57 protein-coding genes (2 of these 57 only partly in view) are annotated in these 55,151 nt (G+C 62.2%); 36 read left to right on the forward strand and 21 right to left on the reverse strand.

What is annotated here, in order from left to right:
* The 3 genes from ACM6IM_RS15990 to yghU all read left to right on the forward strand — a co-directional run.
* Positions 1 to 9: the final stretch of a LysR substrate-binding domain-containing protein gene (locus ACM6IM_RS15990; RefSeq protein WP_192304082.1), read on the forward strand. It extends 891 nt beyond the left edge of the window; 9 of the gene's 900 nt are visible here — the last part of the coding sequence; its start codon lies off the left edge, out of view; it ends in the stop codon at positions 7 to 9.
* A 241-nt stretch (positions 10 to 250) separates the two neighbouring features.
* Positions 251 to 1,105, forward strand: a complete 855-nt coding sequence (locus ACM6IM_RS15995) for a hypothetical protein (protein WP_414865674.1) — start codon at positions 251 to 253, stop codon at positions 1,103 to 1,105.
* Positions 1,106 to 1,256: 151 nt separating this feature from the next.
* Positions 1,257 to 2,096: a glutathione-dependent disulfide-bond oxidoreductase gene (gene yghU / locus ACM6IM_RS16000; RefSeq protein WP_414865675.1), complete on the forward strand. Its 840-nt coding sequence runs from the start codon at positions 1,257 to 1,259 to the stop codon at positions 2,094 to 2,096.
* 79 nt (positions 2,097 to 2,175) lie between these two features.
* Here the strand turns inward: yghU and ACM6IM_RS16005 are convergent, their stop codons facing one another.
* Both ACM6IM_RS16005 and ACM6IM_RS16010 read right to left on the reverse strand, forming a co-directional pair.
* Positions 2,176 to 5,076 carry an EAL domain-containing protein gene (locus tag ACM6IM_RS16005; protein WP_414865676.1) on the reverse strand — a complete coding sequence of 967 codons (2,901 nt, stop codon included), beginning with the start codon at positions 5,074 to 5,076 and terminating at the stop codon, positions 2,176 to 2,178.
* Positions 5,077 to 5,267: 191 nt separating this feature from the next.
* Positions 5,268 to 5,747, reverse strand: coding sequence for a VOC family protein (locus tag ACM6IM_RS16010; RefSeq protein WP_192304090.1), 480 nt, complete (start codon positions 5,745 to 5,747; stop codon positions 5,268 to 5,270).
* 216 nt (positions 5,748 to 5,963) lie between these two features.
* On the opposite strand from ACM6IM_RS16010, the gene ACM6IM_RS16015 reads away from it, so the two are divergent.
* The gene (locus ACM6IM_RS16015) at positions 5,964 to 7,139 is read left to right on the forward strand and encodes a GGDEF domain-containing protein (RefSeq protein ID WP_192304092.1); all 1,176 of its coding nucleotides are present in this window, start codon (positions 5,964 to 5,966) and stop codon (positions 7,137 to 7,139) included.
* A gap of 9 nt (positions 7,140 to 7,148) precedes the next feature.
* Here ACM6IM_RS16015 and ACM6IM_RS16020 read toward each other — a convergent pair whose 3' ends face one another.
* Positions 7,149 to 7,538 carry a GFA family protein gene (locus tag ACM6IM_RS16020; RefSeq protein ID WP_414865677.1) on the reverse strand — a complete coding sequence of 130 codons (390 nt, stop codon included), beginning with the start codon at positions 7,536 to 7,538 and terminating at the stop codon, positions 7,149 to 7,151.
* 124 nt (positions 7,539 to 7,662) lie between these two features.
* Here ACM6IM_RS16020 and ACM6IM_RS16025 point away from each other — a divergent pair, with 124 nt between their 5' ends.
* The 3 genes from ACM6IM_RS16025 to ACM6IM_RS16035 all read left to right on the forward strand — a co-directional run bounded on the left by ACM6IM_RS16025 (position 7,663) and on the right by ACM6IM_RS16035 (position 9,376).
* On the forward strand, positions 7,663 to 8,067 hold the full coding sequence (locus tag ACM6IM_RS16025; protein ID WP_192304096.1) for an antitoxin Xre-like helix-turn-helix domain-containing protein: 405 nt from the start codon (positions 7,663 to 7,665) through the stop codon (positions 8,065 to 8,067).
* The gene (locus ACM6IM_RS16030) at positions 8,061 to 8,753 is read left to right on the forward strand and encodes an RES family NAD+ phosphorylase (RefSeq protein ID WP_414865678.1); all 693 of its coding nucleotides are present in this window, start codon (positions 8,061 to 8,063) and stop codon (positions 8,751 to 8,753) included. The genes ACM6IM_RS16025 and ACM6IM_RS16030 overlap by 7 nt, the downstream gene beginning before the upstream one ends.
* A 143-nt stretch (positions 8,754 to 8,896) precedes the next feature.
* Positions 8,897 to 9,376 (forward strand): phage infection protein, encoded by a 480-nt coding sequence (locus ACM6IM_RS16035; protein WP_414865679.1) that lies wholly within the window; start codon positions 8,897 to 8,899, stop codon positions 9,374 to 9,376.
* A 138-nt stretch (positions 9,377 to 9,514) separates the two neighbouring features.
* Here the strand turns inward: ACM6IM_RS16035 and ACM6IM_RS16040 are convergent, their stop codons facing one another.
* Positions 9,515 to 11,185 carry an MFS transporter gene (locus ACM6IM_RS16040; protein ID WP_414865680.1) on the reverse strand — a complete coding sequence of 557 codons (1,671 nt, stop codon included), beginning with the start codon at positions 11,183 to 11,185 and terminating at the stop codon, positions 9,515 to 9,517.
* A 399-nt stretch (positions 11,186 to 11,584) separates the two neighbouring features.
* Here ACM6IM_RS16040 and ACM6IM_RS16045 point away from each other — a divergent pair, with 399 nt between their 5' ends.
* Complete coding sequence (locus ACM6IM_RS16045) at positions 11,585 to 12,154, forward strand: chorismate mutase (protein ID WP_414865681.1); 570 nt, start codon at positions 11,585 to 11,587, stop codon at positions 12,152 to 12,154.
* Positions 12,155 to 12,169: 15 nt separating this feature from the next.
* On the opposite strand, the gene ACM6IM_RS16050 is transcribed toward ACM6IM_RS16045, so the two are convergent.
* Positions 12,170 to 12,559, reverse strand: a complete 390-nt coding sequence (locus tag ACM6IM_RS16050) for a c-type cytochrome (RefSeq protein ID WP_192304865.1) — start codon at positions 12,557 to 12,559, stop codon at positions 12,170 to 12,172.
* A 265-nt stretch (positions 12,560 to 12,824) separates the two neighbouring features.
* On the opposite strand from ACM6IM_RS16050, the gene ACM6IM_RS16055 reads away from it, so the two are divergent.
* The 4 genes from ACM6IM_RS16055 to ACM6IM_RS16070 all read left to right on the forward strand — a co-directional run bounded on the left by ACM6IM_RS16055 (position 12,825) and on the right by ACM6IM_RS16070 (position 18,423).
* Complete coding sequence (locus ACM6IM_RS16055) at positions 12,825 to 14,198, forward strand: glutamine synthetase family protein (RefSeq protein ID WP_192304105.1); 1,374 nt, start codon at positions 12,825 to 12,827, stop codon at positions 14,196 to 14,198.
* A gap of 7 nt (positions 14,199 to 14,205) precedes the next feature.
* Positions 14,206 to 15,597, forward strand: a complete 1,392-nt coding sequence (locus ACM6IM_RS16060) for an aldehyde dehydrogenase family protein (protein WP_414865682.1) — start codon at positions 14,206 to 14,208, stop codon at positions 15,595 to 15,597.
* A 3-nt stretch (positions 15,598 to 15,600) separates the two neighbouring features.
* Positions 15,601 to 16,761 carry an iron-containing alcohol dehydrogenase gene (locus ACM6IM_RS16065; protein WP_201190617.1) on the forward strand — a complete coding sequence of 387 codons (1,161 nt, stop codon included), beginning with the start codon at positions 15,601 to 15,603 and terminating at the stop codon, positions 16,759 to 16,761.
* A 105-nt stretch (positions 16,762 to 16,866) separates the two neighbouring features.
* Positions 16,867 to 18,423: an amino acid permease gene (locus tag ACM6IM_RS16070; RefSeq protein ID WP_201190619.1), complete on the forward strand. Its 1,557-nt coding sequence runs from the start codon at positions 16,867 to 16,869 to the stop codon at positions 18,421 to 18,423.
* Positions 18,424 to 18,581: 158 nt separating this feature from the next.
* On the opposite strand, the gene ACM6IM_RS16075 is transcribed toward ACM6IM_RS16070, so the two are convergent.
* The gene (locus ACM6IM_RS16075; RefSeq protein ID WP_192304113.1) at positions 18,582 to 18,917 is read right to left on the reverse strand and encodes a hypothetical protein; all 336 of its coding nucleotides are present in this window, start codon (positions 18,915 to 18,917) and stop codon (positions 18,582 to 18,584) included.
* 173 nt (positions 18,918 to 19,090) lie between these two features.
* Here ACM6IM_RS16075 and ACM6IM_RS16080 point away from each other — a divergent pair, with 173 nt between their 5' ends.
* From ACM6IM_RS16080 to ACM6IM_RS16095, 4 genes are all read left to right on the forward strand, one after another.
* Positions 19,091 to 20,791, forward strand: coding sequence for an amidase (locus tag ACM6IM_RS16080; protein WP_414865683.1), 1,701 nt, complete (start codon positions 19,091 to 19,093; stop codon positions 20,789 to 20,791).
* Positions 20,792 to 20,861: 70 nt separating this feature from the next.
* Positions 20,862 to 21,095, forward strand: coding sequence for a hypothetical protein (locus ACM6IM_RS16085; protein WP_192304117.1), 234 nt, complete (start codon positions 20,862 to 20,864; stop codon positions 21,093 to 21,095).
* An 80-nt stretch (positions 21,096 to 21,175) separates the two neighbouring features.
* Entirely contained in the window at positions 21,176 to 21,499 is a 324-nt protein-coding gene (locus ACM6IM_RS16090; RefSeq protein WP_414865684.1) for an NIPSNAP family protein, read from the forward strand.
* A gap of 41 nt (positions 21,500 to 21,540) precedes the next feature.
* Positions 21,541 to 22,980: a M15 family metallopeptidase gene (locus tag ACM6IM_RS16095; RefSeq protein WP_414865685.1), complete on the forward strand. Its 1,440-nt coding sequence runs from the start codon at positions 21,541 to 21,543 to the stop codon at positions 22,978 to 22,980.
* A 4-nt stretch (positions 22,981 to 22,984) separates the two neighbouring features.
* On the opposite strand, the gene ACM6IM_RS16100 is transcribed toward ACM6IM_RS16095, so the two are convergent.
* From ACM6IM_RS16100 to ggt, 3 genes are all read right to left on the reverse strand, one after another.
* Positions 22,985 to 23,443 carry a GNAT family N-acetyltransferase gene (locus ACM6IM_RS16100; RefSeq protein WP_414865686.1) on the reverse strand — a complete coding sequence of 153 codons (459 nt, stop codon included), beginning with the start codon at positions 23,441 to 23,443 and terminating at the stop codon, positions 22,985 to 22,987.
* A 66-nt stretch (positions 23,444 to 23,509) separates the two neighbouring features.
* Positions 23,510 to 24,043: a cysteine hydrolase family protein gene (locus ACM6IM_RS16105; protein WP_414865687.1), complete on the reverse strand. Its 534-nt coding sequence runs from the start codon at positions 24,041 to 24,043 to the stop codon at positions 23,510 to 23,512.
* A 69-nt stretch (positions 24,044 to 24,112) separates the two neighbouring features.
* Positions 24,113 to 25,840, reverse strand: coding sequence for a gamma-glutamyltransferase (gene ggt / locus ACM6IM_RS16110; RefSeq protein ID WP_192304129.1), 1,728 nt, complete (start codon positions 25,838 to 25,840; stop codon positions 24,113 to 24,115).
* Positions 25,841 to 25,990: 150 nt separating this feature from the next.
* Between ggt and ACM6IM_RS16115 the strand changes: the two genes are divergently transcribed.
* Positions 25,991 to 26,503 (forward strand): methylated-DNA--[protein]-cysteine S-methyltransferase, encoded by a 513-nt coding sequence (locus tag ACM6IM_RS16115; RefSeq protein WP_201190636.1) that lies wholly within the window; start codon positions 25,991 to 25,993, stop codon positions 26,501 to 26,503.
* Positions 26,504 to 26,527: 24 nt separating this feature from the next.
* Here ACM6IM_RS16115 and ACM6IM_RS16120 read toward each other — a convergent pair whose 3' ends face one another.
* Together ACM6IM_RS16120 and ACM6IM_RS16125 are read right to left on the reverse strand one after the other, a co-directional pair.
* Entirely contained in the window at positions 26,528 to 27,115 is a 588-nt protein-coding gene (locus tag ACM6IM_RS16120; protein WP_414865688.1) for an NUDIX domain-containing protein, read from the reverse strand.
* Positions 27,116 to 27,171: 56 nt separating this feature from the next.
* Positions 27,172 to 27,609 (reverse strand): hemerythrin domain-containing protein, encoded by a 438-nt coding sequence (locus ACM6IM_RS16125; protein ID WP_192304135.1) that lies wholly within the window; start codon positions 27,607 to 27,609, stop codon positions 27,172 to 27,174.
* Between the two features lie 139 nt (positions 27,610 to 27,748).
* Here ACM6IM_RS16125 and ACM6IM_RS16130 point away from each other — a divergent pair, with 139 nt between their 5' ends.
* Positions 27,749 to 28,174, forward strand: coding sequence for a GNAT family N-acetyltransferase (locus ACM6IM_RS16130; RefSeq protein WP_201190640.1), 426 nt, complete (start codon positions 27,749 to 27,751; stop codon positions 28,172 to 28,174).
* Between the two features lie 56 nt (positions 28,175 to 28,230).
* On the opposite strand, the gene ACM6IM_RS16135 is transcribed toward ACM6IM_RS16130, so the two are convergent.
* Positions 28,231 to 28,581 carry a hypothetical protein gene (locus tag ACM6IM_RS16135; RefSeq protein WP_371049420.1) on the reverse strand — a complete coding sequence of 117 codons (351 nt, stop codon included), beginning with the start codon at positions 28,579 to 28,581 and terminating at the stop codon, positions 28,231 to 28,233.
* Positions 28,582 to 28,685: 104 nt separating this feature from the next.
* On the opposite strand from ACM6IM_RS16135, the gene ACM6IM_RS16140 reads away from it, so the two are divergent.
* From ACM6IM_RS16140 to ACM6IM_RS16175, 8 genes are all read left to right on the forward strand, one after another.
* Positions 28,686 to 29,015, forward strand: a complete 330-nt coding sequence (locus tag ACM6IM_RS16140; protein WP_192304141.1) for a DUF6388 family protein — start codon at positions 28,686 to 28,688, stop codon at positions 29,013 to 29,015.
* Positions 29,016 to 29,043: 28 nt separating this feature from the next.
* Positions 29,044 to 29,748 (forward strand): YoaK family protein, encoded by a 705-nt coding sequence (locus ACM6IM_RS16145; protein WP_192304143.1) that lies wholly within the window; start codon positions 29,044 to 29,046, stop codon positions 29,746 to 29,748.
* 195 nt (positions 29,749 to 29,943) lie between these two features.
* Complete coding sequence (gene tusD / locus ACM6IM_RS16150; protein WP_414865918.1) at positions 29,944 to 30,336, forward strand: sulfurtransferase complex subunit TusD; 393 nt, start codon at positions 29,944 to 29,946, stop codon at positions 30,334 to 30,336.
* Between the two features lies 1 nt (position 30,337).
* Positions 30,338 to 30,700 (forward strand): sulfurtransferase complex subunit TusC, encoded by a 363-nt coding sequence (gene tusC, locus ACM6IM_RS16155; protein WP_414865689.1) that lies wholly within the window; start codon positions 30,338 to 30,340, stop codon positions 30,698 to 30,700.
* Complete coding sequence (gene tusB / locus ACM6IM_RS16160) at positions 30,700 to 30,993, forward strand: sulfurtransferase complex subunit TusB (RefSeq protein ID WP_414865690.1); 294 nt, start codon at positions 30,700 to 30,702, stop codon at positions 30,991 to 30,993. Before tusC ends, tusB begins: the two co-directional genes overlap by 1 nt.
* Positions 30,990 to 31,325 (forward strand): TusE/DsrC/DsvC family sulfur relay protein, encoded by a 336-nt coding sequence (locus tag ACM6IM_RS16165; RefSeq protein WP_414865691.1) that lies wholly within the window; start codon positions 30,990 to 30,992, stop codon positions 31,323 to 31,325. Before tusB ends, ACM6IM_RS16165 begins: the two co-directional genes overlap by 4 nt.
* Positions 31,322 to 32,323: a glycosyl transferase family protein gene (locus ACM6IM_RS16170; RefSeq protein WP_414865692.1), complete on the forward strand. Its 1,002-nt coding sequence runs from the start codon at positions 31,322 to 31,324 to the stop codon at positions 32,321 to 32,323. Before ACM6IM_RS16165 ends, ACM6IM_RS16170 begins: the two co-directional genes overlap by 4 nt.
* Positions 32,324 to 32,412: 89 nt before the next feature.
* Complete coding sequence (locus ACM6IM_RS16175) at positions 32,413 to 33,414, forward strand: glutathione S-transferase family protein (RefSeq protein ID WP_414865693.1); 1,002 nt, start codon at positions 32,413 to 32,415, stop codon at positions 33,412 to 33,414.
* Between the two features lie 100 nt (positions 33,415 to 33,514).
* On the opposite strand, the gene cysG is transcribed toward ACM6IM_RS16175, so the two are convergent.
* The 6 genes from cysG to ACM6IM_RS16205 form a co-directional block, all read right to left on the reverse strand.
* Entirely contained in the window at positions 33,515 to 34,909 is a 1,395-nt protein-coding gene (gene cysG, locus ACM6IM_RS16180) for a siroheme synthase CysG (RefSeq protein WP_414865694.1), read from the reverse strand.
* On the reverse strand, positions 34,910 to 36,190 hold the full coding sequence (gene serS / locus ACM6IM_RS16185) for a serine--tRNA ligase (RefSeq protein ID WP_192304158.1): 1,281 nt from the start codon (positions 36,188 to 36,190) through the stop codon (positions 34,910 to 34,912).
* Between the two features lie 15 nt (positions 36,191 to 36,205).
* Positions 36,206 to 36,580 carry a fluoride efflux transporter CrcB gene (crcB, locus tag ACM6IM_RS16190; protein ID WP_027614675.1) on the reverse strand — a complete coding sequence of 125 codons (375 nt, stop codon included), beginning with the start codon at positions 36,578 to 36,580 and terminating at the stop codon, positions 36,206 to 36,208.
* The gene (locus ACM6IM_RS16195) at positions 36,580 to 37,902 is read right to left on the reverse strand and encodes a replication-associated recombination protein A (RefSeq protein ID WP_201190654.1); all 1,323 of its coding nucleotides are present in this window, start codon (positions 37,900 to 37,902) and stop codon (positions 36,580 to 36,582) included. Before ACM6IM_RS16195 ends, crcB begins: the two co-directional genes overlap by 1 nt.
* Before the next feature lie 162 nt (positions 37,903 to 38,064).
* Entirely contained in the window at positions 38,065 to 38,688 is a 624-nt protein-coding gene (gene lolA, locus ACM6IM_RS16200; protein WP_192304164.1) for an outer membrane lipoprotein chaperone LolA, read from the reverse strand.
* A 68-nt stretch (positions 38,689 to 38,756) separates the two neighbouring features.
* On the reverse strand, positions 38,757 to 41,168 hold the full coding sequence (locus ACM6IM_RS16205; protein ID WP_201190656.1) for a DNA translocase FtsK: 2,412 nt from the start codon (positions 41,166 to 41,168) through the stop codon (positions 38,757 to 38,759).
* A 319-nt stretch (positions 41,169 to 41,487) separates the two neighbouring features.
* Here ACM6IM_RS16205 and trxB point away from each other — a divergent pair, with 319 nt between their 5' ends.
* From trxB to infA, 4 genes are all read left to right on the forward strand, one after another.
* Complete coding sequence (trxB, locus tag ACM6IM_RS16210) at positions 41,488 to 42,447, forward strand: thioredoxin-disulfide reductase (RefSeq protein ID WP_414865695.1); 960 nt, start codon at positions 41,488 to 41,490, stop codon at positions 42,445 to 42,447.
* 62 nt (positions 42,448 to 42,509) lie between these two features.
* Positions 42,510 to 43,190, forward strand: a complete 681-nt coding sequence (gene aat / locus ACM6IM_RS16215) for a leucyl/phenylalanyl-tRNA--protein transferase (RefSeq protein ID WP_201190660.1) — start codon at positions 42,510 to 42,512, stop codon at positions 43,188 to 43,190.
* A 56-nt stretch (positions 43,191 to 43,246) separates the two neighbouring features.
* Positions 43,247 to 43,954: an arginyltransferase gene (locus ACM6IM_RS16220; protein WP_201190662.1), complete on the forward strand. Its 708-nt coding sequence runs from the start codon at positions 43,247 to 43,249 to the stop codon at positions 43,952 to 43,954.
* Between the two features lie 100 nt (positions 43,955 to 44,054).
* Entirely contained in the window at positions 44,055 to 44,273 is a 219-nt protein-coding gene (infA, locus tag ACM6IM_RS16225; RefSeq protein WP_002553999.1) for a translation initiation factor IF-1, read from the forward strand.
* 237 nt (positions 44,274 to 44,510) lie between these two features.
* On the opposite strand, the gene clpA is transcribed toward infA, so the two are convergent.
* Both clpA and clpS read right to left on the reverse strand, forming a co-directional pair.
* Positions 44,511 to 46,781, reverse strand: a complete 2,271-nt coding sequence (clpA, locus tag ACM6IM_RS16230) for an ATP-dependent Clp protease ATP-binding subunit ClpA (protein ID WP_192304175.1) — start codon at positions 46,779 to 46,781, stop codon at positions 44,511 to 44,513.
* Between the two features lie 30 nt (positions 46,782 to 46,811).
* A complete protein-coding gene (clpS, locus tag ACM6IM_RS16235; RefSeq protein ID WP_192304177.1) occupies positions 46,812 to 47,195 on the reverse strand; it encodes an ATP-dependent Clp protease adapter ClpS in 384 nt (127 codons plus the stop codon).
* Positions 47,196 to 47,420: 225 nt separating this feature from the next.
* On the opposite strand from clpS, the gene ACM6IM_RS16240 reads away from it, so the two are divergent.
* A complete protein-coding gene (locus ACM6IM_RS16240) occupies positions 47,421 to 47,702 on the forward strand; it encodes a cold shock domain-containing protein (RefSeq protein ID WP_414865696.1) in 282 nt (93 codons plus the stop codon).
* Positions 47,703 to 47,765: 63 nt separating this feature from the next.
* Here the strand turns inward: ACM6IM_RS16240 and icd are convergent, their stop codons facing one another.
* A complete protein-coding gene (gene icd / locus ACM6IM_RS16245; RefSeq protein ID WP_192304181.1) occupies positions 47,766 to 49,022 on the reverse strand; it encodes an NADP-dependent isocitrate dehydrogenase in 1,257 nt (418 codons plus the stop codon).
* A gap of 507 nt (positions 49,023 to 49,529) precedes the next feature.
* Between icd and ACM6IM_RS16250 the strand changes: the two genes are divergently transcribed.
* The 5 genes from ACM6IM_RS16250 to purB form a co-directional block, all read left to right on the forward strand.
* Positions 49,530 to 51,755, forward strand: coding sequence for an NADP-dependent isocitrate dehydrogenase (locus ACM6IM_RS16250; protein WP_414865697.1), 2,226 nt, complete (start codon positions 49,530 to 49,532; stop codon positions 51,753 to 51,755).
* Positions 51,756 to 51,903: 148 nt separating this feature from the next.
* Positions 51,904 to 52,350: an NUDIX hydrolase gene (locus tag ACM6IM_RS16255; protein ID WP_414865698.1), complete on the forward strand. Its 447-nt coding sequence runs from the start codon at positions 51,904 to 51,906 to the stop codon at positions 52,348 to 52,350.
* A gap of 59 nt (positions 52,351 to 52,409) precedes the next feature.
* Positions 52,410 to 53,543 carry a tRNA 2-thiouridine(34) synthase MnmA gene (gene mnmA, locus ACM6IM_RS16260; protein WP_201190670.1) on the forward strand — a complete coding sequence of 378 codons (1,134 nt, stop codon included), beginning with the start codon at positions 52,410 to 52,412 and terminating at the stop codon, positions 53,541 to 53,543.
* Positions 53,540 to 54,163: a high frequency lysogenization protein HflD gene (gene hflD / locus ACM6IM_RS16265; protein WP_192304869.1), complete on the forward strand. Its 624-nt coding sequence runs from the start codon at positions 53,540 to 53,542 to the stop codon at positions 54,161 to 54,163. The genes mnmA and hflD overlap by 4 nt, the downstream gene beginning before the upstream one ends.
* Positions 54,164 to 54,289: 126 nt before the next feature.
* A protein-coding gene (purB, locus tag ACM6IM_RS16270; protein WP_414865699.1) for an adenylosuccinate lyase crosses the window boundary here: on the forward strand, positions 54,290 to 55,151 show its 5' portion. The gene runs 509 nt beyond the window's last position; only the first 862 of its 1,371 coding nucleotides appear in the window; it begins with the start codon at positions 54,290 to 54,292; its stop codon lies off the right edge, out of view.

Below are 55,151 nucleotides of genomic sequence, written 5' to 3' on the forward strand. Positions count from 1 at the left end.
AGCCAATAATCGGCGGCCGGGCGCCCTGAACAGCGATCATGCTCAATTAATGAACAATACGTGACAGCCCACGCGCGCTCTGCTTCTCAGGATATTATCCACAGGAATACCCACTCAATCTGTGGATAGTTCCTGTTCATCGCCGGGTAAACCTATGGATGATGGCAATGCCTTCCAAAGGATGATCTAGTAACGGACTGTGTACATTTCCCTGTGTTTTACGCTGCGAGCCTCTCGCCAAGGATGAACAATGATCACCGGTTCAACGTCATCGTATGCGATGTCCACCTACTCCTCTTCCGCTGGCGTCGCGTCCGCCACTGAATCTCAGGGGCGCGTCACCCAAGGCAGGTCGCAGCCGGCCAAAACGCAAAACACCGATTCGGTCTCGCTCTCCGACACCTCGACCGACTACAGCAAATCGATCAAGGACAACGCGCCGTACTTCCCTGTCCGGCCCGGCATGAACGCCGATGCGCTGGTGCTGGGCGTCGCCAATCCCGGCGCGGTCTCCAGCTCCAAGGACAAGACGTTTTCCGAAGTGGCTGCCGATGCCCGCAAGCGCATGGACGAAAAGTATGCGCTGATGAAAGACAGCGGCACCCCCTATGCCGGCAGCGATGCAGACCGTAACGGGCTGATGGGCGACCTGGACCGGCGTTCGCTGAACGCAGTGGCCACCAACGAAGGCGGACTGTTCAGCGCCGAGGAACAGGCCTCGGCACAGGCCTTGATGCGGCAACAGGGGCGCCTTGCCACCGGCTACTACAGTGGCCCGGCGGACCAGCAGAAAAACTGGAAAGACCCGTTTGCCAACGACCCTTACGGCCGGGCCAAGGCGGCGCTGGATTTCATGAACAACATGAGCCCTGAAGAAAAGGCCAAGCCCGAGTGGCTGGCGCAGCGCCTGTCGCTGGAAGCCGCGTTGAACCAGAGCCAGGGCTCGGAACTGGACCCGGACAAGAAAAAAACCGGGCATTTCCCCAACCTGGCGGAAATCCTGTCGGGCGCGGTGACGCAATCTGAAGAAGAGCAATCCAGCCAGTCACGCTTTGGCGACCCGTCCGCGCAAATCCTGAAGAAGCTTGAATCGCAGGCGTCCTGATTCATCGACCATGCAACGCGGGACGCAGGCCGGGTGACGGGGCTGCGTTCTGCGCACGCCCCCTCCCCCCAATGCTCTGTGGCATGATGCCCCTCAACGTTGTCCATTGCGGTCCAACCGATTGCAACCCGCTAACCATGAGGTCTGTTTCATGAGCAAAGCGCCGTACGTTCCGCCCAAGGTCTGGAAAAATGAAGCCCCCTCCGGCGGCCAGTTCGCCAGCATCAACCGGCCGACTGCCGGCCCTACGCATGACAAGCCCTTGCCGGTTGGCAAGCAGCCATTGCAGCTCTATTCCCTGGCCACGCCCAATGGCGTGAAAGTCACCATCCTGCTGGAAGAGCTGCTGGCGCTCGGGCACACCGGCGCCGAATACGATGCGTGGCTGATCCGCATCGGCGAAGGCGATCAGTTCTCCAGTGGCTTCGTCGAAATCAACCCGAACTCGAAAATCCCGGCACTGCTGGACCGCAGCGTGGAGCCGCCCGTCCGAGTGTTCGAGTCCGGCTCGATCCTGCTGTACCTGGCGGAAAAATTCGGCGCCTTCGTGCCAACCGATCACGCCGGCCGCACCGAAACCCTGAACTGGCTGTTCTGGCAAATGGGTTCAGCGCCCTACCTGGGCGGCGGTTTCGGACATTTCTACGCCTATGCGCCAGAGAAGTTCGAATACGCGATCAACCGTTTCACCATGGAAGCCAAGCGTCAGCTTGACGTGCTCGACCGGCGCCTGGCCGAAAGCCGTTACCTGGCCGGTGACAGCTACACCATCGCCGACATCGCGGTCTGGCCGTGGTACGGCCAACTGGTGCGGAACAACGTCTACTCGGCCGCCGAATTCCTCTCGGCCCACGAGTACACGCATGTGCAGCGCTGGGCCGAGGAAATTGCCCAGCGGCCAGCGGTCATCCGTGGCCAGCGGGTCAACCGCACCTGGGGCGACGAGGCCAGCCAGGTCGCCGAACGGCATCAGGCGCAAGACCTGGACTGAACCCTGTCGTGGGCTGCCTGACTCCCCGTGGTGCTCCTGCCTCCATCGCGAGCAGGCTCGCCCCCACGGTGAACACTGTTCAACAGCGCCCCTTCAACAGCGAAGTCGCCATCAGCGCCTCCAGCCCCATCGGCTTGGAGAAGTAATAACCCTGGGCCTGTCCGGCGCCCATTTCGCGCAGCAGGATCAGGGTTTCTTCATCCTCGACACCTTCGGCCACCACGCTCAGGTCCAGGGATTCGGCCATGCGCACAATCGCCCGGACGATGGCGCGGCTGCGGGCGCTGGTGTTCAGTTCGAAGATGAACGACTTGTCGATCTTCAAGCCGCTGAAGCGGTATTGATGCACGTAGCTCAAAGACGAGAACCCGGCGCCGAAATCATCGAGCACCACCGACATGCCGTTATCGGCCAACTGCTGCATGGTCAGTCGGGCAATGGCCGGCTCGGCCACCAGCGCACCTTCGGTCAATTCCAGGCAGATCCGCGATGGCTCGACCCCGTGCTGGGCCAACAGGGCCAGCACATCCCGGGCGAAATCCGGGCGCGTCATGCTGTAGCTGGAGCAGTTGACGTGCACCGGCGGCCAATGGGCATGCTCGGGCTGGGCAAGGATCAGGGCAATGCTGGTGAGCATGTACAGGTCCAGGCGCCCGATCAGGCGCAGCCCCTCGACATCCGGCAGGAACTCGCCAGGCGCGATCACCCGGCCGCCCGGCTGATGCCAACGGATCAGCGCCTCGAGCGCCAGCAGTTCACCCGTGTCGACGCTGACGATCGGCTGGAAATACGGCAGCAGTTCATCGGTACGCTTGAGCGCGTTGCGCAGGGCCCCTTCCCGCTCCACCAGGTCCGAGACCTCACGGCGCACTTCCTGGTTGAACACCGCGTAGCTGTCGCGACCGGCACTCTTGACCCGGTACATCGCCGCGTCGGCATCGCGCAACAGGTCGGCGGGTTCGAGATGGAACTGACTGTCGGCACTGACAATGCCGATACTGCAGGACGAAAACACCTCATGACCGTTGATGAAGAACGGCAGGTCGAACGCCAACAGGATCCGCTCGGCGATTTCGATCACCACCTCCAGCGGCGCCTCGGGCGCGAGCACCGAGAACTCGTCGCCGCCCAGGCGGGCGAGCATGTCGGCCTCGCGTAGGCAGTTGCGCAGCCGGTGGGCGGCCTGCATCAGCAGCAGGTCACCGAAATGGTGCCCCAGGCTGTCGTTGACCATCTTGAAGCGGTCGAGGTCGATGAACATCACCGCCAGGTGCCCGCCCTCCCGATCGAACCGCGACCAGGCCTGGTTCAGGCGTTGTTGCAGGTAAGTGCGATTGGGCAGCCCGGTCAACGCATCGTGGGAGTTTTCGTGTTGCAGTTTGGCGTTGGCGTGATCGAGTTCGCGGGTGCGGTTCTGCACCCGGGCTTCCAATTTGAGGTTGGCGGCGTGGATGGCTTCGGCGGCGGTACGACGCGACAACGCCGTGTCGATGTGCCGCGAGACGAACGTCAGCAATTCCTGGTCGCGCTGGGTGTACCGCACCTTTGGCGTGTAGCTCTGCACCGCCAGCACGCCACGCACCACATCGCCATCGAACAGCGGAATGCCCAGCCACGAGCAAGACCGGACCGACTCGTCGATTTCGATTTCACCCTCTGCGGACAATCGGTCGGCATCGTCGGAGTCGATCAGGCACGGACGGCGCTGGCGGATCACATATTCCGTCAAGCCCCGGCGCCCGCGCCGTGGCAGCGGGCAGGTCTTCTGCCGCTCATCGACGTAGTACGGAAAGGTCACTTCCGTGGTCGCGTCATCGAACAGTGCGATGTAAAAGTTCTGGGCAAACAGCAGATCCCCGACGATGCCATGCAGGGTCTGGAAAAACTCGGCCATGTCACCGGGCTGACTCGACAGCTCGGCAATCTGGAACAGCGCGCTCTGCAGATGTTCGGCGCGCTCGCGGTCCGCTACCTCCTGGCGCAAGGCATCGTTGACCGCCGAAAGCTCCAGGGTCCGGCGCATCACCGTCTGCTCCAGGTCCTCGCGGTGCAGGAGCCGGTCCAGCGCCATCGCCACATGCCGCGCTACCACCAGGAACAGGGCGCGGTCCTCGGCGCTGTAGGTCCGGGAAACGTCGTAGACCTGCATGGCGAGCATGCCGAACACGTCGTCGGAGGCATTTTTCAAGGGGGCGCCCATCCAGAATTCGGGACGGTCACCCACGCAGAAGAAACGCCCTTCGGCCTGGGCCGCAAGAATCCCCGCAGCATCGATCAGCAGCGGCTGGCCGGACGTCAACACCTGGCCGGTCAACGACAGGTGCGAAGGGTCGAGGTACTCGTAGTTCTCGGACTCCAGGGCGTCGACGTCGATGATGTCGACGTAGTACGGGTAGTCGATTTTATGGGTGTGCGGGTCGTACAACGCGAGGTAGAAGTTCTCGGCGTCGATCAGGCTGGCGAGCAGTTGGTGAACCCCGACCAGAAACACCGAGCGGTCGCGGGTCGAACTGGCCAGGTAGGTGATTTCGTACAGCACCCGCTGAGTATTCTGCGCACGGGCCAGGGTATCGGTCTGCAACTGCATGCCCAGGCGCTGGGCAAACTCGGCGAGCGCCGGCGCTGCGACGTCATCGCGGGGCGCGAGCAGCCAACCCAGCTCGCTTTCGCCCCTGCCGGTCGGCCAGCGTTGCAGGCGCCAGTCCTGGCAAAAGGCTTCGAAGTCTTCATTGGCCACGCTGGACGGCCATTGCACCCGAGGGTCGCCCTGACCGACCAGGTGCATTTGTTCACCGGCACGGTAAACCACCCACGCGGTGGTGTGGCCCCAATGGCGCGCAGTCTCCAGCAAATGCCCGATCGTGTCCTGGTTGCCAGCGCCGGCCTTGCCGGCGCTACCCGAATTCCCTTCCAACGCCGAGGCTGCCACGCCGTCGTCATCGGATTGTAGAGGGGAGCCGGTCAATGGACGAAAACTCATCTGCCCTCCCTGAGCCAAAAACTGGCGATACTCACTTACCGGATGCTAGCAAAGTGCCGGTGAGCTTCTCGTTTAAAGGTTCTCGACGGTTTTTTCAATGGTTTTATTCGCTTCGCCCTCCGCCAAGGGACGGACGTTAATTAATTTGTGAAATATCGCGCGAATCAGCAGCTTCCAGGCCATTGCGAACGTCAGCCCTTCACCGCCGCTTCAATTTTCGCGATGTCGATCCTGACCATGGTCATCATGGCCTCGAAGGCGCGCCTGGCCGCTGCAGGATCGGGGTTGATGATCGCCGCCGAGAGCACGCGCGGGGTGATTTGCCACGACAGACCCCATTTGTCACGGCACCATCCGCAGGCGATGGCCTCACCCCCGTTGTCGACGATGGCATCCCACAGGCGGTCGGTCTCCTGCTGATCGTCGGTCGCCACCTGGAACGAAAACGCACCGTTGTGCGGGGTGCCGGGCCCGCCGTTCAACCCCAGACACGGCAGCCCCATCACCGTGAACTCGACCGTCAGGACATCGCCCTGCTTGCCCGCCGGGTAGTCGCCGGGTGCGTGGTGGACGGCCTCCACCGAGCTGTCCGCAAAGGTCTTTGCGTAAAAGGTCGCGGCGTCCAGTGCGTCGCCGTCGTACCACAGGCAAATCGTGTTTTTGCTGAGCATGTCGATTCTCCAGCAATGATCTGAACCGTTCAGTCTAGCCAATCCGTGATCCAGGCAAGCGCCGGGGGACCCGACTGGCTATCGTTACCTCATACCTGGTCGAACGGGACGCGGCTCGATCGACAGGGCAACACCCGATGACCAGCGCTGCGAAAAAGGCTGCCGAACGCTTACAATCCCCCCTTTTTCAGGCAACCCAGGTAAACCAGTCAGTCTATGGCGCTCGACCCTATTACGATGTTGACCATCAGCGTCGCTCTTGCAGCGGCTGCCGCCCTGTACCTGGCGGTGGAATGGCGCAGCATCCGCGAACCCTCCCTGCTGTTCTGGAGCGCAGGGTTTGCAACGATTTGCGTGGGCTCGACCCTCGCCCTGCTGCGGGTCAGCGGGATGCTGCTGATCGGTATCTGGTTCGCCAACGGCTTGCTGGTGACGGCTCACTTCCTGTTCCTTCTGGGCGTCGCACGGTTCACCGAAGTGCGCCTGTCCCGTGGCTGGTACCTGATTTTCGCCGCCTGGCTGGCCCTGCTGTTGCTGCCGGAAGAACCGTCGTGGTCGAAGATCATGCTGGTGGCCAATTCGCTGCTGGTGGCCTTGCCGACCCTCAGGGCCAGCTTTCTCCTGCGGCCCCATGGCCGGTCATTGAGCGTGGGTGCGGTGCAGCTGCGGTTTGTGCTGTTGACCCACGGACTGTTCTACACGGCCAAGGCCATCTCGGTGGTCATTCCGGGCACGCTGATCGATCTGGCGGCCTTGCGTGGCGAGATCATCCAGATCTCGCTGGTCGAGGGCGCAATGGCGATCATGCTGATCGCCCTGTCGATGACCGGAACCGAGCGCTACCGGCGGGAAAAACGCATCGCACGACTGGCCGCGCGCGATCCGCTGACCGCCCTGTACAACCGACGCGCGCTCGAGGTGCGGGCACCGCGCCTGCTGGAGGAAGTTTCCAGCGTGCGACCCGGGGCGCTGCTGCTGATCGATATCGACAACTTCAAACTGGTCAACGACCTGTACGGCCACACGGCCGGCGACCGCTTGCTGATTTCGCTGAGCGAGATGATCCGCTCGGTGCTGCCTGAAGGCGCGCTGGCGGCCCGCTTGGGCGGTGACGAGTTCGTCATCCTGCTCAATGACGCCTCGAGCGAACGCATCGTCGGGCTGGGCAACACGCTGCGTCATCGTTTTCACCAGACGGCCACGCAGACATTCGTCACGCCGCAACCGGTCACCCTGAGCATCGGCGCCAACCTGTTCAACCAACCGCCGACCAGCCTGGCGGCCCTGATCGAACAGGGCGACGCGGCACTCTATGAATCCAAGCGTGGCGGCCGCGACAGCCTGCGCCTGGTGGACCGGACCCTGGCCAGCGGCGAACTGCAGCGCCATTGATCGTCCACCCTACTCCTCGCGTCCCTTGCCCTCCCGGTCATGCGCGTAGCGACGGCTGAGCGCAAACGGCGGCAGCCAGGCTTCGCGGCGGCTGATCCAGCTTTCGTACGTGGGGATCAGTTGATCGGGGGCGTCCAGCGAACCCAGGTTCACTTCGATTTCGTCATCGCTGCGGGAAAACACCGAAGAGCCGCAACGGGGGCAAAAAAAACGCCCGGCGTAGTCACGGGTTTCACCCTCGATCGTCACCGCCCGCTCCGGGAAAATCGCCGACGCATGAAACAGCGCCCCGTGATGTTTACGGCAATCGAGGCAGTGGCACACACCGACCCGATAGGGGCGCCCTGCCGCCTCGATGCGGACGCTGCCGCACAGGCACCCCCCGGTGAATCGGTCCATGGCGCACCTCGTCTTGAAGTTGTGTGGTCCTATCCATAGTAGCCGCCATTGGTCGTGGCAGACTTGATCTATAGACGCGTCATGACTTAATTTGAATCCATGGACTCAATTTGAGGTGTCAAACATGGCCGTTGCCCTCCAGCCATCAGCGTTTACCAAAAACCAATGCGTCACGGGCCTGCGTGCAGCGGTCGGCATCCTTGAAAAATGGCGGGCGTCCAGTGAGCAGGCCTGCCGCATCCTGCGCATTTCCCGCAGCACCTACACCCGCGCCCGTCAGCAGGACCCCGATTGGGCCGTGGCGCTGGACGCGGACCAGATGCAGCGCATCAGTTTCGTGCTCAACATCCACGCCGCCCTGCGCCTGGTGTTCGACAACCCCGAGAACGTCTACGGCTTTGTGTCGATGAACAACGACAACGAATTTTTCAATGGTCGCTCGCCACTCGAGATCATGGCGCAGGGCGACATGATTTCCCTGTATGAAACCTTCCGCCGCATCGACGTCCTGCGGGGTGCGCAATGGTGAGGCTGGACGAGCTGCCAGCCCTCCCCGACCAGCCATTGCAGGCTTACCGGCTGGTCAATTCGAAATTCCCGCCGGTGGCGTTGTTCGACGACGTGGCGGATGCCGATGCGTTCGACGTGCTGTATCAGATCCAGGAACTCACCAACCCCAGGCTGAAAAACGAGGTCGGTCGACTGGAGCTGATCCGGCGCAGTGAGATTCCCTTCGGCATTCCCGGCTGCTCCTACGCGACTGCGCCCTTTACCCACGTCAACCCGGCGGGTTCGCGCTTCAGCGATGGCAGTTTTGGCGTGCTGTACCTGGCGGACACCCTGGAAACCGCACTGGCTGAAGTGAAGCATCACCAGAGCCTGTACTGGTCGAAGGTCCCGCGCCTGAACTATGAGCGGTTCGTCTTTCGTGGCCTGTCCTGCTCGTTCATCCAGGCCGGGATGAAAGACGCGACCGGCATTGCCCTGACCGATCCGGTTTACGATCCCGACGACTACACCGCTGCCCGGCGTCTGGGGAAAAAGGTCAGGGAAGCCAAGTGTCCCGGGCTCCGTTACCACTCAGTGCGCAACGTCGGCAGTCACTGCTGGGCGCTGATGACACCGCGGCCGGTGGTGTCGGTGATTCAGGCGGCGCATTACGAGATGATCTGGAATGGGCAGATGACCAGCGTCAGCCAGATCAGCGAGGCTTGATGCCCCTCCTACCTCGACCTGTGGGAGTCCAACCACTCATTAGCGCCATCGATAGTCACCATCAGTTCAATGAAGTTCTCTTAAAAATTCCGGGGCGTAACATCACACCCATACCAACCAATAACACCCCGGAGCACACCACCATGAAACGCCAAATCATCCTCAGCATCGTTCTCTCGGTACTCGCCGCTAACGCCTTCGCCGCCAAACCACCGCGCACCATGATCGCCGAAGGCGGCTCTGATCGCCTGATCGAACGCCGTGTAGCCGAAGGTGGTTCGGACCGTCTGATCGAACGCCGTGTAGCCGAAGGTGGTTCGGATCGTCTGATCGAACGTCGCGTTGCCGAAGGCGGTTCGGATCGTATGATCGAACGTCGCGTCGCCGAAGGTGGTTCGGATCGTCTGATCGAACGCCGCGTCGCCGAAGGTGGTTCGGATCGTCTGATCGAACGCCGCGTCGCCGAAGGTGGTTCGGATCGTCTGATCGAACGTCGCGTCGCCGAAGGTGGTTCGGATCGTCTGATCGAACGTCGCGTCGCCGAAGGTGGTTCCGACCGTCTGATCGAACGTCGCGTCGCCGAAGGTGGTTCCGACCGTCTGATCGAAAGCCGCGCCGTATGAAGCCTCGCTCCAGCGCAATACCCAACAAAAAGCCCGGCCTGATCAGCCGGGCTTTTTCGTGTGCAAGGGGTTACCTGTGGGAGCGAGCAGGCTCCGGGCGTCCATCGCCGGCAAGCCGGTCACGCTCCCACGGGTCTGTCAGTGATGAATATCCCGATCCTTGGTTTCCGGCATGAAGAAAATGCCGAGAACGGCCGTCATCACTGCGATGACAATCGGATACCACAGCCCGTAATAGATATCCCCCGTGGCCGCAACCATGGCGAATGCCACGGTCGGCAGGAAGCCGCCGAACCAGCCATTGCCGATGTGATACGGCAGCGACATCGAGGTGTAGCGGATGCGCGCCGGGAACAGTTCCACCAGCCACGCGGCGATCGGACCGTAGACCATGGTCACGTAGATCACCAGGATGGTCAGCAGCAACAGCACCATCGGGTAGTTGGTCTTGGCCGGGTCGGCCTTCTCCGGATAACCGGCATCCTTCAGGGCCGTGCCGAGGGTGGCGGTAAAGGCGTCGTTGCGGGTCTTGAATTCGGCGGCCGGCATGCCGGTGCCTTCGAAGCTCTCGACCACCTGGTTGCCGATCCGGATCTGCGTCACGGTGCCCGGTGCGGCCTTTTCATTGGTGTAGGGAATGGCCCGCTTGGCCAGCACGGTCTTCGCCAGGTCGCAGGACGTGGTGAATTTGGCCTTGCCCACCGGGTCGAACTGGAACGCGCACTGGTCAGGATCGGCGACCACCGTCACCGGGTTTTTCGCCTGGGCGGTGAACACATCGGGGTTACCGTACTGGGTCAGCGCGTGGAAGATCGGAAAGTAGGTCACGGCCGCCAGAATGCACCCGGCCATGATGATGCCCTTGCGCCCGATGCGGTCGGAGAGGCTGCCGAAGATCACGAAAAACGGCGTACCGATCAGCAGCGAGCCGGCAATCAGCAAGTTGGCTGTCTGCGGGTCGATCTTGAGCGTTTGCAGCAGGAAGAACAGTGCATAGAACTGCCCTGTGTACCAGACGACGGCCTGGCCGGCCGTGCCGCCGAGCAGCGCCATGATCACGATTTTCAGGTTGTCCCAGCGCGCGAAGGACTCCGTCAATGGCGCCTTGGACGCCTTGCCCTCGGCCTTCATTTTCAGGAACACCGGCGACTCGCTGAGTTGCAGGCGGATGTACACCGAGATGATCAGCAGCAGAATCGACAGCAGGAACGGAATCCGCCAGCCCCAGGCTTCGAAGGCTTCGGTGCCAAGGATCGTCCGGCAGGCAAGGATCACCAGCAGCGACAGGAACAGGCCGAGGGTCGCGGTGGTTTGAATCCATGAAGTGAAAAAGCCGCGGCGATTTTTCGGCGCATGTTCGGCCACATAGGTCGCCGCCCCGCCGTATTCACCGCCCAGTGCCAGGCCCTGCAACAGCCGCAGGGTAATCAGGATGATCGGCGCTGCGACACCGATGGTCGCGTAGCCGGGCAGAAACCCGACGATGGCGGTGGAAATGCCCATGATGACGATGGTGATGAGGAAGGTGTGCTTGCGCCCGATCATGTCACCCAGGCGACCGAACACAATGGCGCCGAAAGGCCGCACGGCAAACCCCGCCGCGAACGCGAGCAAGGCGAAGATGAAGGCCGTGGTTTCGTTGACGCCGGCGAAGAAGTGCTTGGCGATGATCGCGGCGAGGGAACCGTAAAGGTAGAAGTCGTACCATTCGAACACAGTGCCCAGGGACGAGGCGAAAATTACCTTGCGCTCTTCCCTGGTGATCCCGTGGTTGGGCGAGTTGCCCGTGGTGGTGTCGATTGCGGCCATGAGTCTTCTCCGTGTTTTTTCTTGTGTCAGGCCGGAGCACCTTCATTACCACTGTCGCACCCGGGCCCTGGGGCTGAAGTCATCGGATTACGGAACACGCAAAGCAGGGGTACAGCCTCGCCTCACATCACGGCGAGGTTTCCTGAAGCATAATCAGCTTCGCGCAGATATCCACTCGCCATCATGGATATTGATACATCGCCCTGCTCATTGTCGCAGCGAGCCTGCTCCGGGCGGCGTTCCGACGAAGAACGCACCCGCAACGCAGTGCGCCAGGCAACCAGCGTCACCGTTGACCCTCGCGAACAGGCTCGCTCCTATAGTTGAATCATCCAGCTCTTAATCTCGGCGCTGAACTTGTGATACATAGCAGCTTGTCCTGCACCCTGAGGCTTGCTCATGTACACACCCCTTCGCCTGCCGCACCTGCTGCTCTGCGCCCTTTCGTGCCTCATCGCCAGCGGCGCCCAGGCCGATGCCTCCGCGCCGCCGCCCGCCAGTTTGCAGCCGCTGCTGGCGACCATGAACGAACGCCTGTACATGGGCGACCAGGTGGCGCTGAGCAAATGGGACAGCCGTAGACCGATCCAGGACAGTGCCCGGGAAGCGCAGGTCATCGCCAACGCGAGAAAGCAGGCGCTGAGCCGTCAACTCGATCCGGACGAGGTCGCCGAGTTGATCGCCGCGCAGATCGAGGCCAGCAAACTGGTGCAGTATGGGTTGCTTGCGCAGTGGCAGGCGGCGGGCAAGGCGCCCGACTTGCCGCGCCCCGACCTCGAAAAGGAAGTGCGGCCGCATCTGGATGAACTGCAAAAGCGCCTGTTGCAGGCGTTCGCCGAGTTTGCGCCCTATCGCACCGACCCCAATTGCGCCCAGTGGCTGGCCAAGGGGCGGTCCGCCCTGATCAAGGATGGTCTGCATGGCCAGGGGTTGATCCGCGCCACCGGGGACTTGTGCGTCGTCAACTGACCCAGGCAGGCCGGTCTATGGCGCCTGGAACGTCTGCAGGTACGCCAGCACATCCTCGATTTTCTGCGGATCGCTGAGCCCCCAGAAAATCATCCGGGTGCCCGGCACGACTTTCTTCGGCGCCTCGAGGTACGCGGTGAGCGTTTCACGGGTCCAGACCAGCCCGGCGGATTTCATCGCGTCGGAATACTGGTAATCCGTGGTGCCTGCCGAAGGGCGGCCGAAAAGGTTGTTGAGCTGCGGACCAAAAGACGCCCGCGCCGACTCCCCGACCTGATGGCAGCCCCCGCAAATCCGCGGGAACAGTTTCGCCCCGGCTTCGGCATCGCCGGCCGCGTGGGCCAGTGGCGCGAGCAAACCGGCGTTGAGCGCCAGGATCAAGGTGAGGACAGCGGTTTTCATCAGGCAGGGTTCCAGCGTAGAAAGTTTGAACGTCACGGATCACGAAGGCGCGTCAGTTTGCGCCAGAATGACACCGACGTCGAACGGGTTGGCGGTCCCGCGACTGCGGCCACTTTCGCTCATCAAAACTTGCGTCATGCAAAATCAGGCTAAGCTGTGAGCAGCTTATTGCTCACGATGCTCGCTTCTGCAGGGTTGTGGTTTTTCTGGAGAGCGTCTGCAACAGCTACCTCAGACAGGCCCAACTTGTTCACGCAGGAATGACGTGATGACCGAGCCCCTCCTCAGTTTTGACGCGCTCAAGCGCGCTGCCGCCGCTGGTGAAATCGATACCGTTCTGGTCTGCATGGTCGACATGCAGGGACGCCTGGTGGGCAAGCGCTTCCAGGTCGAATTTTTCATCGACAGCGGCTACCAGGAAACCCACTGCTGCAACTACCTGCTGGCCGACGACATCGACATGGAGCCGGTGCCCGGTTACGCCGCCGCGAGCTGGAGCAAGGGCTATGGCGATTTCGTGCTCAAGCCGGACATGGCCACCCTGCGCCGGGTGCCGTGGCTGGAATGCACGGCGCTGGTGCTGTGCGACGTGCTCGATCACCACCATCGCAAGGACCTGCCACACAGCCCGCGGGCGATCCTCAAACGCCAGGTCGAACGCCTGCGCGAACGGGGTTACACCGGCATGTTCGCCTCGGAACTGGAGTTCTACCTGTTTGACGAGAGTTACGAACAGATCCACCAGCGCAACTACCGGCAACCGAAAACCGCCGGCCATTACATCGAGGATTACAACATCCTGCAGACCACCCGCGAGGAGCCCGTGCTGCGGGCAATCCGCAAGCACCTGCAGGCCTCGGGCATCCCGGTGGAAAACTCCAAGGGCGAATGGGGGCCGGGCCAGGAAGAGATCAACATCCGCTACGCCGATGCGATGACCATGGCCGACCACCACGTCATCATCAAGCACGCGTGCAAGGAGATCGCCGATCTACAGGGCAAGGCGATCACGTTCATGGCCAAATGGCGCTATGACGCCGCCGGTTCCAGCAGCCATATCCATAATTCGCTGTGGGACAAGAACGGCAAGAAGCCGCTGTTCTACGACGCCAAAGCCGAGTTCGGCATGTCGAAACTGATGCGTTCGTGGGTCGCCGGACAGCTCAAGTACGCCAACGACATCACCTGTTTTCTCGCGCCCTACATCAACTCCTACAAGCGCTTTCAGGCAGGCACCTTCGCGCCGACACGGGCGGTGTGGAGCCGCGACAATCGCACCGCCGGCTTTCGCCTGTGTGCCGAAGAAAGCAAATCCATCCGCATCGAGTGCCGCATCGGCGGCGCCGACCTCAACCCCTACCTGGCTTTCGCCGCGCTGATCGCCGCGGGCCTGGCCGGGGTCGACGAAAAGCTCGAACTCGCGGCGCCGTTCGAAGGGGACGCCTACGCCGATGAGCGCTCGCCGGAAGTCTCGAAAACCTTGCGCGAGGCCTGCTCCGCGCTCAAGGGCTCGAGCATGTTGCGCGAAGCGTTCGGCGATGACGTGGTGGAGCACTACGTGCACACCGCCGAATGGGAGCAGAAAGAGTACGACCGGCGTGTCACCGATTGGGAACTGCAGCGCGGCTTCGAGCGCTATTGAGATCACCATGACTGCGAAGATTGAGCTCATTTCCCCGGTGGATGGCCGGGTCTATGTCGAGCGCGAGTGTGCCGATGCGTCACAGGTCGAGCAGGCGCTCGCCGCCGCGCAAACCGCCCAGGCGGCCTGGCAGCGCCGCCCCTTGAGCGAACGCGCAACGTTGTGCAGCGCCGCTGTCGACAGGCTGCTGTCGATGCAGGCGCAGATAGTCCCTGAGCTGGCCTGGCAGATGGGCCGCCCGGTGCGTTATGGCGCCGGCGAGCTGCGTGGCTTTGCCGAGCGGGCACGGCACATGATCGCGATTGCGCCGCAAGCGCTGGCAGCGGTGGAGCCCGAGCCCGTCGCCGGCTTTCGTCGTTACATCAAACGCGAGCCGCTGGGCACTGTACTGGTAGTCGCCCCGTGGAATTACCCCTACCTGACGGCGGTCAATACGATCATCCCGGCGCTGATGGCCGGCAACAGCGTGATCCTCAAACATGCCTCGCAAACCCTGCTGGTGGGCGAGCGTTTTGCCGAGGCCTTTCGCCAGGCGAACCTGCCTGAAGGGCTGTTCCACAACCTGCTGCTCAGCCATGCGCAAACCGCCGGTATCATCGCCTCGGGCCGAGTGCAGCAGGTGAATTTCACCGGTTCGGTGCAGGCCGGCCAAGCCATGGAGGCCGCCGCCACGGGTCGCTTCATCGGCATGGGCCTGGAGCTCGGCGGCAAGGACCCGGCCTACGTGCGTGCCGACGCCAACCTTGAGCACGCGGTGGAGAACCTGGTCGATGGCAGCTTTTTCAATTCCGGACAAAGCTGCTGCGCCATCGAACGCATTTACGTCGACCAGCGCCTTTACCCGGCGTTCGTCGAGCGCTTCGTGGCCCTGACCCGCCAATACGTGTTGGGCAATCCGCTGGAGGAAGCCACCACGCTGGGCCCGCTGGTGTCGCCCGACGCCGCCGATTTTGTCCGTGGGCAGATCGCCGCCGCGCTGGCCCAGGGCGCCAGGGCGTTGATCGACGCCAGGGATTTTCCCGCCGATGTGCCGGGCAGCGCCTACCTGGCGCCGCAGGTGCTGGTGGACGTGGATCACCGGATGTCGGTGATGCGCGACGAAAGCTTCGGCCCGGTGATCGGCATCATGCCGGTGGCCGGTGACGACGAAGCCATTGGCTTGATGAACGACAGCGAATTCGGCCTCAGCGCGTCGATCTGGACCCAGGATCTGGCCACCGCAGAACGCCTGGGCGACGAGATCGCCACCGGCACCCTGTTCATGAACCGCTGCGACTACCTGGACCCGGCGCTGGCCTGGACCGGGGTCAAACACAGCGGGCGCGGCGCCACCCTGTCGCGCCTGGGCTACGAGCACCTGACCCGGGCCAAATCCTTTCATCTGCGTCACGAGGTGTAGGCCATGAACCTGACTGGAAACTGGAACTATCCCACCAGCGTACGCTTCGGTGCCGGACGTATTGCCGAGCTGGCTGACGCCTGTCGCAGCCAGGGCATCCAGCGCCCGCTGCTGGTGACCGACAAAGGGCTGGCCCAGGCGCCGATCACCACCGCCGCGCTGCAGTCCATGCTCGCCGCCGGCCTGGGTGCGGCGCTGTTTTGCGACCTCAAGCCCAACCCGGTGCAAGCCAACCTCGCCGGCGGGCTCGATGCCTGGAACAGCGGCCAGCACGATGGCGTTGTCGCGTTTGGCGGGGGCAGCGGGCTGGACATGGGCAAGCTCATCGCCTTCATGAGCGGTCAGACCCGACCGGTGTGGGATTTCGAAGACATTGGCGACTACTGGACCCGCGCCGACGCAGACCGCATCGCCCCGGTCATTGCGGTGCCGACCACCGCAGGCACCGGCTCCGAAGTCGGCCGCGCGGCGGTGATCATCGATGAAAGCAGCCACACCAAACGCATCATCTTCCACCCGAAAATGATGCCACGGGTGGTGATCAGCGACCCTGAGCTCACCGTCGGCATGCCGGCGAAAATCACCGCCGGCACCGGTATGGACGCACTCTCCCACTGCCTGGAAGCGTATTGCGCCCCCGGTTTTCATCCGCTGGCCGACGGCATTGCCGTGGAAGGCATGCGCCTGGTCGCCAGTGCCCTGCAACGCGCCGTGCACACGCCCACGGACCTCGAGGCCCGGGCGCAAATGCTCGCCGCCGCCGCGATGGGCGCCACCGCGTTCCAGAAAGGCCTGGGCGGCATGCACGCGTTATCGCACCCGGTGGGGGCGCTGTACGACACCCACCATGGCATGACCAATGCCACGTTCATGCCCTATGTCCTGCAATTCAATCGCGCGGCCATCGAGGAGCGCATCACCCGCCTCGCCGCCTATCTGGGCCTGCCCTCCCCGGGCTTCGACAGTTTCCTGGATTTCGTCCTCAAGCTGCGCGAAGACATCGGCGTTCCCCATACGCTGCAGGCGCTGGGCGTGGATGACCGCCAGGTGGACCTGATCGCGGACATGGCGATTGTCGACCCCTCGGCCGGCGGCAATCCGCTGCCGCTGACCAAGGACGGCGCCACGCGCATTTTTGCCGCGGCTTATCACGGCCGCGTGTAGATCCAGAGCAGTAACGGTTGTAAAGGAGCAGTACGACAAGGTGTTGAAGGCCAGCCCATTGCGCAGACGCCAATGGATTGTTCAAAACCTGAAGGGGTACACCGCATGAACCCGACAAGCCAGCCTGGCGCCGAGACGCACGACGAGGACGTCAAGGCGCTGCACAGCATGGGCTACGCCCAGCAACTCTCGCGACGGATGGGGGTTTTCTCCAACTTCGCGATATCCTTTTCCATCATCTGTATCCTCTCCGGTGGCATCAACTCACTGGCCCAGGGCACCTCGGGTGCCGGGGGGGCATCGATTGGCATCGGCTGGCCCATCGGCTGCCTGATCTCCGGCGTGTTCGCCCTGGCGATGGCGCAGATTTCCTCGGCCTACCCCACTGCCGGCGGCCTTTATCACTGGGGTTCGATCCTGGGTAACCGCTTCACCGGCTGGCTGACGGCCTGGTTCAACCTGTTGGGACTGGTCACCGTGCTCGGCGCCATCAACGTCGGCACCTACTACTTCTTCTTCGGCGCCTTCGGCCCGGCCCTGGGCATGGAGGACACGACCACGGTCAGGGTGATTTTCCTGGCGATCCTCACCGGCATCCAGGCCCTGTGCAACCATCTGGGGATCGGCCTCACCGCAAAGCTCACCGACTTCTCGGGCTACCTGATTTTCGCCACGGCGCTGGCACTGACCATCGTCTGCCTGATCTCGGCGCCCAGCTATGAATTCGTGCGGTTATGGACGTTCGGCAACTACTCTGGCGCAGCGGGCGGCAGCGTCTGGCCAGAGGTCTCCAACAGCTGGGTGTTCATGCTCGGCCTGCTGCTGCCGATCTACACCATCACCGGCTACGACGCCTCGGCCCACACCTCCGAAGAAACCCGCAATGCCGCGATGTCGGTGCCCCGAGGCATGGTCATGTCGGTGATCTGGTCGTTGCTGTTCGGCTGGGTGATGCTCAGCTCGTTCGTACTGATGCTGCCGAGCATGGACGAAGCGGCCAAACAGGGCTGGAACGTGTTCTTCTGGGCGATGGACACCCAGGTCAATCCCAGCGTCAAGTTCGCCCTGTACGTGGCCATTTTCGTTTCGCAATTTCTCTGCGGGCTGGCGACCGTGACGTCGGTGTCGCGCATGATTTTCGCGTTCTCCCGTGACGGCGGCCTGCCCTGCTCGAAAGCGCTGGCCTCGGTGTCCCCGACCTTTCGCAGCCCGGTGGCGGCGATCTGGACCGGCGCCACCCTGGCGGTGCTGTTCGACTGGGGCTCGTCGGTGATCTCCATCGGCGAGACACCGGTCTACACCATCGTGGTCTCGTGCACGGTGATCTTCCTGTTCTTCTCGTTCATCATTCCCATCGTGCTGGGCCTGTTCGCCTACGGCACCGCGAAGTGGCCGACCATGGGGCCGTGGAACATGGGACGCGGGCTGTACACGCTGTTTTCCCTGCTCTCGATCGTGTCGATGGTGGTGATCTTCGTCATCGGCATCCAGCCTCCCAACGACTGGGCTCTGTACATCACCATCGGTTTCCTGGTGCTGACGGCCATCGTCTGGTTCGGCTTCGAGGCGCGGCGCTTCCAGGGGCCGCCGACGGGCGACCTGATCGTCAAGCGCCAGGCCGATATTGCAGCGGCCGAGGCGGCGCTGGACAAGCGCGGTTGATTCATCGTGGGAGCGCGCCTGCTCGCTCCTACGATCAACGCCACGATAAAGGCCCCGACGGTGCGAGCCGGCGGGGCCTTTTTCGTGGGGCGGGCAAACCGTCGAATCGATCCGCTACGGACCCGACCAACCGGATTGCGTACTCACCCAGCGTTCACTCACTGAACGTTTTTCAGCTTGATCACGTCACCGGACACCTTGGTGGTGTAGCCGTTGAGGACCCAGGCCCAGAACCAGCTTTCCTGGACCTGGGTGTTGATCAGTGCGTCGCCGCCCTTGGCCTTGATCGCCGCGTCCTGTGCGCGGACGAAGCGGCTGTTCTGGCGGATCGGGATGAAGCCGAAGAGCATCAGGCCGGTGGCGCTGGCTTCGCTGTGGCCAACGACGGTGTATTGGCTGGCGTCGTATTGCTGAGTCTTCATCGCGGTGCCGGTGCAGCCGGCCAGAACCACGCCGAAGAGGGAAACGGCAAGCACTTTGCTGAGGTAATTCACTGTGTCACTCCATAGGTAAACGCCCGGGATCCATCTCTCGAGCGGCGCACACCTTACCCCAACTGCTTGTCGATGAGTATCAGGCGAAACCCTTGCTCACGATCTGGCAGCACTCCTTCATTCGGCTTACCATGCGGCGCATCCCATTCATTATCGATAGACGGCGGTACAGCATGATCGAGGTCACCGAGGTTTCCATTGCCGAACTGCGCGCGGCGCTCGAGTCCGGCCAGACCACGGCAGTGGAACTGGTCGAGGCCTATCTCGCCCGCGTGGACGCCTATGACGGCGCCGATACACCGACGGCCCTCAACGCGGTCGTGGTGCGCAACCCCGAGGCGCTCGAGGAAGCGCGAGCCTCCGATGCCCGCCGGGCACAGGGCCGGACAATGGGCCCGCTCGACGGCATTCCCTACACGGCCAAAGACAGTTACCTGGTCAAGGGCCTGACCGCCGCCTCCGGCAGCCCGGCCTTTGCCAACCTGATCGCCTACCGCGATGCCTTTACCATCGAGCGCCTGCGCGCGGCCGGGGCGATCTGCCTGGGCAAGACCAACATGCCACCGATGGCGAACGGCGGGATGCAGCGCGGCGTCTATGGTCGCGCGGAAAGCCCCTACAACGCCGATTACCTCACCGCCCCCTTCGCCTCCGGCTCCTCCAACGGTGCCGGCACCGCCACCGCCGCCAGTTTCGCAGCGTTCGGCCTGGCGGAGGAAACCTGGTCGAGCGGTCGCGGCCCGGCGTCCAACAATGGCCTGTGCGCCTATACGCCTTCCCGGGGTGTGATTTCGGTGCGCGGCAACTGGCCGCTGACACCGACCATGGACGTGGTCGTACCGTTCGCCCGGACCATGGCCGACCTGCTGGAAGTGCTCGATGTGGTCGTCGCCGAAGACCCCGACACCCGTGGCGACCTGTGGCGCCTGCAACCCTGGGTGCCGATTCCGAGTGTCGCCTCGGTGCGCCCCGCCACCTACACCGAACTGGCGGTGAAGGCCGATGCCCTGGTCGGCAAACGCCTCGGTGTGCCACGCATGTTCATCAACGCCGACCCGGAAGCCGGCACCAGTGAGGCACCGGGCATCGGCGGCCCGACCGGGCAACGCATCCACACCCGCCCCTCGGTGATCGCGCTCTGGGAAGCGGCGCGCAATGCCCTGGAGGCCGCCGGCGCCGAAGTGGTCGAAGTGGACTTCCCGCTGGTCTCCAATTGCGAGGGCGACCGTCCGGGTGCCCCGACCGTGTTCACCCGGGGCCTGGTCTCCAAGGAGTTCCTGCATCACGAGTTGTGGGACCTGACGGCCTGGGCGTTCGATGATTTCCTGCGGGCCAACGGCGACCCGAAGCTCAACCGCCTGGTGGACGTCGACGGCCCGCAGATTTTCCCCCACGACCCCGGAACCCTGCCCAACCGCGAAGGCGATCTGGTCGCCGGCATGGACGAATACGTGCGCATGGCCGAGCGTGGTATCACGCCATGGGACCAGATCAGCACCGTTGCCGATGGACTGCGCGGGCTCGAACAGACCCGCCGCATCGACCTCGAGGACTGGATGGACCGGCTGGGGCTCGACGCGGTGCTGTTCCCGACGGTGGCCGACGTGGCCCCGGCCAATGCCGATGTCGACCCGGCCAGCGCCGACATCGCCTGGAGCAACGGTGTCTGGGTCGCCAACGGTAACCTCGCCATCCGCCACCTCGGCGTGCCGACCGTCACGGTGCCGATGGGCGTCATGGCGGACATCGGCATGCCGGTCGGGCTGACGTTTGCCGGGCGTGCCTATGACGATTCGGCGTTGCTGCGCTTCGCCTCGGCCTTCGAAGCGACCGGCAGCAAACGGATGATTCCGCCACGCACCCCGCCGTTGTAAACCGGCAAAAAAACTCGAACTTGCCGTTGGCCGGGCGCATCCAATGGATAGGCCAACGGAGGACTGAGACATGAACGAGAAAGACCACACCCGTAACCCGCAGCCCGCTCCAAACGCGCCACCGACCGACTCGTCGGGCAAGCCGGTGAATGTGGTGGAAAGGGATCTGCGCGATCCGGACAGCGACACCGAAGGCGTGGACAAGGTCATCACGCCGTCCTCGACCCGCACCCAGGAACAGGACGCCGAAGAACTGAAACGCAAGACCGACGAGATCGAGCGCAAGGTGGCTGATGGCAACTGACCGAGCAGCACCGAACCCCCTGTAGGAGCAAGCTCGCTCCTACAGGGGGCAAACCCACTTCCATGGAGGTAAAAAAGAACATGATCACCTGCTACCTGAAATATGTGCTGGACCCTTATCAGATCGAAGCCTTCGAACATTATGGGAAGCTCTGGATTCCCTTGGTCGAAAAATTCGGCGGCCAGCACCACGGCTATTTCCTGCCGTCCGAAGGCGCCAGCAATATCGCCCTGGCCATGTTCAGCTTTCCCAGCCTTGCGGCTTACGAACACTATCGCCAGGACTCCATGAAAGATCCCGAGTGCATCGCCGCCTTCAAGTACGCTGAAGAAACCCGCTGCATCCTCAGCTACGAGCGCAGTTTTTTCAGGCCGGTATTCGGTGCTCAGGCACAGCCAGGCTGATCGTCCCGGTCGTGCACTGCCCTCAGCCAGGAGCGCCACGCATGCGTTTGTCATCCCGAACCGCCCGTCCCTGGCTGCGCTCGCTGCTGCTGTGCTTTGCCGCCACGGCCAGTGCCGAGCCACCTCCCGAGCACATGGTCTATCTGCGCACGATTGACCCGACCATCGAGCAGGACATCCGCTATGCCAGTGCTCACAACTTCACTGGCCATCCACTCGACGGATACGCGGCCGCCGAGTGCCTGCTGACGCGGGAAGCGGCCAACGCCCTGGCCCGGGTCCAGGCCTCATTGCGCACGCAAGGCTATGGCCTGAAGGTGTTCGATTGTTATCGACCGGCGCGTGCCGTGGCGGACATGGGGCGCTTTGCCACACAGCCCGGTGATCCGCGCAAGGCCGAGTTCTACCCCCGCGTGGACAAGCAGGACTTCTGGCGCCTGGGCTATGTGGCGCGGGTGTCGAATCATTCCCGAGGCTCGACCGTGGACCTCACCTTGACCGGGTCGAAGGCGCTGCCCGCCGCCACCTGGAGCGCCGACGCCGGGCAAGTCGATTGCACGGCGCCCTACGCTCGACGCTGGCATGACGGCGCACTCGACATGGGCACCGGTTTCGACTGTTTCGACGAACGCACCCATACCGATAGCCCCTTGATCAACACTACGGCCCGGGACCATCGCCGGCTTCTGAGCCAAGCGATGGAAAAACAGGGGTTCACGGGGTATTCGAAGGAATGGTGGCACTTCACCTACAGCGCTGCCACTCAGGGGTCTGGCACGCCAAACGACGTCATGGACTTCCCGATCACCTCGCCGGACACAGGCACCGCGCTCGCGGGCAGCCAGCAACTGATCGTGGTGACCAGCAAGGACTGGAATGACAGCCGAGGCACCGCTCAACGCTACACGCGGGAGGGCCGGCGCTTTCGCAAAGATGGCGAGGCCTTTGCCGTGATGCTCGGCAAAAACGGCATGGCCTGGGGCAAAGGCCTGAACAGTGTCGAGCCGGGCGACGACCCGGTGAAACGTGAAGGCGATGGAAAGGCCCCGGCCGGCGTGTTCAAACTCGGAACGGCGTTTGGCTACGATGCGACGGCGGCCACCCCGCTGCCCTACCTCGCCCTGACACCGAGCATTGAATGCGTCGACGACAGTCGCTCCGCACGCTACAACGAACTGGTCGACGGCGCGCAGACTGCCAAGGACTGGACCAGCTCCGAACAGATGCGCAACGAGCCCGGCTATCGCCAGGGCATTGTCATCGAACACAACACCCCGGCAACCCCCGCTGCGGGATCGTGCATCTTCTTCCATATCTGGCGCAGTCCGACCTCGCCCACGGCCGGCTGCACGGCCATGGATCAGGCGAACATCGCCCGCTTGCTCGAATGGCTGGACCCACGCCGAGCGCCGCTGCTGGTACAAATGCCCGAGGCGCAATACGCGCAGTGGCGTGAACGCTGGAATCTGCCGCCACGCTAACCGGTCAGCCCTGCTTCAAGTCCAGACAATAGGTGTAATAACCGCTATCGCGCACGTAGCCCAGGGACTCGTACAAACGTTGTGCGACGTGATTATCGGTGGCGGTTTCCAGTGTCAGGCCTTTGGCCCCGCTCAGTAAGGCAAAGGCTCGCGCGGTGTTCATCAACTGCTTTCCAACCCCGCGACCACGGGCAGCGGGTGCGCTGAAAAGATCACCCAGCAACCAGGTACGGTGCGCCTCGATGGAGGAAAACGTCGGGAACAACTGGACGAAACCCAGCGCCTGGCCCGCCGCGTCCTCGGCAAAAAAGATCACCGACTCATCCCTGGCGATACGTTCGGCGATGAAGTCGCGGGATTGCTTCAGGTTCGAGGGCTGGCCGTAGAAGCCTCGATAGGCGTCGAACAGGCTGGCAACACCGTCGAGGTGGGTGGCGTCGGCGCGATGAATCTGGACATCCATGAGCGTGGTCTCCACAAGGCAGTCGGGGTGAGTCGGACCATGTCGATAAACGGCGTGACGATCAACCTAGAAAACGATAGCCGCCACCGGCTGCACATCGATCCGTGCCACCGAGCCCGTCAGATGCGCCAGGTCCTTGTTGTGTTCGGCGATGATGTCTTCGGCCGTGAGGCTGCCGTTGTCGACGGTGGAGTGAGCGTCTGCCGCCAGCACCACGTCGTACCCCAGTTTCAGTGCCTGGCGCACGGTAGCGTTGACGCAATAATCGGTTTGCAGGCCGCAGATGACCAGGCGTTCGAAATCCTGGACCGGCAGCAGCTTCTGCAGCGGGGTCTGGTAGAACGAATCACCCGTGGTCTTGCGTACGCGCCCATCCTGGGGCTGAACATCCAGCCCGGCAGCCAGTTGCCAACCCTCGGCGCCGTGGGCCAGCGGGCTGCCCGGTTCTTCGTGCTGGATCACCACCACCGGCACACCGGCCTTGCGCGCACGGGCGCTCAGGCCATTGATGGTGTCGATGACGCGCGCGATCTCGAAACACTCATACTCGCCCGCGCAGAGCGCCTGCTGGACGTCGATGATTAACAATGCGCTGGTCATGGTTCCTTCCTTGTGATGTCGGTGGGCAAGGAGACAGAAAGTAAATCTGTCCCCTTGTTCTGACAAGCCCTAGTAACCGAGCGACAAACCGGTGTTGCGCCGCGGATCGTTAGCCCCGTAGAAACGGTTCTTGCCCACCGGCTTGCCTTCCAGCGAAGGCGCGCCGACCAGGATCGCCGCCACGTGGTTGGCATCCTGCGGCCCGGCGAACTTGTGCCCCCAGCTTTCGAGGATCTTGACCGTGTCCGGGCTGGTGGTGAAGGTCTCCAGGTTGGTCTCCTCCGGCAGCCACTGCTGGTGGAAACGCGGCGCATCCACCGCTTCCTGGATGTTCATGCCGTAGTCGATCACGTTGAGGATGGTCAGCAAGGTCGCGGTGATGATGCGGCTGCCGCCGGGCGTGCCGACCACCATCACCACCTTGCCGTCCTTGGTGACGATGGTCGGGCTCATCGACGACAGCGGTGCCTTGCCGGGGGCGATGGCGTTGGCCTCTCCCTGCACCAGGCCATACATGTTCGGCACGCCGATTTTCGAGGTGAAGTCATCCATTTCATCGTTGAGAATCACCCCGGTCTTGCTCGCCATGACCCCGGCGCCAAACCAGTCGTTCAGGGTGTAGGTCACCGAGACCGCGTTGCCCCACTTGTCGACGATCGAGTAGTGGGTGGTGTTGCTGCCTTCGTGCGGCGCAACGCCGGGCTTGAGTTCGCTGGACACTGCGGCCTTTTGCGGATTGATGGCCGCACGGATTTTCGCCGCGTAGTTTTTATCCAGCAGGTGGCTGATCGGGTTCTTCACGAAGTCCGGATCGCCGAGGTAGCTGTTGCGGTCCACGTACGCATGACGCATGGCTTCGATCTGGTAGTGCATGCCCTGCGCCGAGTGGTAGCCCAGGTCCTTCATCGGGTAGCCGTCGAGGATGTTCATGATCTCGCAGATCACCACGCCTCCGGAGCTGGGCGGTGGCGCCGAGACCACATGGTAGCCACGGTAGTCGCACTCCACCGGGGCCAGTTCGCGGGTCTTGTATTTGTCCAGGTCAGCCTGGGTGATGATGCCCTTGCCGGCCTGGCTGGAGGTGACGATGGCGTCGGCCACCCAGCCCTTGTAGAAACCGTCGGCGCCCTTCTCGGAGATTTCCCGCAGGGTCTTGCCCAGGTCCTTTTGCACCAGCTTTTGCCCGACCTGCATCGGCTCGCCGTTGCTGAGGAAGATCGCGCCGGAATCCTTTATGTCCTTCTTGAACACGTCGGTGGCGGTTTCCAGCAAATCGACATCGCCCTGCTCCAGCACGAAGCCGTCTTCGGCCAGCTTGATCGCCGGGGCAATCACTTCCTTGCGGGGCTTGGTGCCGTACTTGCTCAACGCCAGCTCCATGCCGGACACGGTGCCCGGTACGCCGACCGCCAGGTGGCCGCGGGTGCTGAGTTCGGGAACGACATTGCCCGCCTTGTCCAGGTACATGTCGGCGGTTGCGGCCAACGGCGCTTTTTCGCGGAAATCGAGGAAAGTCTTGCGCCCGTCCGCCAGTTGAATGGTCATGAAACCGCCACCGCCCAGGTTACCGGCCGCGGGGTACACCACCGCCAGCGCATAGCCGACCGCGACGGCGGCATCGACGGCGTTGCCACCGTTCTTGAGCACGTCCACACCAACGTGACTGGCCAGGTGCTGGGCAGTGACGACCATGCCGTTTTCGGCGGCGACGGGAGCCACGGAGGCTGCGTAGGACGTAAGGCAGGAGAACGCCAGGGAGGTCGCAATGAGCGATTTGGCAAAAGATTCGAACTTCATGGGTCTGTCTCTTTTTGTTTTCAGGCTCTGCACCAGGCAGAGGACAACGCTTCAAAAGCAAAGGCAAGTATGGTCGGGATTGGGTTTTGCGCCTCCCCGATCAGGCAGTATGCTTGCCTCTCGTCCAGCCCTTCTGCGGAGTCCGCCGGCATGACTTACACCAGCACCACCATGGCCTCCCCGGTGGGCGAATTGACCCTGGTCGCGAACGGCTCGAGACTCGCGGCCATCCTCTGGGAAAACGACAAACCCAACCGGGTCCGGCTCGGTGTGATGAACGAAGCGGCGGACCATCCGATCCTCGTGAACGCCCGACAACAATTGACTGAATATTTTGCCGGCAGCCGCCATCGTTTCGACCTGGAACTGGAGTTCACCGGAACCGATTTTCAGAAAAAGGTGTGGCAGGCGTTGCTGACCATTCCGTTCGGCGAAACCCGCAGCTACAGCCAGATCGCCGAACAGATCGGCCACCCGAGCGCGGTGCGGGCAGTGGGGGCGGCCAATGGCAGGAACCCGATCTCGATCATTGCACCGTGCCATCGGGTCATCGGCGCGTCAGGGAAACTCACCGGGTTTGCCGGCGGGCTCGAGGCAAAACAGTTGCTGCTGACGCTTGAAGGCGGGCAACGGGGCAGCACGGCCCGCCTCGAAGGTTTTTGATTGCTGTGAGAAGCGGCACAGCGATCAATCGAAAAGGGTTTTCATCGCCGCATACTGCAGCAGCATGATGGTCTTCGCGTCGCAGATCTCACCGCGATGGAACGCTTGCAGCGCCTCGTCGAACGACCACTCGAGCACCTCCAGCTCCTCGGTCTCTTCCTCCAGGCCGCCGCCCTCGCCGACTTTCGAATCGGCATCGTATTCGGCGATGAAGAAATGCAGTTTTTCGGTCACCGACCCGGGACTCATGTAGGCCTCGAACACCTTTTGCACATGGTGCACGCGATAGCCGGTCTCTTCCTCCGCTTCCTCGCGAATGCGCGTCTCCGGCGCGGCGCCTTCGAGCAAGCCCGCCGCCACTTCGATCAGCAAACCGTCGTGACCGTTGACGAACACCGGCAGGCGGAACTGCCGCGTCAGCACCACGCTGCGCTTATCGCGATTGAACAGCAGGATCGCCGCCCCATTGCCACGGTCATAGACCTCGCGGGTCTGGCGCTGCCAGTCGCCCTGGTTGCGCTGGTAATCGAAGGTGACTTTCTTCAGCAGATACCAATCGTGGGACAGCACCCGGGACTCGATGATCCTGACCCGCTCAGCGGTGTTCGACATGACTGTGCATCCTTGTCAGCGGCAGAAAAAAGCTCATCCTAGACGGCAAGAGCGCTTCAGGAAAGCTGCGCCTTGTACTCCTTCTCGTATTGCCCGGCCAGCGTCTCTTTCTGCTTGTCGTCGAGCAGTTTGCCGGCCATCTGGAAGAATTTCTGCTCTTCTTCCTTCAGGTGGTGATGGACTTTTTCACTGAGCTTCTTCGCAGTGGCCAGCCAGGCCGGGCTGGACATCTCGGTCTCGTCGAGTTCTTCCATCATTTCGTCCATCTCATGATGCTCGGCAATCGCGTGGCGACTGAGGTCGACGCCATTGTCGAACGCCATCAACGGGATGTAGAAATGCCGCTCTTCAGCGGTTTCATGTGCCTGCAGCTCGGACTTCAACTGCTTGTACGCCTCGACCCGTTCCGGGGTGTCGCCACTGGTCTCGACCAGTGCCTTGGCGTAGGTGCGCTGGCGCTCGTGGCTTTCGCGCAGGGCTTCAAAAATATTCATGGGCAATCCTCATTGGCCGCGCTCTGAAATGACGCTCTTGAGGCTAGACAGCTGCGCACTGACAACGGTTCCTCCTGGGGATGGAACAATCGCCGAGACCCGGATACCCTCCTGCCTCACCGCCATAAGGAAGTCGCCGATGACACTGACAATCGAACGGTCGCAAAACCCGACCCCGGAAGACCGCGAAGCAATACTCGCACCGTTGCGGGCCTACAACGTGGCGCAAGCGGGTGACGGCAAAGCCGAACCGCTTGCCCTGCTGGTGCGCGATGACCAGGGCGAGATCCTCGGCGGCTTGTACGGGCGTTTTTTCTACCGATGGTTGTTCATCGAATTGCTCTCGGTGCCGGAACAGGCCCGTGGCGACGGCATGGGGTCGCAACTGATGCGCATGGCCGAAGACCTGGCGCGGGAAAAGGAATGCGTGGGGATCTGGCTGGACACCTTCAGCTTTCAGGCGCCTGCGTTCTACCAGAAAATGGGATACAGCGAACTGGGCCAGATCGTCGACTACCCGCCAGGGCATCGGCGGCACTTTTTCCAGAAGCGCCTGATCGATTGATCAGGCAATAAAAACCGGTGGAAGCGAGCCTGCTCGCTCCCACCGTGATCAGAAGGTCACAGGCAAGTGGCCAACGCTGCCAGCCGGCGCTTGGCGACAAAATCGTCGTGCTGCGCGTAGTAATTCAATGCCGTTCCGGACGCGTCCTCGCTGATGTCGACAAAGGACTCCGCCGAACGCGTGTAGACGGTCGACCCGCCCTTCTTGCCCGGCTGCAGGTACGCCCCCGCATCGACGCCGAACACCGCTTCATCCTGCCAGGCGAACTGCACGCACTGGGCAACGACTTTTTCCGGTTTGTCCGAGGTCAGGACTTTGTTCGGGGCGCCGGTACGGGCATCGTCCATGACCGAACCGGCGCAGCCCGCCAGCAAGGTTACCGCCAAGGCCACCATCAGTATTCGCATTGCGTGTGCTCATCAGGAAAAAGCCGACTGTATCACCGTGGGCCGGTGTATCGTTCTGCTTTACTGCAAAAGTCCCCTCCGTCATCCACACCCAAGGAGCCTCCATGGCGACACCCGAACAGCAACACGAGCAGGCGCTGAAGCGGTTTCTCGATGAGCGCCCCGAGTTGCGCGTCGAACTGGACAACCTCAATCCGCTGCTGGCCCAGGCCAAAGGCGAAACCGCAGCGCAGTTTCGCGAGGAACGTTTGCATGAGGCGTTCGAGGCCGAGGCCGAGCGCCTGGGCTTGTTTGCCTGGGAGCTGACCCTGCAACTGACCGCCGCAACAGCCCAGGACTACGAGTCCCAGCGCCTGGAGGTGCACCGCGAAGTGGCCGAGATGGCGGGGATGGACTGGCGGGAGTATTGCGAGTTATATGGATTGAATCCTTAACCCTCGCCGCCCAAGGAGCCTGTCGACGATGCTGCCTTCGTCCACCACTGCCCACGCCAGTCCGGGGCACCTGCATACACAGAAATGGCGCGGGCGTGTCGGCCTGACCCTGGTGGCCGCGCTCTCGGTGCTCGCCGGCATGACCGATGCCATTGGCTTCATGGCCAGCGGCGACTTCGTTTCCTTCATGAGTGGCAACACCACCCGCCTCGCCGTGGCGATCAGCGACGGCGACCTCGGCCTGACCCTGCGCCTGCTGCTGGTGGTGGCCACGTTCGTCGTCGGCAATGCGCTGGGCATTGTCATCAGCCGAATCGGCGGACGCCGCGCACTGCCGTTGCTGCTGTGCATCGCCATGCTGCTGTGCGCGGCGGCAGCCTGGCCCTATGACGAACAACTGCCGGCACTGCTGGCGGCGATCATCGCCATGGGCATGCTCAATGCCGCCGTCGAAGAAGTGAACGGTTTGCCGGTGGGCCTGACCTACGTCACGGGCGCACTGTCGCGTTTCGGCCGGGGGCTGGGGCGCTGGATGCTGGGCGAACGGCGCAATGGCTGGCGGGTGCAATTGATCCCCTGGACCGGGATGTTCGCCGGGGCGGTGCTGGGGGCCGTGCTGGAACATCACCTCGGGCTTCAGGCGCTGTTTGTCAGCGGGTTGCTGGCCGGGATTCTGGGGGTGGTGTCGCTGAAGATTCCGCGGCGCTGGCAGTTGGGGTATATGCCGCGCTGAGCCCTGCGTTGACATGACTGGCCGCATCGCGAGCAGGCTCGCTGCCACCGGGATCCTGGCGTTCACAGAACCTGTCGGAGCGGGCTTGCTCCGGGCGGCGTTCCGACGATGGCCGCGACAAGGTCTCAAGCGAACACTTAGCCGCCCCACCGATAAAGCTTTATCATGGCCGCAGTTTCGCTGATCGAGTCCACCATGAAGTTCGCCATCACGCTGTTTTCCGCCGCTCACGCGCCCTCCTCGCGCCGCGCCCTGCTGTTCGCCCGGGCCGCGCTGGCCGGCGGGCACGAGATTGTCCGGCTGTTTTTCTATCAGGATGGCGTCTACAACGCGTCCGGCAGCGTGGTCACGCCCCAGGATGAAGAGGATTTGCCCCGGCAATGGCGCAGCTTCATCACCGAGCATCGACTCGATGGCGTGGTCTGCATCGCCGCCGCCCTGCGCCGTGGCGTACTGAACGCCGAAGAAGCCGCGCGCTATCAGCGTGAAGCCGTGGCGGTGGACGCGCCATGGGAACTGTCCGGCCTCGGCCAGTTACATGACGCGGTGCAGGACGCCGACCGTTTGATCTGTTTCGGAGGCGCATGACATGCCCACATCCTTGCTGGTGATCAGCCGCCAGGCGCCATGGTCCGGGCCGAGCGCACGCGAAGCGCTGGACATCGTGCTGGCCGGCGGCGCATTCGACCTGCCCATCGGCCTGCTGTTTCTCGATGACGGGGTGTTTCAGCTCGCCGCGAAACAAGACGCCAGGGCCCTGCAACAGAAAGACCTGAGCGCCAATCTGCAGGCCCTGCCGATGTTCGGGGTCGATGACCTGTTCGTCTGCGCCGACAGCGCCGCCGAACGCGGCCTGGACCCGACCGGCCTGGCACTTGAGGAAGCGCGGGTCTTGAGCGCCGAGGAAATCACTGCCCTTATTGACCGTTACGACCAGGTGGTCACCCTCTGATGTCGACTTTGCATGTGTTGTCTCATTCCCCGTTCGGCGACGATCGCCTGAACAGTTGCCTGCGCCTGATCGGCGCGAACGATGCGCTGCTGCTGACCGGCGACGCGGTGTATGCGTTGCAGCCCGGCACCGCACCGTTCAATGCCCTGAACGCGCGCGCGCCGACGCTGTTCGTGCTCACCGAAGACGCCCAGGCCCGCGCCCTGGACATTCCCGGTACGGCCAAGGGCATCGACTACCCGGCCTTCGTCGAGCTGTCGCTGCACTATGACAAGGTCAACAGTTGGCTATGAACGCATTGACGGTCGGCGCCCGCGCCATCGAGTTGGACAAGGACGGCTTCCTGGTCGAGCTGAGCGACTGGTCCGCCGAGGTCGCCAGTGCCCTGGCGGCCGCCGAAGGCATCGAGCTGAGCCCAGAACACTGGGAAGTCCTCGAACTGTTGCGCGGGTTCTATGCCGAATACCAGCTGTCACCGGCCACGCGCCCGTTGATCAAATACACCGCGTTGAAACTCGGTCCGGAAAAAGGCAACAGCCTGCACCTGAACCGACTGTTCAAAGGCACCCCTGCCAAACTCGCCGCAAAACTGGCGGGCCTGCCCAAACCGACGAATTGCCTATGACCGACTACCCAGCGTTGACCCTAGAGACGCCCGCCGAGCACCCGTTCGCCCAGTTCGTGCGCATCCTTGGCAAAGGCAAGCGTGGTGCCCGCGACCTGACCCGGGCCGAAGCCCGTGAGGCCATGGGCATGGTGCTCGACGAGCAGGTCGAGGAGACCCAGCTCGGCGCCTTCCTGATGCTGTTGCGGCACAAGGAAGAAAGCGCCGAGGAAATGGCCGGGTTCACCGAAGCCCTGCGCGAACGCTTGCAGGCACCGGCACTGCAGGTGGATCTGGACTGGCCAACCTATGCGGGCAAGAAACGCCACCTGCCGTGGTACCTGCTGACGGCCAAGTGCCTGGCGCAAAATGGCCTGCGCGTGTTCATGCACGGCGGCGGCGCGCACACCGCCGGGCGGCTGTACAGCGAGCAACTGCTGGACACCCTGAAGATCCCGTTGTGCCGCAACTGGCAACAAGTCGGCGACGCCCTGGACAACGGCGGCCTGGCGTTCATGCCCCTGGTGGACTGGGCGCCACAACTGCAACGCATGATCGACCTGCGCAACACCCTGGGCCTGCGCTCCCCCATCCATTCCCTGGCGCGCATCCTCAATCCGCTGGGCGCGCGCTGTGGCCTGCAGAGCATTTTCCACCCCGGGTATCAGGCCGTGCACCGCGATGCCAGCGGCTTGCTCGGCGACACCGCCATCGTGGTCAAAGGCGACGGTGGCGAGATCGAAATCAACCCGGATGCCGACAGCCACCTGTACGGCACCACGGGCGGCCAAAGCTGGGACGAGGAATGGCCGCAGTTATCCGCGCAGCGCCACGTCAAGCCGGCCGCGCTCGATCCGGAACATCTGAAAGCCGTGTGGCGCGGCGACGTGGTCGACAGCTACCCGCAAATGGCCTTGATCGCCACCATGGCCCTGGCGTTGCGCGGCCTTGGCCAGCCACGCGAGCAGGCTTTCGAAACGGCCCAACAGTATTGGGACGCGCGAGACAAATCGATTTAATCGATAATAGCTGTTTAATCTTTGCGCTTTTTTATCGAACCTATCGGAATAGACTCCTCTCCAATCGTTAAAGGTTGAGGAGTCTGAACATGGGTTTGCTCGTCGAAGGTCGTTGGCAGGACACGTGGTACGAAAGCAGCAAGGATGGCGCATTCCAGCGTGAACAGGCGCAGCGGCGCCATTGGGTCACGGCGGACGGCCAGCCCGGCCCGAGCGGGGTCGGTGGCTTTGCCGCCGAGGCCGGTCGCTACCACCTCTACGTCTCGCTGGCCTGTCCGTGGGCGCACCGCACGCTGATCCTGCGCAAACTCAAGGGCCTGGAAAACCTGATCGACGTCTCGGTGGTCAGTTGGCTGATGCTGGAAAACGGCTGGACCTTCGATCAACAGCTGGGCTCGACCGGCGACCGGCTCGATCACTTCGAGTTCATGCACCAACGCTACACCGCCGACACGGCCGACTACACGGGGCGCGTCACGGTGCCGGTGCTGTGGGACAAGCAACAGAAGCGCATCGTCAGCAACGAATCGGCGGAGATCATCCGCATGTTCAACAGCGCCTTCGACGACCTAACCGGCAATGACCTGGACTTCTACCCCGCCCCGTTGCGCGGCGAAATCGATGCGCTCAACGAACGGATTTATCCCGCCGTGAACAATGGCGTGTACCGCGCCGGCTTTGCAACGTCGCAGCAGGCCTACGAAGAAGCCTTCGATGACGTGTTTGCGGAACTGGATCACCTGGAAGGGTTACTCGACGCCAATCGCTATCTGGTCGGCGAATACCTGACCGAAGCCGATATTCGGCTGTTCACCACGCTGATTCGCTTTGATGCGGTGTACCACGGGCACTTCAAATGCAACCTGCGGCGCATTGCCGATTACCCGAACCTGTCGAACTGGCTGCGGGAACTCTATCAGTGGCCGGGGATTGCCGAGACGGTGGACTTCACCCACATCAAGCATCACTACTACGGCAGCCACAAGACCATCAACCCGACGGGGGTCGTGCCCAAGGGGCCGGAACAGGACTTCACCGTAGCCCATGATCGGGCGCGGTTGAGTGGCAAAGGGGTTTGGCGCAGGGTTTGACAGCTTGAAGCATCGCGAGCAGGCTCGCTCCCACAGGGATTTGTGAATGACACAAGTCAGTGTGGCAGCGAGCCTGCTCGCGATGGGGGCGACGCGGACTTCAGACCTGCGCCTGAGCCCCCTCGAACCACGCCAGTTTCTCGCGCAGTTGCACCACTTCCCCGACGATCACCAGTGTCGGCGCATGCACCTCGTGCTCAGCCACCAGTTCCGAGAGGTTCGCCAGGGTGCCGGTGAACACGCGCTGATTGGCCGTCGTACCCTGCTGAATCAACGCCGCCGGCGTGTCAGCAGCTCGACCATGCTGGATCAACTGCTCGCAGATGATCGGCAAGCCCACCAACCCCATGTAAAACACCAGGGTTTGCGCCGGGGACACCAGGTCGGCCCAGGGCAGGTCGGTGGAGCCGTCTTTCAGGTGACCGGTGACGAACCGTACCGACTGCGCGTAATCGCGGTGGGTCAACGGAATCCCGGCATACGCCGCACAACCGCTCGCGGCAGTAATGCCCGGCACGACCTGGAACGGGATGCCCTGGGCGGCCAGCTCTTCGATCTCCTCGCCACCACGGCCGAAGATGAACGGGTCACCGCCCTTCAACCGCACCACCCGCTTGCCCTGCCGGGCCAGTTCCACCAATTGCTGGTTGATCTGATCCTGGGGCACGGCGTGATCGGCGCGACGCTTGCCGACATAGACCCGCTCGGCATCACGACGGCACAGGTCAAGAATCGCCGGCGCCACCAGACGGTCGTAGAGCACCACGTCGGCTTGCTGCATCAAGCGCAATGCGCGGAAGGTCAGCAGGTCGGGATCGCCCGGCCCGGCGCCCACCAGATACACCTCGCCCGTGGCCACAGGCGCTTGGCCAGCAATTTTCGCTTGCAGCAGGCGCTCGGCTTCGGCGCCCTGCCCGGCCAGTTGGCGGTCGGCAATCGGCCCCTGGAACACATCCTCCCAGAATGCCCGGCGCTGCTGGACATCTGGGAACAGGCCCTTGACCTGATGACGGAAGCGCGCCGCCAGACCGGCCAGTTGGCCGTAGGTGGAAGGAATCCAGGTTTCCAGCTTGGCCCGGATCAACCGCGCCAGCACCGGTGCATCCCCGCCGCTGGACACGGCGATGATCAATGGCGAACGGTCGACGATCGCCGGAAAAATCACACTGCACAGCGCAGGCGCATCCACCACGTTGACGGGCACGCAGCGCCGGTGGGCGTCAGCGGACACCTGCGCGTTGAGCGGTTCGTCGTCAGTGGCGGCAATGATCAGCGCGCACCCGTCCAGGTCCGATTCGAGGTAGCCCCGCAACAGGCACTCACCCGCGCTGGCGACCACCAGTTCACGCAGTTGTTGTTCGATGTCGGGTGCAACCACCCGCAGCTGCGCACCGGCATCGGCCAGCAGGCGGGATTTGCGCAACGCAATCTCCCCCCCACCGACGACCAACACACGACTGCCGCGCAGGTTGTGAAACAGCGGCAGATAGTCCATTTAGCCGATGACCTCAAGGCCACCCATGTACGGCTTCAGCACGTCCGGCACGCGGATCGAACCGTCGGCCTGCTGGTAGTTTTCCAGCACCGCCACCAGGGTACGACCGACCGCCAGGCCGGAGCCGTTCAGGGTGTGCACCAGTTCCGGCTTGCCGGTTTCCGGGTTGCGGAAACGCGCCTGCATGCGTCGGGCCTGGAAGTCGCCGCAGTTGGAGCACGACGAGATCTCACGGTATTTGTCCTGGCTGGGGATCCATACTTCCAGGTCGTAGGTCTTGACCGCGCTGAAGCCCATGTCGCCGGTGCACAGCGCCAGGGTGCGGTAAGGCAGCTCCAGCAATTGCAGGACTTTCTCGGCGTTGGCGGTCAGGCCTTCCAGCGCTTCCATCGATTTCGACGGCTCGACGATCTGCACCATCTCGACCTTGTCGAACTGGTGCTGGCGGATCATGCCGCGGGTATCGCGACCCGACGCACCGGCTTCACTGCGGAAGCACGGGGTGTGGGCGACGAACTTGATCGGCAGCAGTTTCGCATCGACGATTTCGCCCGCGACAATGTTGGTCAGCGACACTTCGGCAGTCGGGATCAGGTACAGGTCGGCTTCGCCTTCGCGCCCGATCTTGAACAGGTCCTCTTCGAACTTCGGCAGTTGACCGGTGCCTTGCAGCGCCGGCGCCTGGACCAGATAAGGCGTGTAGGCCTCCTCGTAGCCATGCTCGGTGACGTGCAGGTTGATCATGAATTGCGCCAGGGCGCGATGCAGGCGTGCAATCGGGCCACGCAACAGGGCAAACCGCGCGCCGGACAGCTTGGCGGCGGTTTCGAAGTCGAGCCAGCCGAATTTCTCACCCAGCGCCACGTGGTCCTGGACCGGGAAGTCGAATGCAGTCGGCGTGCCCCAGCGGCGCACTTCGACGTTGCCTTCTTCGTCGGCACCGACCGGCACGGATTCGTGCGGCAGGTTGGGAATGCCCAGCAGGATCGCATCCAGCTCGGTCTGGATCGCGTCCAACTCGACCTTGCCGGCGCTCAATTCGTTCGCCATGCGTTCGACGTCCGCCATCAGCGGCGCGATGTCTTCGCCGCGCTGCTTGGCCTGACCGATGGATTTGGAGCGCGCATTACGTTCAGCCTGCAGTGCTTCGGTGCGGGTCTGGACAGTCTTGCGCTGTTCTTCCAGCGCTTCGATGCGCGCAACATCCAGCGTGTAGCCACGGGATGTCAGGCGGTCCGCTACGTTCTGAAGATCGCTACGTAACAGTTTGGAATCGAGCATGTCGGTCTCTCGTTATCAAAGTTTGGTCAAGGACAGGCCGGCCCAGGTGGCGAGCAGCCCGCCGAATACGCTGATGGCAGCATAGCCCAGGGCCAGCGGCACTTGCCCGCTTTCCAGCAGGCGCACCGTATCCAGTGAAAAGGATGAAAAAGTCGTCAGCCCCCCGAGGAAGCCGACCATCAGCCCGGCACGCACCTCGATCGGTACTTCCGGGCGTATCAAAAACAGACCGTATAGAACGCCGATCAGCAAACAGCCGACGATATTAACGGCGAGCGTCGCGGTATAGAAGTGCCGTGGCCAATTCGCGTTGACCCAGTTGCCGGTGGCAAAGCGCAATAGCGTGCCGGCGATCCCGCCGACGGAAACTGCAACGATCAATGGAAGCACTATTTTCTCCGCTGCCTTGGGCTCAGGCGGTCCAGTTGGGCGAGGTGGTTGAGCTTCTCGCCGATCTTCAACTCCAGGCCACGGGGCACCGGCTGGTAGAACGGTTGAGGCGCAAGCTCCTCAGGGAAGTAATCTTCGCCCGCCGCGTAGGCATCGGGCTCATCGTGGGCGTAACGGTATTCGTCGCCATAGCCCAATTGCTTCATCAGCTTGGTGGGCGCATTGCGCAGGTGCAACGGCACTTCCAGCGAACCGTGCTCGGCGGCACTGCGCATCGCGGCCTTGAAGCCCATGTACACCGCGTTGCTCTTCGGTGCGCAGGCCAGATACGTAATGGCCTGGGCCACCGCCAGCTCGCCTTCGGGGCTGCCCAGGCGCTCCTGCACGTCCCACGCCGCCAGACACAGGCTCAGCGCGCGGGGATCGGCGTTGCCGATGTCTTCACTGGCCATGCGCACCACGCGCCGGGCCAGGTACAGCGGATCGCAGCCGCCGTCGATCATCCGCGCGAACCAGTACAGGGCGCCGTCGGGATTGGAGCCGCGGACCGACTTGTGCAGTGCGGAAATCTGGTCGTAGAACGCCTCGCCGCCCTTGTCGAAGCGCCGGCGGGTATCGCCGAGCAGGCTCTGCAACAGGTCGACACCGATTTCGCTGTGGTCTTCCGCCAGGTCCGAGGCATTTTCCAGCAGGTTGAGCAGACGCCGGCCATCGCCGTCGGCGGCGGACAACAGCATCTGGAAGCCTTCATCGCTGAGGGTCAGGTCGCGCTTGCCCAGGCCGCGCTCTTCGGTCAACGCACGCTGCACCAGTTTGCGCAGCGCCGCCTCGTCGAGGCTCTTGAGCACATAGACCCGCGCCCGGGACAGCAAGGCGTTATTGAGTTCGAACGAGGGGTTTTCGGTGGTGGCACCGATGAAAATCAGCGTGCCGTCTTCAACGTAGGGGAGAAACGCATCCTGCTGGGATTTGTTGAAGCGGTGCACTTCATCGACGAACAGGATGGTGCGCTTGCCGTACTGCCCGGCCTGCTGCTTGGCGATTTCCACCGCCTGGCGAATCTCCTTGACCCCGGCCAGGACCGCCGAGACCGTTTCGAAGTGCGCATCGGAGACTTCGGCGAGCAAGCGCGCCAAGGTGGTCTTGCCCACGCCAGGCGGCCCCCAGAAAATCATCGAGTGCAGCGCCCCCTGCTCCAGCGCCTCGCGCAATGGCTTGCCACGAGCGAGCACGTGTTCCTGGCCGACGTACTCGTCCAGATTGGTCGCACGCAAGCGCGCGGCCAGGGGCTGAGCTATCGGGGCGCTGCGAAACAGGTCCATCACTACCTCTGAAACCTTATTGGAGTCCTGATGCCGACAGGTGTAACACCTTTCCCCTCGGTGGGCGCGGGCTTGCTCGCGAAGACGTCGGCACATTCAACAGGGATGCAACCTGACACACCGCGCTCGCGAGCAAACCCGTTTCCACAGGGATCTGGCGGTTTACTCCTGAATCACGTCTGCACCTTTCGGCACATCGAACCTGAACCTGGAGGCCGGGATCGGCTCGTTGGCCTTCACGCCGGTGAACAGGATGTTGGTGCGCTGACCGACGCTGTCGATCAGCTGCATGTCATTGACCAGGCCATTGCGGAACGACAGGCGCAGGCTGTCGAACAGGGTGTCCCGGGTTTTCGGCTTCAGGGTGAAGTCGATCACGCCACCGGCTTCCTTGGCACTGATGTCGAAGCTCTGGCTGATCTTGGACACATCGCCGGACAACAGCAATGCCGGGGTCTGGCTCAGGCGCAGGTCGAGCGTCTTGATGGTGGCCTGCTCCAGGTCCGGGTCCCACAGGGTCACCTTCTTGCCGTCGGAGACCACGACCTGCTCGGCCGGCGCATCGGTGTGCCAGTAGAACAGGCCCGGGCGCTGCACCGACATCTCACCGGCGGTTTCCTGCAACTGGGTGCCGCTGCCATCGAGGGTCAGCTGGGAAAAACGCGCGGTCAGGGTCTGGGATTTTTCCAGCAGTTGGGTCAGGCGTGCCACGTCCTTGTCGTCGGCGTGGGCCGAAAGCGTGGTCAAGGCCAGTACCGGCAGCAATAGCATGCGAATCAGACGCATGGGAGTCCTCATAACAGTCGTGGGAATGTGGGTGGCGCCCAAGGGGGCGCCGCCCTTTCAATATCCGGTCAGTCGCGTACCGGGCCAGGGGCCAGGACTTCACGCGAGCCGTTGGTATTCATGGCCGTCACGACCCCGGCCATTTCCATGGCCTCGATCATGCGCGCGGCGCGGTTGTAGCCGATTTTCAGCTTGCGCTGAACCGCAGAAATGGAAGCCCGACGGCTTTCCAGTACGAATTGCACCGCTTCGTCGTACAGCGCGTCAGCTTCGGGATCGTCGCCGTCGCCACCGCCACTGCTGCCTTCAAAGCCACTGCCCGCCTCTTCGACACCGTTGAGGATGTCGTCGTTATACTCCGGCGCGCCGCGCAGTTTCCACGCCTCGACGACCCGGTGCACCTCGTCGTCGGACACGAATGCGCCGTGAACACGGATCGGCAGGCTGGTCCCGGGCGGCATGTAGAGCATGTCACCGTGGCCCAGCAGTTGCTCGGCACCGCCCTGGTCGATGATGGTCCGCGAGTCGATCTTGCTCGACACCTGGAACGCCATACGGGTCGGGATGTTGGCCTTGATCAGGCCGGTGATCACGTCCACCGACGGACGCTGGGTCGCGAGAATCAGGTGGATGCCTGCCGCCCGCGCCTTCTGGGCGATACGGGCGATCAGCTCTTCAACTTTCTTGCCGACGATCATCATCATGTCGGCGAACTCGTCGACGACCACGACAATGGTCGGCAGCTTCTGCAACAGCGGTGCCTCGTCGTGAATGCTTTCGCGCTTGTACAGCGGATCGCTCAGCGGCGTGCCGGCGTCCTGGGCTTCCTTGACCTTGGCGTTGAAGCCGGACAGGTTGCGCACGCCCATCTTCGCCATCAGCTTGTAGCGGCGCTCCATCTCCGCCACGCTCCAGCGCAGGGCGTTGGCCGCGTCCTTCATGTCGGTCACGACCGGGCACAGCAGGTGCGGAATGCCTTCGTAGATCGACAGCTCGAGCATTTTCGGGTCGATCATGATCAGCTTGGCGTCGTCCGGACCTGACTTGAACAGGATCGACAGGATCATCGCGTTCACGCCGACCGACTTACCGGAACCGGTCGTACCGGCCACCAGCAGGTGCGGCATCTTCGCCAGGTCGGTAATGACCGGCTTGCCACCGATGTCGTGGCCCAGGGCCAGGGTGACCGGGGATTTGAAATTGTCGTATTCCGGGGTCGACAGCACTTCGGAGAAGCGCACGATCTGCCGGTCTTCGTTGGGAATCTCGATACCGACGGTGGTCTTGCCTGGAATCACTTCCACCACCCGCACGCTGGTCACGGCCAGCGAACGCGCAAGGTCTTTTGCCAGGTTGGCGATGCGGCTGACCTTGACCCCGGCAGCCGGCTGGATTTCGTAACGGGTGATCACCGGGCCCGGATGGATCGAGTCCACCGCCACTTCGACACCGAATTCCTTGAGCTTGATCTCCAGCAAATGGCCGACCGCTGCCAGGGATTCAGGCGAGTAATTGAGTTGTTTCTTCTCGGCCGGATCGAGAATCGAGATCGGCGGCAAGGTGCCTTCGACGGCGCTGTCGACGAACAACGGCACCTGCTTTTCCTTTTCCACGCGTTTGCTCGGCGCGGCGGGTTTCATCGGCGCCGGGGCGATGACCGGCGGCACCTGCTTCTCGCGCTCCGACATGTGCTTGCTCAGGGCTTGCTCGCGCTCGATCAGGCGTTCCTTGACCTTGGCCTGTTCACGCTTGTCGGTCACGGTGGGGGCCACCACGTCATGCACGCGATCGTCGACTTCACGCAACTGCGCAACCAGCTGCTTGCGCTCCACGCGAGACGCCCACCAGCGATTGGCCGCGCCCTGGACCAGCTCGAACAGGTCGAGGGTGATCTTGCCGGTGACGTCCATCACCTTGAACCACGACAGATCGGTGAACACGGTCAGGCCAAACAGGAACAGGGCGATGAACAGCAAGGTGCTGCCCTGGATGTTCAACGCGTTGCGGGCCAGGTCGCCCAGGCTCTCGCCCAGTGCGCCGCCCGCGCCCGCCGGCAGGCCGGTCGGGGTATGGAAATGGATGTGCGCCAGCGCAGCGCCCGACAGCACCAGGAACACCAGGCCGATCAGGCGCCAGGAGAACAGCCAGCCACTCCACTGCCACGGTTCGTGGCGCTGGCGGAAAATCTGATACGCCTTGATCGCCAGCAGCAGCGGGAAGATGTAGGCGAAATAACCCAGCACCATGAACAGGATGTCGGCGCTGTAGGAGCCGGCCGGACCGCCAAAGTTCTGCACGTCATCGATCTTGCTGTTGTGGCTCCAGCCCGGATCGTCCTTGCCATAGGTCAGCAAGGCCATCATCAGGAACAGGCACAAGGCACCGATGGCGATCAATGCACCTTCCTTGAGTCGGTAGTGCAAGTGCTGGCGCCAGAGCGGAACGACGGCTGGTTTGGGTGCTGCGGTGGATTTCTTCAAAACGCTTCTTTTCCTGCGCCTACGGCGCGTCCATCTGTTGAATGACTATAAAAACTGCCCAATCCAGGCAGGTAGAAAAGTTAACGTGCGCAACCGGACTACGCTTAACACTGCACTTTTAACATTGCACCGGGGTTTTTATAAACACGGCGCGCCCGGCTTATTTTGTTACAAACACTGTGACAACCGGCATTGTACGGGTTTGTTCGGCCGATGCCATGTTTGAGATGCTTGCATCCAGCATAGCCAACCGCGCATTTCATGCGATTCAATTTGAGCACGCATTCTCTTTTGTGACAAAGGCTTATGAGGTGTTTTTATGAGCGAGTCCAAGCATTGCCGCCTGATCATTCTGGGTTCCGGCCCTGCCGGTTACAGTGCGGCGGTGTATGCCGCTCGCGCCAACCTCAAACCCGTGGTCATTACCGGCATACAGGCAGGTGGCCAGCTCACCACCACGGTCGAAGTCGATAACTGGCCCGGTGATGTGGAAGGCCTGACCGGACCGGCCTTGATGGAACGCATGCAAAAACACGCCGAACGCTTTGACACAGAGATTGTTTACGACCACATCCATACGGCCAAGTTGCAACAGCGGCCGCTCGAACTTACCGGCGACAGCGGAACTTATACCTGCGATGCGCTGATTATTGCCACGGGCGCGTCGGCGCAATACCTGGGCCTGCCCTCGGAAGAGACGTTCGCCGGCAAAGGTGTTTCGGCCTGCGCCACCTGCGACGGGTTCTTTTATCGCAACCAGGTGGTGGCCGTGGTGGGCGGCGGCAATACCGCCGTCGAAGAAGCGCTGTACTTGTCGAACATTGCCAGGGAAGTGCACCTGATTCATCGTCGCGATAAATTGCGCGCGGAAAAAATCCTCCAGGACAAACTGTTCGAAAAGGCCGCCAACGGCAATATCCGCCTGCACTGGAACCAGCATCTCGATGAAGTCCTCGGCGACGCCAGCGGCGTGACCGGTGCCCGCCTGCGCGACAGCCACACCGGCGACACCCGTGAGCTGCCGCTGGCCGGCGTGTTCATCGCCATCGGCCACAAGCCCAACACCGACCTGTTCATCGGCCAACTGGACATGCACGACGGCTACCTGAAGGTCCGGGGCGGCAGCGAGGGCGATGCCACTGCCACCGCGATTGCCGGCGTGTTCGCTGCCGGTGACGTCGCTGACCACGTCTATCGCCAGGCCGTGACCTCTGCCGGCGCCGGTTGCATGGCGGCCCTGGACGCTGAAAAATACCTCGACGACATTCCGACCGTTTGACGGCAAACTCCACGGTGGGCCCTCGCCCACCCCTGCCCTCCCCTTCTGTAAGCCCGGACGCCATGCTGACTTGGTTACAACGCAACTCCCTGACATTCCCGCCGCTGGAAAAAGCCATGCGCGAACCCAACGGGCTGCTGGCGGCAGGCGGCGACCTGTCCGCCGATCGCCTGGTCCAGGCCTATCGCCATGGCTGCTTCCCCTGGTTTTCCGAAGGCCAACCGATCCTGTGGTGGTCGCCAGACCCTCGCACCGTGCTATTTCCCGACGAACTGCATGTCTCGCGCAGCCTGAACAAGTTGCTGCGCCAGCAACGCTACCAGGTGACCTTCGATCAGGATTTTCCGGCGGTCATCCGCGCGTGCGCCGCACCCCGGCAGTACGCTGATGGCACCTGGATCACCGAAGCCATGCAGAACGCCTACCTCGAACTGCACCGGCGCGGCTACGCCCATTCGGTGGAAGTCTGGGACGATGGCCTGCTGGTCGGCGGCCTCTACGGCCTGGCAATGGGTCAACTGTTTTTCGGCGAGTCCATGTTCAGCCGCGCCGACAACGCCTCCAAATTCGGCTTTGCCAAGCTGGTCGAACATCTGAAAGACTCGGGTTTCGTGCTGATCGACTGCCAGATGCCCACCGATCATTTACACAGTCTCGGCGCCCGTGCCATCCCTCGCCGCGAGTTTGCCGGCTACCTGGCGCAGTATCTCGATCAGCGCAATCGCGCGACCTGGGTTTGCTGAGCGACTTTGGCGCGCTTGGCTTACACTTATTCAAAAGCTCATCCCGAGGGTTGATCATGACCGAGTTGGCGCGTTTGAAGTTTTATGCCACTCAGCCCCACTCTTGCAGTTATCTGCCCGAGGAGCAGGCCACGACGCTGTTCCTCGACCCCAGTCAGCCCATGGATGTGCATGTCTACGCAGACCTGTCGGAAATGGGTTTTCGTCGCAGCGGCGATCATCTCTACCGGCCTCATTGCCAGAATTGCAATGCGTGCGTCCCCGCACGCATTCCCGTGGCGCAATTTGCGCCCAACCGCCAGCAGAAACGCATCCTCAAGCGCAACGCCGACCTGCAGGTACGCCCCGTCAAGCCCAAGTTCAGCGAAGAATACTTCGAGTTGTACCAGCGCTACATCGAACAGCGGCATGCCGATGGCGACATGTACCCGCCCAGTCGCGATCAGTTCTCGACCTTCCTGGTACGCGACCTGCCGTTTTCACGCTTCTACGAATTCCGCCTCGACGGCCAGCTTCTGGCAGTTGCCGTGACCGACTTGCTGCCCAACGGCCTGTCGGCGGTCTACACCTTCTACGAACCCGCCGAAGAGCGTCGCAGCCTGGGGCGCTTCGCCATTCTCTGGCAAATCGCCGAAACCCAGCGGTTGCAGCTGGAAGCGGTTTACCTGGGCTACTGGATCAAAAACTGCAAAAAGATGAGCTACAAGACCCAATATCGCCCTATCGAACTGCTGATTAATCAGCGCTGGGTCATCCTGAACTAGAACCCCTTGGCGTAAACCCCATTTTTCGGGCACAATGCACGCCGCTTTTGCCTGGCGCAGTTGCACCGGGCCATTCATTGGACACCGAGGGCTTTACTGCATGTCGAAAGAAGACAGCTTCGAAATGGAAGGCACTGTCGTCGACACCCTGCCCAACACCATGTTTCGCGTGGAGTTGGAAAATGGGCACGTCGTAACCGCGCACATCTCCGGCAAGATGCGCAAGAACTACATTCGTATTCTTACCGGCGACAAAGTGCGCGTCGAGCTGACGCCCTATGACTTGAGCAAAGGGCGTATCACTTACCGCGCTCGCTAATCAGGTCAATACAGGACGCCCGGCATTGCCGGGCGTTTTTGTTTGCCCGGCATTTGATAGACCAACACCGGCCGAATGTGGGAGCGGGCTTGCTCGCGAATACGGAGGACCAGCTTGCATCCGAGGTGAATGTGCCGCCGTCTTCGCGAGCAAGCCCGCTCCCACAGTAGACTTGCGTGCATCAGGCAGACAGCAAAAAGGCGCCTTTCGGCGCCTTTTTGCGTGTCGCGGGAAACGTCAGGCCATTTCGGCAGTGGTTTCGAAGTCGAAGGTCAGCTCGCCGTCCTTGATGTCGATGTGCACCACACCGCCATGGTCGGCCAGTTCGCCAAACAGGATCTCCTCTGCCAGCGGACGCTTGATCTTGTCCTGGATCAAACGCGCCATCGGCCGCGCGCCCATTGCCGTGTCGTAACCACCCGCTGCCAGCCAGCTGCGTGCCGCATCGGTCACTTCCAGCTGCACACGCTTGTCTTCCAGCTGCGCCTGAAGCTCGGTAAGGAACTTGTCCACCACGCTCTTGATGACCTCATGGCTGAGGCGACCAAACTGGATAATGGTGTCCAGACGGTTGCGGAACTCCGGCGTGAAGCTCTTCTTGATCACTTCCATCGCATCGGACGAATGGTCCTGATGGGTGAAACCGATCGAAGCGCGCGCAGCCGTCTCGGCACCGGCGTTGGTGGTCATGATGACGATCACGTTGCGGAAATCCGCCTTGCGCCCGTTGTTGTCGGTCAACGTACCGTGGTCCATGACCTGCAACAGCAGGTTGAAGACTTCCGGATGCGCCTTTTCGATCTCATCGAGCAACAGCACGCAGTGCGGCTGCTTGGTGATGGCCTCGGTCAGCAGACCACCCTGGTCGAACCCGACATAGCCAGGGGGCGCACCGATCAGACGCGATACGGTGTGGCGCTCCATGTACTCGGACATGTCGAAGCGAACCAGCTCGATGCCCAGCGCCTTGGCCAACTGACGCGCAGCCTCGGTCTTACCGACACCGGTCGGCCCGGCGAACAGGAACGAACCGACGGGCTTGTCAGGCGACTTGAGGCCGGCACGGGACAGTTTGATGGCGGTCGACAGCGAGTCGATCGCGGCATCCTGGCCAAACACCGTCAGCTTCAGGTCCCGCTCGAGGTTACGCAGCAGTTCCTTGTCGGAGCTGGTGACGTGTTTCGGCGGAATCCGCGCGATTTTCGCAACGATGTCCTCGACCTGAGGCACTTCGATGCGCTTCACGCGTTTGTCGGCTGGCTGCAGTCGCTGGTAGGCGCCCGCTTCGTCGATGACGTCGATCGCCTTGTCCGGCATGTGCCGGTCATTGATGTAGCGCGAAGCCAGTTCGGCTGCGGCGCGCAGGGCCTCGTCACTGTATTCGATGTTGTGATGAAGCTCGAAACGCCCTTTCAGGCCGCGCAGAATGCCCACGGTATCTTCCACCGAAGGCTCCGAAACATCGACCTTCTGGAAGCGTCGTGCCAGCGCACGGTCCTTCTCGAAGATCCCGCGGAATTCCTGGAAGGTGGTCGAGCCGATGCACCGGATATCACCGGACGACAGCAGCGGTTTGAGCAGGTTCGAGGCATCCATCACTCCACCGGACGCTGCGCCCGCACCAATGATGGTGTGGATTTCGTCGATGAACAGGATCGCCTGCGGACGTTTTTTCAGCTCGCCGAGCAACGCCTTGAAGCGTTTCTCGAAATCGCCGCGGTATTTGGTCCCGGCCAGCAAGGCCCCCAGGTCGAGGGAGTACACCACGCTGTTGGCCAGCAGGTCCGGTACCTGATTGTCGACGATGCGCTTGGCCAGGCCTTCGGCGATCGCGGTTTTACCCACGCCCGCCTCGCCCACCAGCAACGGGTTGTTCTTGCGACGACGCGCCAGGATCTGCGCAACGCGCTCGACTTCGAGCTCGCGCCCCACCAGCGGATCGATACGACCCTGGCGCGCGAGTTCGTTGAGGTTGCTGGCATAAGCATCCAGAGGATTGCCTGAAGAAGAAGACTCACCGCCCTCATCGTCCTGCATATCTTGCTCACCTTCAGAGTGATCGCCGTGCCCCGGCACCTTGGAAATGCCATGGGCGATGTAGTTGACGACATCGATACGGGCAACGCTCTGCTGTTTCAGCAGGAACACTGCCTGACTTTCCTGTTCACTGAAGATCGCGACCAGCACGTTGGCGCCGGTCACTTCACGCTTGCCCGAGCTCTGCACATGAAAGACAGCACGCTGCAGAACACGCTGGAAGCCCAGGGTTGGCTGGGTCTCGCGGTCCTCGTCATGAACGGGGATCAATGGCGTGGTGGAGTCGATGAACTCCTGCAGGTCATGCTTGAGTTTGTCGAGGTTTGCGCCGCAGGCACGCAAAACGGTGGCGGCAGCCTCATTATCCAATAGGGCCAGCAGGAGATGCTCGACGGTCATGAATTCATGACGCTTCGAACGGGCCTCCTTGAAGGCTAGATTGAGGGTGACTTCGAGCTCGCGGTTTAACATAGCTTCACCTCATACCCAAGTGGTCGGCGATTAACCGTCCTTCTCGATTTCACAGAGTAGCGGATGCTGGCTTTCCCTGGCGTACTGGTTGACCTGCATGGCCTTCGTCTCGGCAATGTCGCGGGTAAACACTCCACATACTGCCCGTCCTTCTGTATGGACGGCCAGCATGACCTTGGTCGCCAGCTCGCGATTCAGGTTAAAAAACACCTCGAGCACTTCGACGACGAAATCCATCGGTGTGTAGTCATCATTGAACAAAACCACCTTGTACATCGGCGGCGCCTGTAAAGCAGGCTTGGCCTCCTGAACAGCAATGCCTGCGGAATCGTCGTCGTGTTCCTCCGGGCGATCATTCTGGAGAGTCGGGCGATCCTGATTGAATGTTAGTCGAATCTGGCTGATTGCATGCATGGAAAGAAAGGTTCGTCAGTTGTGCAAATACAGTATTGGGGGCGGTTTTTGATGATTTCAACACCGGCTGCCGGGTCACCTTGACTATCGGCAAAACGGTGTTACAACCAATAGAGCCCACAGTGGGTAAAAAAGGTCCGCCGAGTCAATCACATTTAAAGGATTTGGGTGCGGATGTACTGGATGATACTCCAGTGATGGAGTGCGTTGCAGAGGGATATGAGCATGGCAGTCGGCAAGGTGAAGTGGTTCAACAATGCAAAGGGATTCGGCTTCATCAACACCGACTCCCCAGTGGGTCGTGACGAGAAAGGCAAGTCCATCGACTTTTTTGTCCACTACTCTCACATCAACATGGACGGGTACAAGACCCTCAAGGCCGGGCAAGCCGTGAGCTTCGAGATCGTCCAGGGCCCCAAGGGGCTGCATGCGATCGACATCAAGGCGGCACCGGGGGAAAACCAGCCGGCTGTCGCCGCGCCTCAGGCAAGCACCGTATCGAGTTGACACCACCGGTCATCGCGTCATGAAAAAAACCGCCCGAAGGCGGTTTTTTTCATGCCTGAGCGTTTACATGTGCTTGATCAGTGCGTCCCCGAAACCGGAGGACGAAACCAGCGTGGCGCCGTCCATCAGGCGCTCGAAGTCATAGGTCACGGTCTTGGCCTTGATCGCACCATTGGTGCCCTTGATGATCAGGTCTGCCGCCTCGGTCCAGCCCAGGTGGCGCAGCATCATCTCGGCCGACAGGATCACCGACCCCGGGTTGACCTGGTCCTTGCCGGCATACTTCGGCGCGGTGCCATGGGTGGCCTCGAACATGGCCACGGTGTCGGACAGGTTGGCGCCCGGCGCGATGCCGATGCCGCCCACTTCCGCCGCCAGGGCATCGGAGAGGTAGTCACCGTTGAGGTTCAGGGTGGCGATCACGTCGTATTCGGCCGGGCGCAGCAGGATCTGCTGGAGCATGGCGTCGGCGATGGCATCCTTGACGATGACCTCGCGACCGGTTTTCGGGTTCTTGAACTTCATCCATGGGCCGCCATCGAGCAGCTCGGCGCCGAATTCGTTCTTCGCCACCTCGTAGCCCCAGTCCTTGAAGGCACCTTCGGTGAATTTCATGATGTTGCCCTTGTGCACGATGGTCAGCGACTTGCGGTCGTTGTCCACCACGTACTGCAGCGCCTTGCGCACCAGACGCTGGGTCCCTTCCTTCGAGACCGGCTTGATGCCGATGCCGCAGTCCTGGTCGAAACGGATCTTGGTAACGCCCATTTCCTCCTTGAGGAACTTGATGACCTTGTTGGCCTCGGGCGAGCCGGCCTTCCACTCGATGCCGGCATAGATGTCTTCGGAGTTCTCGCGGAAAATCACCATGTCGACGTCGCCAGGCTTTTTCACCGGGCTCGGCACGCCTTCGAACCACACCACCGGCCGCAGGCAGACGTACAGGTCCAGTTGCTGGCGCAGGGCGACGTTGAGCGAACGGATACCACCGCCCACTGGCGTGGTCAGCGGCCCCTTGATGGAGACGACGTAATCTTTCACGGCATCCAGGGTTTCCTGGGGCAGCCAGGTGTCCTGGTCATAGACCTGGGTGGCTTTCTCGCCGGCGTAGACTTCCATCCAGGAAATCTTGCGCTTGCCCCCATAGGCCTTTTCCACGGCAGCATCAACCACTTTGATCATTACGGGGCTGACATCGACGCCAATACCGTCGCCTTCGATGAACGGAATGATCGGATTGTCAGGAACATTGAGAGAATGGTCTGCATTGACGGTGATTTTGGCACCGACGGCTGGAACCTGAATCTTCTTGTAACCCATGCTGAACTCCATTGTTTGGATTGAACATCTGGCTTGGTTCGAGCGTAACCCAGTTGAATCGGCGCGCAAACCCTATGTTCCGCCCATCTGCCGCAAAGCCGCGCAGTTCCTGCTCTACAAGCCTGAAAATCAAGGGAAAACCGCCAAATTCAAGCACTCCCGACGACTCTACCCTCCAGGGGCGCCTGCGACCTTTAGACCAATGGACGACAATCGTTGCTTATGAACCATCGGCAGATTGCCAGCTACCTATGTATAATGCCGCCCGCTGACCACAGAGTCACGACGGCCGACCTCTCCTGCACTGTATAAGCAGCCGGGATATCACGCCTGAAAAAGCAGGACCGTTATCGCAGTCCACCCGCTTACCGCTCGACTGATGCACCCAACATCACCGCGCACAAATCTCGACATTCGGCTCATGGATGACTTTGAACGAACGCGCTTACCCGGCGCCCCTCGAGTTTCTGCGCACGCTTTAGCATAGAAGAGAGAGTTAATCCGAATATGCCCACCCGCTCGAAGATCATCTATACCTTCACCGACGAAGCTCCAGCCCTCGCCACCTATTCACTGTTGCCTATCGTAGAGGCGTTTACCGCCTCGGCTGATATCGCCGTGGAAACCCGCGATATCTCTCTTGCAGGGCGCATCCTGGCCAGCTTCCCCGAGCAATTGGGTGACAAAGCCGTAGCCGACCACCTCGCCGAACTGGGCGCCCTGGCCGTTACGCCTGAAGCCAACATCATCAAGCTGCCGAACATCAGCGCTTCGGTTCCGCAACTGCAAGCCGCGATCAAGGAACTGCAAGCCCAGGGCTACGCACTGCCGGACTACCCGGAAACCGTGACCAACGATGCCGAAAAAGAAGCCAAGGCACGTTACGACAAGGTCAAGGGCAGCGCCGTGAACCCGGTTCTGCGCGAAGGCAACTCCGATCGTCGCGCTCCGCTGTCGGTCAAGAACTATGCGCGCAAGCACCCGCACAAAATGGGCGCCTGGGCCAAGGACTCCAAGTCCCACGTCGCGCACATGAGCACCGGCGATTTCTACGGCAGCGAAAAAGCCGCCCTGATCGACGCCGCTGGCGCGGTTAAAATCGAACTGATCGCTCAAGACGGCACCGCCACCGTCCTGAAGGAAAAGACCACCGTTCAAGCCGGTGAGATCCTCGATTGCGCCGTCATGAGCAAGAACGCCCTGCGCAGCTTCATCGCCGCCGAAATCGAAAGCGCCAAGCAACAGGGCGTGCTGCTGTCCGTTCACCTCAAAGCCACCATGATGAAGGTTTCCGACCCGATCATGTTCGGCCAGATCGTTGCCGAGTTCTACAAGGACGCCCTGGCCAAGCACGCTGACGTGCTGGCGCAGATCGGCTTCAACCTGAACAACGGCATCGGCGACCTGTACGCTCGCATCAAGGCCCTGCCTGCCGAGCAGCAAGCGGCGATCGAAGCCGACATCCAGGCGGTCTACGCCGCTCGTCCGTCGCTGGCCATGGTCAACTCCGACAAGGGCATCACCAACCTGCACGTGCCGAGCGACGTCATCGTCGACGCCTCGATGCCGGCCATGATCCGTGACTCCGGCAAGATGTGGGGCACCGACGGCCAGCTGCACGACACCAAGGCCGTGATCCCGGACCGTTGCTACGCCACCATTTACCAAGCCGTCATCGAAGACTGCAAGGCAAACGGCGCCTTCGATCCGACCACCATGGGCAGCGTGCCAAACGTTGGCCTGATGGCGAAAAAAGCCGAAGAGTACGGCTCGCACGACAAGACCTTCCAGATCAAGAGCAACGGCGTTGTCCGCGTGACGGACAGCAACGGCACCCTGCTGCTGGAACAACCGGTTGAAGCCGGCGACATCTTCCGCATGTGCCAGACCAAGGACGCACCGATCCAGGACTGGGTCAAGCTGGCCGTCAACCGTGCCCGCGCCAGCAGCACCCCGGCGATCTTCTGGCTGGACCCGATGCGCGCCCATGACGGCGTGGTGATCGAGAAAGTCCAGACCTACCTGAAGGACCACGACACCGCCGGCCTGGACATCCAGATCATGGCGCCTGTCGACGCCATGAAATACACCCTGCAACGCACCCGCGACGGCAAGGACACCATCTCGGTGACCGGCAACGTACTGCGCGACTACCTGACCGACCTGTTCCCGATCATGGAACTGGGCACCAGCGCCAAGATGCTGTCGATCGTGCCGCTGATGAACGGTGGCGGCCTGTTCGAAACCGGCGCCGGCGGTTCGGCGCCCAAGCACGTCCAGCAACTGCTGGAAGAGAACTTCCTGCGCTGGGATTCCCTGGGCGAATTCCTGGCCCTGGCCGCGTCCCTCGAGCACCTGGGCGTCAACTACGACAACCCCAAGGCGCTGGTTCTGGCCAAGACCCTGGACCAGGCCACCGGCCAGTTCCTGGACAACAACAAGTCGCCATCGCGTAAAGTCGGCAACATCGACAACCGCGGCAGCCACTTCTACCTGGCGCTGTACTGGGCTCAGGCCCTGGCTGCCCAGACCGAAGACACTGCACTGCAAGCGCAGTTCGCGACCCTGGCCAAGACCCTGACCGAGAACGAGGCAACCATCGTTGCCGAGCTCAATGCCGTTCAGGGCAAGCCAGTGGACATCGGCGGTTACTACCACGCCAATGCCGAGCTGATCAGCAAGGCCATGCGCCCGAGCGCCACGCTCAACGCGGCGATTGCCGCGCTGGTGTAAGGTTGTAGGGAAGCAAGGAAGCCCCGGCCCAGTGCCGGGGTTTCTGTTTGTGGGTATCGCAGAAAGTGATCGGTAGATGCCCAACCCACTGTGGGAGCGAGCTGCTCGCTCCCACAGTAATTTCCCCATTTCGTCATCGAGGAACCCCATGGACTGGCAACCCCACATCACCGTCGCCACGATAGTCGAGGACAAAGGCCGCTTCCTGATGGTCGAAGAGTCCAAGGGCGGCCGTCACGTGCTCAACCAGCCCGCCGGCCACCTGGACCCGAACGAGACCCTGATCGAAGCCGCCGTACGCGAAACCCTCGAGGAAACCGGCTGGGACGTCGAGCCGACCGGCGTGCTGGGCATTTACCTGTACACCGCCCCCAGTAACGGCGTGACCTATCAACGGGTGTGCTTCATCGCCACAGCGCTCAGGCACCACGCCGATTATCAACTGGACGAGGGCATCGTCGGCGCCAAGTGGTTGACCCGCGAGGAATTGATCGCGCAGCGCGAGCACTGGCGCAGCGAGCTGATCATGCGCTGCATCGACGACTATCTGGACGGCAAACGCTTCGGCCTCGAACTGATCCGCCCTTCTCTTTAGCCTTGTGGGCCGCAGCCTGCTAGAATCGCGTCCTTTTTCAAGACACTCATTGAATCCCTATGCGTGATCCAGCCCCTTCTGACACACAAAAGAAGCGCGTCATTGTCGGCATGTCCGGCGGCGTGGACTCTTCCGTTTCCGCCCTCCTGCTGATCGAGCAGGGTTATGAGGTGGAAGGCCTGTTCATGAAGAACTGGGAAGAAGACGATGGAACGGAATACTGCACCGCCATGGATGACCTGGCGGATGCCCAGGCCGTGTGCGACAAAATTGGCATCAAGCTGCACACCGCCAACTTCGCCGCCGAGTACTGGGACAACGTGTTCGAGCACTTCCTGGCCGAATACAAGGCCGGGCGCACACCGAACCCGGACATCCTGTGCAACCGCGAGATCAAGTTCAAGGCGTTCCTCGACTACGCCATGATGCTCGGGGCCGACCTGATCGCCACCGGCCACTATGTGCGCCGCCGCGACATCGACGGGCGCACCGAATTGCTCAAGGGCCTGGACCCGAACAAGGACCAGAGCTACTTCCTGCACGCCGTCGGCGGCGAACAGATCGCCAAGACCCTGTTCCCGGTCGGCGAGCTGGAAAAACCGCAAGTGCGTGCCATTGCTGAAAAGTACGAGCTGGCCACCGCCAAGAAAAAGGATTCCACCGGGATCTGCTTCATCGGCGAGCGCCGCTTCAGCGACTTCCTCAAGCAATACCTGCCCGCGCAACCGGGCGAAATCAAGACCACCGAAGGCGAAGTCATCGGCCGCCATCACGGCCTGATGTACCACACCATCGGCCAGCGCCAGGGCCTGGGCATCGGCGGCCTGAAAGACGCCGGCGACGAGCCATGGTACGTGCTGATCAAGGACTTGGAGCACAACGAACTGATCGTGGGACAGGGCAATGACCACCCGTACCTGTTCTCCCGCGCCCTGCTCGCCTCGGACATCTACTGGGTCAACCCGATCGACCTGAGCCAGCCGCGCAAGCTGACCGCCAAGGTCCGTTATCGCCAGGGCGACCAGTCGTGCACGCTGGAAAAGACGGCCAGCGGCTACCGCGCAACGTTCGATGATCCGCAACGCGCGGTGACCCCGGGCCAATCGGTGGTGTTCTACGACGGTGAAATCTGCCTGGGCGGCGGCGTCATCGAAGTGGCCGAACCATGGACCAGCAAGAGCAACGCCTCATGACCCCGATGCAGGAGCAGTTGACAGCGCTGGGCGGCGTGTTTCTCGCCGCCGTGCTGGTGGACAGGATTGCCAAGACCGGCCAGACCAGCGAGGCCGGCCTGACGTGCATGCTCGGCAGCTTGTTGATCCGCGATCCCAAGGACACGCTGGAAGTCTACGGCGGCGACGACCTCAACCTGCACGAAGGGTATCGCGCCCTGATTGGCGCCCTGGAACGCGACCCGAGTTCGTTGCAGCGCGAACCGCTGCGTTACGCCCTGGCGATGCTCGGGCTGGAGCGGCAACTGGCCAAGCGCGACGATATGCTGGAGGTGATCGGCAAGCGCCTGCCGCAGATCCAGTCTCAGGTCGAGCACTTCGGACCGGCTCACGAAAACGTGATCGCGGCATGCGGCGCACTGTACCAGGACACCCTGAGCACCCTGCGCCAACGAATTCAGGTCCACGGCGACATGCGCAACCTGCAGCAGCCGAGCAACGCCTCGAAGATCCGCGCGCTGTTGCTGGCGGGGATCCGTTCGGCGCGCCTGTGGCGGCAACTGGGCGGGCACCGTTGGCAGTTGGTGATCAGCCGCCGAAAGTTGCTCAAAGAGCTTTACCCGCTGATGCGCAGCCACTGAATCGCACCCGCAGGACCCTGTTTGATGTGAAACGCGTAAGACGCTGGTCAGTTGGCAACGGACCGACGGATTTTTTCATGTATGATACGCGCCCCATTTCGTTGCCCGACTGTCCGAGAACACCCCATGCAGCTCTCTTCGCTCACTGCGGTTTCCCCTGTTGACGGCCGCTACGCCGGCAAAACCCAGGCCCTGCGCCCCATTTTCAGCGAGTACGGCCTGATCCGTGCCCGCGTTCTGGTTGAAGTGCGCTGGCTCCAGCGCCTGGCCGCTCACCCTGCCATCGGCGAAGTGCCGGCATTCTCCGCCGAAGCCAACGCCGTGCTGAATGCCCTGGCGGAAAACTTCTCCCTGGAACACGCCGAGCGTGTCAAAGAGATCGAGCGCACCACCAACCACGACGTCAAAGCCATCGAATACCTGCTCAAAGAGCAAGCGGCCAAGCTGCCGGAACTGGCTGCCGTCAGCGAATTCATCCACTTTGCCTGCACCAGCGAGGACATCAACAACCTGTCCCACGCCCTGATGCTGCGCGAAGGTCGTGATGATGTGATGCTGCCGCTGATGCGCCAGACCGCCGAAGCCATTCGCGAACTGGCCATCCGCTTCGCCGACGTGCCGATGCTGTCGCGCACCCACGGTCAGGCGGCTTCGCCGACCACCCTGGGCAAGGAACTGGCGAACGTGGTTTACCGCCTGGAGCGCCAGATCGCCCAGGTAGCGGCCGTTCCGCTGCTCGGCAAGATCAACGGCGCTGTCGGCAACTACAACGCTCACCTGTCGGCCTACCCGGAGATCGACTGGGAAGCCAACGCCCGCGCCTTCATCGAAGACGAGCTGGGCCTGGGCTTCAACCCGTACACCACGCAGATCGAACCGCACGACTACATCGCCGAGCTGTTCGACGCGATCGCGCGCTTCAACACCATCCTGATCGACTTCGACCGCGACATCTGGGGCTACATCTCCCTGGGTTATTTCAAACAGC

Origin of the sequence: Pseudomonas sp. IT-P12 (assembly GCF_949767465.1) — a bacterium.
In the GTDB taxonomy this organism is placed as follows: Bacteria; Pseudomonadota; Gammaproteobacteria; order Pseudomonadales; family Pseudomonadaceae; genus Aquipseudomonas.

Excerpts from the sequence above, each read along its gene's own strand:
- ACM6IM_RS15995 (WP_414865674.1), top strand. The coding sequence starts at position 251 with ATGATCACCGGTTCAACGTCATCGTATGCGATGTCCACCTACTCCTCT.
- yghU (WP_414865675.1), top strand. The coding sequence starts at position 1,257 with ATGAGCAAAGCGCCGTACGTTCCGCCCAAGGTCTGGAAAAATGAAGCC.
- ACM6IM_RS16005 (WP_414865676.1), bottom strand. The coding sequence starts at position 5,076 with ATGAGTTTTCGTCCATTGACCGGCTCCCCTCTACAATCCGATGACGAC.
- ACM6IM_RS16010 (WP_192304090.1), bottom strand. The coding sequence starts at position 5,747 with ATGCTCAGCAAAAACACGATTTGCCTGTGGTACGACGGCGACGCACTG.
- ACM6IM_RS16015 (WP_192304092.1), top strand. The coding sequence starts at position 5,964 with ATGGCGCTCGACCCTATTACGATGTTGACCATCAGCGTCGCTCTTGCA.
- ACM6IM_RS16020 (WP_414865677.1), bottom strand. The coding sequence starts at position 7,538 with ATGGACCGATTCACCGGGGGGTGCCTGTGCGGCAGCGTCCGCATCGAG.
- ACM6IM_RS16025 (WP_192304096.1), top strand. The coding sequence starts at position 7,663 with ATGGCCGTTGCCCTCCAGCCATCAGCGTTTACCAAAAACCAATGCGTC.
- ACM6IM_RS16030 (WP_414865678.1), top strand. The coding sequence starts at position 8,061 with ATGGTGAGGCTGGACGAGCTGCCAGCCCTCCCCGACCAGCCATTGCAG.
- ACM6IM_RS16035 (WP_414865679.1), top strand. The coding sequence starts at position 8,897 with ATGAAACGCCAAATCATCCTCAGCATCGTTCTCTCGGTACTCGCCGCT.
- ACM6IM_RS16040 (WP_414865680.1), bottom strand. The coding sequence starts at position 11,185 with ATGGCCGCAATCGACACCACCACGGGCAACTCGCCCAACCACGGGATC.
- ACM6IM_RS16045 (WP_414865681.1), top strand. The coding sequence starts at position 11,585 with ATGTACACACCCCTTCGCCTGCCGCACCTGCTGCTCTGCGCCCTTTCG.
- ACM6IM_RS16055 (WP_192304105.1), top strand. The coding sequence starts at position 12,825 with ATGACCGAGCCCCTCCTCAGTTTTGACGCGCTCAAGCGCGCTGCCGCC.
- ACM6IM_RS16060 (WP_414865682.1), top strand. The coding sequence starts at position 14,206 with ATGACTGCGAAGATTGAGCTCATTTCCCCGGTGGATGGCCGGGTCTAT.
- ACM6IM_RS16065 (WP_201190617.1), top strand. The coding sequence starts at position 15,601 with ATGAACCTGACTGGAAACTGGAACTATCCCACCAGCGTACGCTTCGGT.
- ACM6IM_RS16070 (WP_201190619.1), top strand. The coding sequence starts at position 16,867 with ATGAACCCGACAAGCCAGCCTGGCGCCGAGACGCACGACGAGGACGTC.
- ACM6IM_RS16080 (WP_414865683.1), top strand. The coding sequence starts at position 19,091 with ATGATCGAGGTCACCGAGGTTTCCATTGCCGAACTGCGCGCGGCGCTC.
- ACM6IM_RS16085 (WP_192304117.1), top strand. The coding sequence starts at position 20,862 with ATGAACGAGAAAGACCACACCCGTAACCCGCAGCCCGCTCCAAACGCG.
- ACM6IM_RS16090 (WP_414865684.1), top strand. The coding sequence starts at position 21,176 with ATGATCACCTGCTACCTGAAATATGTGCTGGACCCTTATCAGATCGAA.
- ACM6IM_RS16095 (WP_414865685.1), top strand. The coding sequence starts at position 21,541 with ATGCGTTTGTCATCCCGAACCGCCCGTCCCTGGCTGCGCTCGCTGCTG.
- ACM6IM_RS16100 (WP_414865686.1), bottom strand. The coding sequence starts at position 23,443 with ATGGATGTCCAGATTCATCGCGCCGACGCCACCCACCTCGACGGTGTT.
- ACM6IM_RS16105 (WP_414865687.1), bottom strand. The coding sequence starts at position 24,043 with ATGACCAGCGCATTGTTAATCATCGACGTCCAGCAGGCGCTCTGCGCG.
- ggt (WP_192304129.1), bottom strand. The coding sequence starts at position 25,840 with ATGAAGTTCGAATCTTTTGCCAAATCGCTCATTGCGACCTCCCTGGCG.
- ACM6IM_RS16115 (WP_201190636.1), top strand. The coding sequence starts at position 25,991 with ATGACTTACACCAGCACCACCATGGCCTCCCCGGTGGGCGAATTGACC.
- ACM6IM_RS16120 (WP_414865688.1), bottom strand. The coding sequence starts at position 27,115 with ATGTCGAACACCGCTGAGCGGGTCAGGATCATCGAGTCCCGGGTGCTG.
- ACM6IM_RS16125 (WP_192304135.1), bottom strand. The coding sequence starts at position 27,609 with ATGAATATTTTTGAAGCCCTGCGCGAAAGCCACGAGCGCCAGCGCACC.
- ACM6IM_RS16130 (WP_201190640.1), top strand. The coding sequence starts at position 27,749 with ATGACACTGACAATCGAACGGTCGCAAAACCCGACCCCGGAAGACCGC.
- ACM6IM_RS16135 (WP_371049420.1), bottom strand. The coding sequence starts at position 28,581 with ATGCGAATACTGATGGTGGCCTTGGCGGTAACCTTGCTGGCGGGCTGC.
- ACM6IM_RS16140 (WP_192304141.1), top strand. The coding sequence starts at position 28,686 with ATGGCGACACCCGAACAGCAACACGAGCAGGCGCTGAAGCGGTTTCTC.
- ACM6IM_RS16145 (WP_192304143.1), top strand. The coding sequence starts at position 29,044 with ATGCTGCCTTCGTCCACCACTGCCCACGCCAGTCCGGGGCACCTGCAT.
- tusD (WP_414865918.1), top strand. The coding sequence starts at position 29,944 with ATGAAGTTCGCCATCACGCTGTTTTCCGCCGCTCACGCGCCCTCCTCG.
- tusC (WP_414865689.1), top strand. The coding sequence starts at position 30,338 with ATGCCCACATCCTTGCTGGTGATCAGCCGCCAGGCGCCATGGTCCGGG.
- tusB (WP_414865690.1), top strand. The coding sequence starts at position 30,700 with ATGTCGACTTTGCATGTGTTGTCTCATTCCCCGTTCGGCGACGATCGC.
- ACM6IM_RS16165 (WP_414865691.1), top strand. The coding sequence starts at position 30,990 with ATGAACGCATTGACGGTCGGCGCCCGCGCCATCGAGTTGGACAAGGAC.
- ACM6IM_RS16170 (WP_414865692.1), top strand. The coding sequence starts at position 31,322 with ATGACCGACTACCCAGCGTTGACCCTAGAGACGCCCGCCGAGCACCCG.
- ACM6IM_RS16175 (WP_414865693.1), top strand. The coding sequence starts at position 32,413 with ATGGGTTTGCTCGTCGAAGGTCGTTGGCAGGACACGTGGTACGAAAGC.
- cysG (WP_414865694.1), bottom strand. The coding sequence starts at position 34,909 with ATGGACTATCTGCCGCTGTTTCACAACCTGCGCGGCAGTCGTGTGTTG.
- serS (WP_192304158.1), bottom strand. The coding sequence starts at position 36,190 with ATGCTCGATTCCAAACTGTTACGTAGCGATCTTCAGAACGTAGCGGAC.
- ACM6IM_RS16195 (WP_201190654.1), bottom strand. The coding sequence starts at position 37,902 with ATGGACCTGTTTCGCAGCGCCCCGATAGCTCAGCCCCTGGCCGCGCGC.
- lolA (WP_192304164.1), bottom strand. The coding sequence starts at position 38,688 with ATGCGTCTGATTCGCATGCTATTGCTGCCGGTACTGGCCTTGACCACG.
- trxB (WP_414865695.1), top strand. The coding sequence starts at position 41,488 with ATGAGCGAGTCCAAGCATTGCCGCCTGATCATTCTGGGTTCCGGCCCT.
- aat (WP_201190660.1), top strand. The coding sequence starts at position 42,510 with ATGCTGACTTGGTTACAACGCAACTCCCTGACATTCCCGCCGCTGGAA.
- ACM6IM_RS16220 (WP_201190662.1), top strand. The coding sequence starts at position 43,247 with ATGACCGAGTTGGCGCGTTTGAAGTTTTATGCCACTCAGCCCCACTCT.
- infA (WP_002553999.1), top strand. The coding sequence starts at position 44,055 with ATGTCGAAAGAAGACAGCTTCGAAATGGAAGGCACTGTCGTCGACACC.
- clpA (WP_192304175.1), bottom strand. The coding sequence starts at position 46,781 with ATGTTAAACCGCGAGCTCGAAGTCACCCTCAATCTAGCCTTCAAGGAG.
- clpS (WP_192304177.1), bottom strand. The coding sequence starts at position 47,195 with ATGCATGCAATCAGCCAGATTCGACTAACATTCAATCAGGATCGCCCG.
- ACM6IM_RS16240 (WP_414865696.1), top strand. The coding sequence starts at position 47,421 with ATGGCAGTCGGCAAGGTGAAGTGGTTCAACAATGCAAAGGGATTCGGC.
- icd (WP_192304181.1), bottom strand. The coding sequence starts at position 49,022 with ATGGGTTACAAGAAGATTCAGGTTCCAGCCGTCGGTGCCAAAATCACC.
- ACM6IM_RS16250 (WP_414865697.1), top strand. The coding sequence starts at position 49,530 with ATGCCCACCCGCTCGAAGATCATCTATACCTTCACCGACGAAGCTCCA.
- ACM6IM_RS16255 (WP_414865698.1), top strand. The coding sequence starts at position 51,904 with ATGGACTGGCAACCCCACATCACCGTCGCCACGATAGTCGAGGACAAA.
- mnmA (WP_201190670.1), top strand. The coding sequence starts at position 52,410 with ATGCGTGATCCAGCCCCTTCTGACACACAAAAGAAGCGCGTCATTGTC.
- hflD (WP_192304869.1), top strand. The coding sequence starts at position 53,540 with ATGACCCCGATGCAGGAGCAGTTGACAGCGCTGGGCGGCGTGTTTCTC.